Below are 55,674 nucleotides of genomic sequence, written 5' to 3'. Positions count from 1 at the left end.
GATCCGATACACAAGCGTGACCTCGTTTGTGATCTCCGGGATTTGCTGGTGACTGGCGATTTGACAGGAATACACAGAGAGCAACGGGTTTCCAGTGACAAAAGCATAAGCCGTTTTCTTGCCGCAGATGACAGCTATGAGTTGCGGAAGCCGACGAAGCAGAGAGAGTTTCTCGATGAGTTGAAACGCCATGCGGTGGCGCTCTCGTCACCCTTGCCGGATCATGATGAACTGGTGCGGGAGCGGAAAGGCATATTGGACGCGCTTGTGGTCCCGGATCGGTCCGCACGGCCATCCCGCGCGTTGATCGCGCGCATGGGGGAGGTGTTCACACAATCGGAGGTCTTTGCGCTGACAGTCGCGTCGGAGGCGCTGCCCGACAGTCTGGCCAATCTGGGGGACGGCGCGCGCATCCGCATATCAGACTATCTCACAGCCGAGGTGGCGGCGCGCAAGGTAGAGCAGCACAGAAAGGAACAAGCTATGAACCAGAGAAATCAGCCAGAGACGCGCAGCACGGAGAAAATCCGCGACGACGTGTTGAACGCATTGGAGATGAGTGCTGTCGACGAGGATACGGTCAAAGACATGTTGAAAACCTTTACGCGGGCCGAGATCCGGGCGCTGAACGATCCATCGCGCGCGCTACCAGAAACGCTTTCCGACCTGACGCAGGACGAGCGCCAGCACATAGCGGCCACTTTGGCGGCATGGCGTTCACAGACAAATCAGCAGGCGAATAAAGGGGGAGGCGGTCAGCGACCGGCCCCGTTTGTGCCGGACAAGGAATATGATGGACGTGCGCTGCAACTGGCCTGCGCGATCACCGAGCGGGTGGACGCCCATGATGATGTGCACAAGCGCGATCTTGTTCTGGACATTCGCGAGCTGTTGCGGACCGCAGATCAGATGGCGGATAAACTGCCACAGGACAAGGTGGCGGAGCGCGCGCGGGCTCTGATGACGGCCCGGGTGACGCTGGATGCCAAACTGGCGCTGGCGGCAAAGTTGGATGGGGAGAAGTTCAACCAGCCCCTGTTCCTGCGCAATATCGGGCCGCGCAATCCGGATCCCGGCTATCACCACCCATTGGGGCATGCGCCTGTTCCATTAATGGAAGAGTATGACCGTGATGCGCCAAAGTGGGTTGAACGCGCTCTGGATCATAACCCGCAGCCCACACAGGCCGAGATATCGGTGGCGCGGATTGCCAGCCTGCCAAACCTGCCGGATGGACAGGCCCGGCTGGTTGCGGTGTTGCAGGATGTGTTCAGGGACGGATCGATCAGGTCGGTGGACGTGTTGATGCAGGAGCGGGAGACGCTGCTTGCCGAGATCGCCAATACAAAATCGCGACCGGAACAATCTGAACCGGTTCTGTGGCGCATGTTCAGCACGTTTACGCATAAAGAGGTCCTGGCCCTGGCCCAACCAGGCAGAAAGCTTCCGCCCATGGCGCCGGCCCTGGATGAGGCGCGTCGGCATGAAATCGCGCAGGGGATCACCACGATCCTGAGCAAATCTCCAGGCGCGCACCAACTCTATGCCTGGGGTCCGGCTGCGAAGGTGCTGGAGTTCGGATTGCATCCCGAGCGTGCGGCGCGGGCGCGCTCAAGGGGGATGGGTATGAGCATGTGAGCGGGGGGCATGTCTGAATGCAACTGACGGAAGAACAACAGGCGATTGAGGCGCGGGCGCAGGCGCTGGCCGGGTCGGAGAGCCTGAAGGTCATCGCCTATGCCGGAACCGGCAAGACAACGACGCTGCGCAGGGTTGCTGAAAGCCGCGCAGGGCAGGGCGCCTACCTGGCGTTCAACCGCAGTATTGCCCGGGAGGCGACCGGCAAGTTGCACGACACCGGGGCGCGGGTCTCGACGATGCACGCCCTGGCCTTGCGCGCGGTTCGGGATCGCTATGGCCCCATCGCGCTCACGGCCACAAATGCGAACGCTCTACGTGACGCCGGTGTGCTGCAGGGGCCAGGCCGGAGCGGGCCACCATGGAAAGGGCTCTTTCGCTGGGGGGAATACCGCTTTGCGGCTGCAGCGGCGCGCACGGTATCAGCCTTTTGCGCCTCCGCTGATGCGCATCTGACGGAGCATCACGCCCGCAAAGCGCTGATCGATGTCCTGGGCGACCCGAAGGCAATGGGCCCCGGACCACGGCGTGAGCGGGCCGAAAGCGCTCTTGGGCGACTGAGCGGACCGCTGACGCAAACAGCGACGGCCTATTTCCGGCACGCGCTCAGGGCGGGCGCGTTTGGCCATGACATCTATCTCAAGCTTGCCGACCTGTCACCGCCGCTGCGTGCGGCCATGTTTGACGCAGAAGACTATATCCTGATCGATGAAGCGCAGGACCTGTCACCGGTGCAGCGCGCCATCGTGACGGCGGCCGGTTGTCCTGTTGTTGCGGTTGGTGATCCCTACCAGCAAATCTACAGTTGGCGCGGGGCAGAGAATGCCCTGGGCCATCTTCCGGGCGAGAGCCTTTATCTCACCGGGAGCTTTCGGTTTGGACCCGACATTGCCGCGCTGGCGGGCCGGGTTCTGCACTCGCGCCCCGATCAGGGGCCAATGCATCCGCTGCGGGGCCTTGGGTCAGGGGGGTATGAGGGATGGGCCGGGGCGCATCACGCCGTGCTGTGCCGTACGAATGCGGGGGTCATTGATGCGGCCGGGCATTATCTTCGGCGCGGTTTTGCGGTCTGGGTGGACAGGTTCGATAGCGTTGTTGCCGACATGCGGGCGGCGCTGGCTCTGCAGGCGGGGCGCCGGATGGAGGGCGTGTCGGGGTCCATGGCGTCGTTTTGGACCTGGTCCGAGTTTGTGATGGAAGCCCGGCATGGGACCGATGCGGTGGTCACGCGGCTCTGCGAGATGATACAGAAAGGCGAGGCGGAGGTTGTGTTCGAGATCGATGGGGCCCGTGTCCGGACGGCCGCAGAGGCGCAGGTGGTGATCTTGACCTGCCACCGGGCCAAGGGCATGGAATGGCCTGCGGTCCAGCTTTGGGATGATTTCGGGCGCATTGACAAGCTGAACAAACGCTACAACGGTGCCGCCCGAAAATCGCAGCGCGCCGCCGAACTGGTGCTTGAGGAATGGAACATTCTCTACGTGGCCGTCACCCGCGCGGTGAACCGGGTCGCGCTCCCGGAAGATATGGAACTGCCGGAGTGATCTGGTTCGTGAGCGCGACCCGCACCCGTTTTCCGGTTTTCCGGTTTTCCGCCGCGCGGGTGGGCGACAGGGCCGGATTACCGGCTTTTATGCGCGGCAAGCTGCATGGCAATATTGAGCGCTTTGGGATCTTCGGTCTCCTTCAGCTCGTCGATGATGAGCGGGCGCAACGCGTCGTTTTGCGCGCCGTGTCGGCGCAGGAGCACAAGGATGTCCTCATCCAAAATCCCGACCAGGGCCGCTATGACCTGGCTGCCGGGCGCCCTGTCGAGCTCTTGCAATAATCCCTGTTTGGCAAAGGCATGCCCCAGCAGACCCGCAGAAATCAGCGCCGCCCGGCGCACGGACGGGTAGGGGTCCGACAGGCCTTTTTCCAGCAGATATGCCGGGGGATTGGCTTTTTGAACCAGTGTGAACCCGCAGACCCGAACTTCGGGAAGCTTGTGATCGAGCCAGTGCTCCAGCTGTCTCAATGGCACTGCCAGCCCGGCCGCAACGGCGGCCTGCAACACGCTCGGCAGCACTGTGTCGGGATGGGTGGCGCGGACAATGCGGGTCAGCGCCTCCCGTGCCGTGGCGGTTTCGATCCGGGCCAATGTGTCCAGCGCGCCGCGTTGTTCCACCAGCACGCCCTTGTCACCATAGCCTCTGAACCTGTGCCAGAGCGCGTCCAGCGCAGCAACAGCTGCGTCGCCAAGATCGCGGTTCAGGACCTCGTCACACAGATCGCCCACATTCGAAAGGTTCGCTTTCGGGATCAATGCGAGCAGGTCCGGGTCGCTCACTGTCTGCAGATTGACATCAGGGGGGCGCCATGACGGTGCGCAGACCGCTGTCGGGGTGTCCCCAAACAGGTCCATTTGCCTGGGTTTAAGTCCGTGTTTCGGGTGGGCCTGTTTCGGGCCGGGTGTCTTCGCCATCACACATCACCCATGTCCGCAAGACCAACGCCCGCAAGACCAACGCCCGCAATGACATCCGGCGACCCATTCCGGTCTGCCTGCAACAGATATGTCGATCCGGCCCGCCTCAATCCTCAAGCCTCAATGCACGCGCGTTGGGGAGGGGTCCCGCCCCGTCCAGGGCTCCATATCTGCCTCGCTCACCGTCAGAGTGTCGCTCACCTCGGCGCGCAGCGCATCCAGTTTCCGGGCCTCGCCCGGTATGAGGGTGACATGGATGTCATCATAGGCCTCGGCGACCTGCCAGAGGCAACCGCCCAGCACCAACCCGTATCGCACACTCAGGGCGACGGCCTTGGCGAATTCTGCGCGCAGCTCGGGGGTATCAGGATCGCGTCCGCACAGGCACAGGGTCAGCCCAGACGGACGAAGCTCGTCCGGATCATCCATCATCTCGCCCGTCCTCTGCGCTGGTTCACATACTGTCTTTTGCCATGCTGGCGGGCCGCATTCAAATAATTCAACCCGCAGGGCACGATTGCGCGACCCCCTACCAGCCATTGGCGTCGATCCAGCGGGAGAGCAGGCTCCTGCTGCGATAGCATTCATCCGGAATGGTGCGTCCGCGTGCACAGGCGATGCGCTCTGCATATCCGACCTGCCGGGAACTGGGCGTGTCGGGCCTGCCTTGCGCTTCGGGCTGTTTCAACTTGCCCTCATTGGCCTCGATCCATTCAGACAGCGCCTTCCGGTCCTGCTGGATGGCCCAGGGCAGGAGGAGATGGGCTGCAGCGGCGATGCGCCTGGCATAGCGCAGCTGGCGGTCCGTGGGGGGCAGAAAGGGCGTGGCGGCGGGAGCTTCCGCCTCGCGTGTGTGTTGAGGGGTCATGGCAGTGATCCTCTTCTCTCATGGTCCATGGTCTTAGAATGGAGCATTTGCGAGTTTATATCAACATCTGGTATCATTATGGATCGGAAATACAACATGTCGATTACAGGGCGGTGTGTCCCGGTTGCGGGTTTCACTCTGGAATGGGGGCTCACTTTATGGAGGCGATCATGTCAAAAATGCGGAACTTCGGTCAGGATGGCGGTTCAGTGCGTCGGGTGTAACCCATCAAAGGTGCCGAACCCATCTTCGGAGTTTATAGCCTGTAGCGAAGTCGAATGAAGCGGCAGCGACATTTATTTCAGATGGGGTGTTGCGCGATGTGCTGCTGTAATTCCGCGCGGGCAATGTTGATGATCCTGCTGCCGCGTGGCGTTGGATTTTCGCGGGCCTTGATGCGTCGCAGGAAGCTTTCGGGCCGCAGGCGGATGGATTTTTCCAGTAGCGTTCTGTCCCCGGTCGCCCCCTCTTTCGAAACGATCATGAAGTTGATTGTCTCGCAGGGCGGGTCCGTGCCGGAAATCCTGTGGCGGTAGAGTGTAAACCGGATATCGATCCAGTGTCGGGGTCGGGCTTCCAATCGGCTGTAGCGCCCGATCCGCGCCGCCTCGACCTTGCGCAAAATCGCCTTTGCTGTGTCGGATTCAGTCCGGATTATCTGTCCGTGGAGTGGCCGGGTTCGGAGGGCGCCGAACAGCAGCCATGGCGCGTTGCCCGGGGTGATTGTGGGTCTGAGATAGAGCGGGGTGTCGAAGAATGTACGAAACAAGGCCCTGATCAGCGTCAGGCTCGGCGAGATCCCGGTAACTTCGGTCACTATGCCGATCAACAGGTCTTCGTTTTCCGTGACGATCTGGCGAACGCTTCTGCCGTTAGGTGTCATGACTGCGGTTTCACAGCCATTCACCAGACCGGAACGGGCAGCCCTTTTGAACCGGGAGCAGGCCAGAATCTTTTCAAGATCATGGGTGAAGCCCTGAACGGGCTCCAGTTTGTGCCGCCCATGCGGTTCGGTACTCAGGGTTTCGAAAGGGTTTATCAGGCCCAGGGCATTGTCGCATTCCGGGCACATCCCGTAATAAAAGGCCTTGCTGCCGTCGTCGTTCTGCTGAACCCAGGGAAATTTCAGGCCGGTCATGTTTTCGATCGCCTCATAACTCACCTTCACGGGCGGTTCGGGGCCGAAGGTCAGTTTCACGGTGAGACTCATAGCGTTCATCAGGGGAATCGCACTTAAGCTTTGACAGTTGAGTCGAATTGGATTCTTGAGGTTTCATCATGCGATGGAGTTTCGAGATGCCGACATTATCCAGCTATTTCAATGAAGAAGACGATCCACGTGGAGGTAACGCGCCGCGGCATAAGTTCTGTGACCTGATGACGATCAGCCTGTTGTGTGCGCTGTCTGGCGGGGAGACTGCGGTCGATATGGAGCATTTTGGGCAGATGAAGGAGGAATTCCTTCGTGAATTTCTCGATTTGCCCCACGGCATCCCCTGCCATGATGCCTACTCGCGGCTCTTTCGCTTGATGAAGCCAACCAGCCTACAGGCCTTTTTCGACAAGTTCAGAAGCGACTTTGCTGCGGCCCATGCCGAGCATCCAGCGATCGCCATAGACGGCAAGGAGATGCGGCGCAGCTTTGACAGAGCGGCCTCCCAATCGAACCTGAACGTCGTCACTGCCTTTGCTCATGGCGCACGTCTGAGCCTTGGAGTGACGCAAAGTGCCAAGGGCGGCGGCGAGATTCTGGCTCTGCGCGAGCTGATTGAGATGCTGGACATTCGTGGCATCACCATCACGGCCGATGCCTTGCACTGCCAGCGGGAAACCTGTGACCTGATCGTGCAGGAAGGCGGTGACTATTGCATGCAGCTCAAGGGCAATCAGGGCGACATGCAAGCCGACGTGCGGGCTTTCGTGGCTGACCAGAATATTGAATACATTGATGAATACATCTCTGTAGAGGGTGACCATGGCCGGGTTGAGGAGCGGTCATATCGCGTCTACGACGTGCCAAACTATCTCGTCGACACCCATCAATGGCCGCACCTTGGCGCATTCGTTCATGTCGTTTCCAGGCGCACAGCAGGCGACACGACCAAGCAGTCCGAGCGGGTGTACCTCCTGTCAAAATGCTTCACCGCTCAGGCAGCCGCCACGCTGATCCGTGGCCACTGGGAAATCGAGGTAGTGGGTCACTTTGAAATATACCCCCTCAAAGGTTTGATTTGCACGTCTCGCGCGTAGGCCCCATATTGATGGTATGACAGACAAGCCCAAAAGACCCAGAGACGCAAACCAGCTTGCTAAGTTCATTGTGGACGCGGCGACGGGTGATGAAATAGTGTACGATAAGGACACTTCCCGGCAACGCGAGGGCGGCAAAAAGGGTGGTCAGGCGCGCGCGGCTAAGTTATCGTCCGAAAAAAGGCTAGAAATAGCAAGGGCAGCAGCAAAGGCGCGATGGGGCAATGGCGACGACTCTTCCTCTTCTGGATAAGGTCATTTTTTCTACAGTTGAAGAAGCAGAAGAGCGTGTAGAGGCCGCGCTTGAATGCGATATCCTGTATTATTATGGGGAACTCAGGACAGGTGCTGTCCCTTACTTCCGGGATATTGTCGAAATACTGAGCGACCGGCAGGGGAAGCGAAACACTCTGGGACTGTGCTTGACGACGCCTGGTGGGCAAGCGGAAGCGGTTGAGAAGATGGTCGAAATCATCCGCCATCATTACGATTACTTCTACACCATTGTCCCGAGGGCCGCGATGTCCGCAGGCACTATTCTTTCGATGGCTGCCGACAAAATTTTTATGGATTACGCTTCATCCTTGGGGCCTATCGACCCTCAAGTGCCTGATCGCGAGGATAAGTTTCTTGTTCCGGCGCTTGGTTATCTCGATAAAGTCAACGAAATGTTAAAGAAGAGCGACGATGGTAGCATAACACCTGCGGAATTTCAGATGCTACAAAACCAAGATTTGGCAATGTTGGCGTTCTATGAACAATCAAAGAACCTGTCTGAGTCACTGCTTAAAAAGTGGTTGACTGACTACAAGTTCAAAGACTGGGACACACACCGAACCACGAACCCCGGAGACCCCGTGACATACGAAGAGAAGCAGGCACGGGCGGAAGAGATAGCTGCAAAGCTTTCGAACAATCAGCTTTGGCACTCTCATGGTCGGATGATTGGAATGCAGAAACTTAGGGATGAGTTAAGGCTTGAGATTGAAGACTACGGGTCTGTTGCTGAGCAGCGAGAGGCTATTCGCCGATATTGTGACACATTGACCGGATACCTTGAGCGCCAAGGCTCGCCGTTCTATATCTTCAATCGTCACGTTCAGTAGGAGAAGCGCATGTCTATAGCAGAGGATGTGGCAACCGCTCTCAGCCAAGAGGAGCGGAGCCGGGGGGATGATTTCGAAAAACAATTAGAGGCCTACGAGAAGTTTCGTAAGAGGATGGAAGATGCGGGTGTTGCTCCAAAGAAGCAGGATTTCAGCATTCCTCTTATAGAAAGAATTGGGACCTTTAGCTTTTCAAACTGACCAATAGTCAAGTATATTGGTCAGTTTGAAATTAGTTTGGGTTTATGAGAAAGCTCGACACGAAAACCCGCGCCCTGATCATCCGCCTTCTAGTTGAAGGCAACAGTATTCGCGCCACCTCGCGGATCGCAGACGTTTCCAAGAATACAGTCAACAAGCTTCTCAATGACGCTGGTGCAGCTTGCGCCAAATATCATGACGAACACGTGCGCAACGTCAAAGCCTCGGTAATCCAGTGCGATGAAATCTGGTCGTTCACGTATGCCAAGCAAAAGAACGTAGCGACTGCAAAAGCTGCCCCAGAACACGCTGGTGACACATGGACTTGGACCGCCATCGACAGCGATAGCAAGTTGATCGTGTCTTACATGGTTGGCGGGCGCGACAGCGAATACGCAATCGAGTTTATGGACGATCTTCGCGCCCGTTTGGCAAACCGGGTGCAACTCACTACAGACGGCCACAAGGCGTATTTGGAAGCCGTAGAGGGCGCGTTTGGCGGGGATGTAGACTATGCCCAGCTTATCAAAATGTATGGTGGTGAAACTGGCTCAAAAGGTCACGAGAAGAAATACAGCCCCGCAGAATGCACCGGGATCAAGAAACGCACCGTGGAAGGTCGCCCGGACAAAGCGCTTGTCAGCACCAGCCACGTTGAACGCCAGAATCTTACTATGCGGATGCACATGCGCCGCTTTACGCGCCTGACCAATGCGTTCAGCAAGAAGGTCGAGAACCACATGCACGCGGTAGCGCTGCACTTTATGTATTACAACTTCGTCAAGGTCCACCAGACGCTTAAAGTGACGCCCGCAATGGAAGCTGGTCTGACAGATCGTCTCTGGGATATCTCCGATCTGGTGGCTATCGTGGATGCCAACGAACCTGCCCCGAAAAAGCGCGGGCCTTACAAACCTCGCAAGAAAGCAATTTCAAAGTGACTCACTACCGAAATCGAGAACAGCTTGCATTGGTCACTGGATGTTGTGATGAACGACGATCATCACCGCGCGCGGAAAGACAACGCGCCCGCAAACTTCGCCGCGTTACGACGGATCGCATTGGGCATCATCAAGACAAATACCGCGAAAGGCTCAAACCGCGTGAAGTTCAAAAAGGCAGGCTGGAGTAACGACTTTCTGCGCACTCTAATCGCAGGTGTCAATCGGCATTGAATAATGACCCCCCATCGGCGTCCAAATTTGACCCCCCTTGGAGCTAAGAGGGGCGTTGAGGGGGTCGTGTTTAGGTTGATTCAGGAGGGGGTGGACAGCAGGTCAAACCGAAAAGAGAGCGTAGCTCGACTGAAGGTTTGACCTGCTGTCTGTTTTGAATTTATTCCCCGATTTCGAGGTTAGTCGCGGTGGTTAATTCGCCAGCTTTCGTTCCCGGTTTCGATGATATCGCAATGGTGTGTCAGTCGATCCAGGAGAGCAGTGGTCATTTTGGCATCTGTGAACACACTCGGCCATTCAGCAAATGCGAGGTTGGTTGTTAGCAGAATAGACGTTCGCTCGTACAGTTTGCTGATGAGATGGAAGAGTAATCGTCCACCAGACTCTGCGAACGGCAGATAACCGAGTTCGTCTATAATCACGAGGTCGACGCGGATCAGCTGCTCGCTGAGCCGCCCGGCGTTGCCTTCGCGATGTTCAGCCTCCAGCTTGTTCGCGAGATCCACAGCGCTGAAGAACCTGACCCGCCGGCGGTTATTGACCGCGTGGCCCCCGATCGCTGTTGCGAGATGCGTTTTGCCCGATCCGGTTCCACCGACCAGCACGCCATTCCTGGCCTGGTCCATAAAATCGCCGTCATGAAGATTGCGCACGACTTCCTCGTTGACGGGGCTGACCGTGAAGTCGAACTCAGGTAAGGACTTGCAGACCGGGAACTTTGCGGCACCCATCTGATACCGGATCGAGCGCGCAGTCTTTTCGGCCAGTTCGGCCGTGAGGAGTTCGGCCACGACCTGTTGGGGCCGCCAGTTGTTTTTGGCTGCGGCCTGCATCACTTCGTCAAAGCAGTTGACGATGCCTGGCAACTTCAGTTGACGGGCAAGTTCGAGAATTTCCTTACGCAGTTGCATGGGAGCCTCCAAGCCTGTCATAGCGAGCGCAATCCGCGATCGGTGCCATTTTCAGCTGCAGGTGGGCAGGCGGCTCAATCGCCTTTGGCGGCGGGGGATTGGTGCGCCGAGAGACAATGTTCAGGATCGCATCGGCCTTGCGCAGGCCAGATTTTAGAGCTTCTTCGCAGGCAGCCTCGACCACATCAATGTCGTGCTGGTAAGCAGCGAAAAGAATATCGGCAAGTTGCCGGTCTCCGTCGGATGTGCCCCGCAGATGGGTCCAGATCTGCGTCATTGCCGGTGGTAGGTCCCAGTCACGGAACGGTGCTCCATTGCGCAGAGCGCCAGGCTTGCGCTTGAGGACGGGCACATAGTGCCAAGGGTTGAAGATCGTTTTTCCTCGGCCGAAGCACCGTTCGTGCTCTCCGACAATCTCACCGTCTTGGCGCAGGACAATCCGCGTGGCGTAGACCTGCAACTGGACCTGACGTCCAACAGCTCTTGCCTCAACGCTGTATTTGTTTCTTTCGAAGTTGATCAGGCAGGTTCGGCTCACGGCGACCGTCTTTTCACGGAACCCGACGAAGGGCTTCTGCAGATGCGTCAGCAGCGGCTTTTCCTGCTGGAACTCCTCCCAGACCGTCACCTCCAGGTTTTCCGGATGCCGCAGTTCTTTTGCGCGTTTGATCGCGTCTTTTTGCAGCCGGGCATTCAATTCATCGAAGTCGGCCACCTCCAGACGCGGTGTAAAACTATAGGCGCGGCTCTCCTTGACCAGATTCTCAACCTGACCCTTCTCCCAACCGGCCGCGCGCGTACAGGCGATCGGGTTCACCAGATGATGAGAACACATCCGGGAGAATGCCTTGTTGAACTTTCTTTCCTTGCCCGACAGGATCGCATCGACGGCGGTCGTCATGTTATCGTAGATCCCGTTGATGCAGCCTCCACCAAAGAATTTGAAGGCCTCGTCGTGGGCATCAAAGACCATCTCCTGCGTCTCGCGCGGATAGGCAATGGAGAATGGCATGCGGCTATGGCAAAGTTTGAAATGGGCAACCTTCACGGTCGTGAGTGCATCGTCCATCAAAACCGTCTCCACACTCCAGTCGAACTGGTACGCCTCCCCAGGATCAAAGATCAGCGGGATGAACGCCTGCGCCTGTTGTCGGCCGTGCGCAATGCGCCAATTCTTTGTGTAGCGTCGAACACTGTCATACCCGCCGCCAAAACCATCATCGGAGAGTTCCTTCCAGATTTTGGTCATCCGCTTGCGGTGTTTCTTCGGAAGCGCCTCGTTCTCCTCAAGCGTTTCATCCAGACGCGCGCGCCAAGGCCCGAGCACCGGGTATGGCTGCGATTTGCGCTCATATTTGAACTCCGTCACTCCCGATCGGATTATCTTTCGAACCGTTGCACGGCTCAAATTGAGCGAACGGCAAATTTCCTTGATGCTCTTTTTTTCGATCAGGTGTAAGCGACGCACTTTTCTAATAGTTTCCACGCAAATCATCCCGCTTGCCTCTCCATCGACTGCTCAATGAAAAGGATGTCTACAACCATAGGGAGGGGTCAAATTTGGACGCCGATTTCCCCGCTTAGGGGGTCAAAATTGCACGCTTTTCTACAGCGAGGGCAAGGTGTTGTATCGCGGCCACCACGTTGCGTTCGGTGATCCGATGTTCGGAAACAGGTGTGCGCAGAATGGCAAAGGCCCGTGTGCCGCAGCAGGGACACCCGAGTGCGTTTTCATGAACAGCCAGTGTCACGAATTGCGCAGGATATTGGGCGGGGTCGGCCCGTTCCTGTTCCGGTGGCAATGCCAGGGCAACCGGGGCAGGTTGCTTCAGTATCGCTTCCGGTTCGAGGTCGTCGGGGATCAGGGTGCGCCAGGTGTCTGCAACCGGCGGCAGCAGGCCCTGGAACCCGCCGTTGTCGAGCAATGCAAGAAAGGCGGCGGCCATCTCATCCGCGCCTATCGTACAGCGCAGCCCGAACCTGTCCTCGAACGTCACCCGCGCCGAGCGATCGACGTATTCGAAGGGTGGAAAAGACGGCAGGATTTGTGGAAAGTACTCCTCTTCGAGCCATCGTTCGCAGTCGTCTAACGGGCGGTTCGGGTCCGTCTCGATCTCTTTGTCGTCCGTCATGTCATGTTTCCTGTGCTGTGAAATTGTGCACGAAGCCAGCGAGCGCCTTTGGCGGTGCGTTTTTCATGCGCCGGTGGGAATTCTGGCGCATTCAGCGCGGTTCAGGTTGCGGGCTGATCCGGTTCATCCCCGTCCAGCATCTCTTTGAGCAGTGTCCTGTGGCGTTCGGGATGGGCGCCCTGATCGAGAAAGCCGGCCAGTTCCTGCGCGATGAGCCGGGCGAGGTCGTCGCGCTCTGCGCGGCGATCCAGCACCCATGATCCCAGCAGGATGAGGCGATGGGCGCGCACCCGGTGTTCGGCGCGGGGGACGGATTGCGTGTCTTCTCCCTGGATGGTGCCTGTGTCATGCGCTTCGGGGTCGGCCAGAAACCCCTCGAGCAGATCGAGATTGCGCCGGGCGACGGTTTTTGTGGGATGGTCGCTCAGAAAGGCGCGGATATCCTCGACAATTGCCGCATGCAGGTCGGGCTTGTGGCGGCATTGGGCGACCAGAAAGCCACCCAGGATGGCCTTGCGCCGCCCGTCATCCTTGCGCTGGCGGGCGTTGAGGCGTGCCTTTTTGCTGTGCAATCCGGCCAGGGTGGAATGTTTCGGCTTCAGCGTGTCGATTGTGGCATTGAACATATCGGCCAGTTGTTTGTTGCTGAGACGGAAACGGAAATAGCCTGCCTTGTCGGCGGCGGTGATGAGCCTGAGTTCCTCGCGTTTGCGCACACGGGACAGTTCCGCGTCGAGATCGGCCTGCTTTTCCTCCGGGGTTTGCGTCCTGTACGTGCGTTTGGCTTTTGGCGTGTCGCTCATGGGGTGTCTTCCTTTCGATGGCGGGGGGTGCTGCGGCTTTGTTTGCGCTGGTCTGTCCGCTCCCGCGCCCTGCGGGTTTGCGGGGGGTCGGTGTCGATGAGAATGAGGGGGCGCCACCAGCCGCGGATCTGTTCGGGCGCGAGGGGGCCGAGGATGCGGCTGTCGAGCGCCCGGGCTGTGTCGCCTGCCACGGTGAGGCGTCCCCCTTCATGTCGGGCGGCAATACGTTTGAGAATGCGCGGGGCGTCGGGGCTGCCCGGCGCGCAAAGCGTTGCATGGCTCCGGACAGTGTGGTGACGGTGTCCGAGGCAGAAGGTGACGTAGGTGGCGCGGTCGGGGTCTGCGCGCAGATAGAGCCCGCGGGGCACGGAGGGGCTGGCATTGCCGATGACCCGGCCTGTGCGGTTCAGCGTCCCGAGCGCCAGCAGCAGACAGGTCACGATCCCGACACCGACCAGAACCCGAAAGGGCATCATGGCGGGCAGGGTCCTGGTCAGTCTGCCCGCACCCTGGCGGTATCTGGTCGCGTGATCCGTCACTGTTCAGCCGCCCCTCGCGGCTTGCCTGCGAGACTGCGCCGCAGGCTCTCGAGCCGCTGGGCCGGGGATCTGTCGGTGCGGGCCGCGCAGCGCCAGGCATGGGTTTCATAGCGGGTGGCGGGATGGGAGAGGCACCAGAGCAGGCGATCCCGCAGGCGTGCACCAACGGGCGCGTCGCCTGCGTCATCGGGGTGGGCCAGAAGCCGGTTTGTCCAGGGCGCGAGATTGAGCGGAACGGGGGGCATTGGCGCGGGGTCGGGATGATGGGGGCCGAACCAGAAGAGACGCCAGAGGTGCAGCGCGCGGGTCAGGGCGGCATGGACGCGGGGTCGTCTCTCCAGCCAGCGGCTCCGGCGACGCCTGAGCGGGTGCGGGTCGGTGGCAAAGAGCAACTGCTCCGGCGCGACCCCTGCGACACAGGCCCAGAAGGCGCGCGGGTCTGTGTCGGGGTCAGGGATCGTCATCGCGGCCCCGGCGGCGGGATGGAGAGCTTGCGGCGACGCAGCCTGCGGCGGGCCAGACGCAGATGAAAGCTTTTCGCCCTGCGCAGATGTTGGCGCTTGAGGGCTTTCCGCCTGCGCAAGGCCTGGAGATGGGTGCGGGTCATGCCGCCCCGCCGGGTTTGGATCTGTCTTCGGGGTGTTCATCTTTGCTGTCCTCTTCCTTGTCTGTCGGGCCTGTCGGGTCTGGCAGGTCGTGCGGTCCCGGTGGATGCGCCGCCTCAAGCGCGGCGAGAACCGCGCCCGCGCCCTGGGTTCTCATCGTGTCGTTGAGATCGCGCTTGCTGCCTTCGGGCTCCGGTGCGCGCGCGATGCGCAAGGCACAGCCGCGCTCCATGTGACGGGCCACGGCTTTGCGAAACGCCTGTCCGGCGGGGCTGCCCGGTGCGTCCTGATCGGGGGCAAGGATGATGTCGCGGTCTGTGGGCAGCGGTGCGGTCTTCCAGTTTGAAACGCCAAAGACGGCCCAGCTTTCCCGCCCCGTGAGATGCCGGAGTGTGAGGGCGGTTTCCGGTCCTTCCGCGACAAGCAGCGGGCCGGGCTTTGGGCGGGCGGAAGGTGCCGCGCCTTCTGCAGCCGGTCGGGCGGCGAAGCGGGCGGGGGCGCCCGCGACTGTCCCGAAACAGGGTTTGGCGGTCTTGAGTTTCACCTTGCGCCCCGTTCTGGTGAGCAGGATGCGTTGGCCGCCGGTACGGGTGCCTGTTTCATCCTGCGCCCAGATGACAAGGGACGGGCGGTCTGGCGCGTGCAGGCCTTTGAGCTGCGGCTCAGGCAAAACCGTATTCAGCGCTGGCAGGAAGGCCAGTCCAGTTTCCGGCCAGTGCAAAAGAGAGCGGCTGGTCAAATAGGTCTCGGCGGGTGTTCCGCTGACATCGGTTGCTTGTTCGGACAAGGCCGATACCAGCATGTCTCTTTCTTCTGCCCTGCGCTGTTCCTCTTCTTGTGCCTTACGCTCGCGTTCCTTTTTGCGGTCTTCGCGGGCTTTGCGTTTGGCCGGTGTGTCCTGCGATGGAGAAAAGCCGGCCAACTTGGCTGCTTCTTCGAGGACACGTGGAAAATTGTCTTTTGCCTTGGTGAGACCGCATTCCTCGATGGCAATGAGGTCGAAGATGTCGCCGCTTTGTTCGGTGCCGTGATCTTTCCAGCGTCCGCGTTTCTCACCGGACATGCGCATGGAGAAGGACGGGTTGTCCTTTGCGCGCCATTCCTGTGCTCTGCGTCGGACAGGCTCACCGCAGAAATTACGGAACAAATCTTCTATGTGTGGGTCGATAGCTTCACGAATGTCATCGGCGTTGAGGGCGGCTCTGCGTTTTGAGATCGGATCGGTCGTGCTCTTCGGTTTGCGTCGGTCGGAGCGCGCGGGTTTTGAGCGATCCGATTCAGATCTATTATCTTGCGCGTCGGGCGGGTCCTTATCCTCTTCGGCGCTCGATTCTGATTCTGGCTTCTCTTGTTCAGGGTGTGCGTCCGCGATGTCGGAGGTTGTTTCCGTGTCGTCGGCTTTCGCGTGGGTATCGACGCGGCCTTCCTCATCGCGCGCGTCTTCTACGGCATCATTTTCTGTCCCTTGCGCATCCTGCTTGCTGGCCGTCCCGGATGTGTCGTCGGCCTCGGGATCAGGCTGATCGGTGCCTGGGTTGTTGCCGTCGTCTTGTCTCTGCGGATCGCTTGATGCGGTCTCCGGCGGGGTGTCCGCTGGATGATCTTCCTGAGACGGAACAGGTCCTGCCGGTTCCGACTGCGTTGAGTCTTCGGATTGAACCGTTTCACCCTGATCGGCTTCGGTTGGTTGGTCTGGCTTGGTGTCGGGTGGCTTTTCTGCGTCCGCCGCTGCGCCGCTCGTCTTTTTCCTGGCGCGCCTCTTCTTTGCCGCTGGCGGATTGTCCGTCGCAGCATCGTTCTCTGCGTCTGGGCGTTCAGGACTTTCCTTTGCAGGTTCTGGGGCGCTGTTCTTCGCAGCCTTCCCGCCGGCTTTCTTCGTCTTTGGCTTGGCGCGCTTTTTGTCTTCGGTCTTCAGGACATCCACTGCGCCGTCGATTTCAGCGTTGCGCAGGTCTTCTCCCCGGTCGCGCTGCGTCTCATATCCCATTTTCTTCAGGAGCGTCCTTGCCAGAACATCTTCCGTACGGGGACGTTCTGCCAGAAGCGACAGAATGGTTTGCACAGCCTTGCGGTCTTGTGGGTTCAGCCCATCGACTTCCGGCTCAAGAGCCAATGCCCGGTACAAGCCGCTGGCCGGATTGTCATGATCCTCCGGGGGGGGTCCCAGCAGCGCGCCCGGCTGATCCTGAGCATCCGCCTGTTGCGTATCAGCCTTGGGGCCCTGATCCTGCGCATCAGTCGGCGGCTCACTGGTTTTTACGTCCTGGTCCGCAGCATCTACATCTGTATCACTGCCCTTGATCTTCTCGCGCTCTCGTATCTCAGCCCGTGCAGCATCAAGCCGCGCCTTGATCCTGGCCTGATACTTCAGCGCGGGGTTGGGTCGTTCTGTGTTGGCGCCCGCAGTCCCTTCTGTGGCAGCTTGACGAGCAGCCGGGGAGACAGGCGCATTGGAAAGATCGCTGTCGTCTGCTTTCGTTCCAGCATCACCCTGCGGCATGTGCTGTGCCGGATCGGACCCTCCTGCCTCTGCGGGGCGTATTTCCCCGGTCTCTGGATCGACGCTCTCCTGTGGTCTGCGATTCCGCCGCAGTCCGGGCTGTGGATCGGGCAGGGTGCGCTGCTTGCGCGCGCGCATCTCGTCCAGGAGGGCCTTGCGCCGCCTGGTGGCTGCGAGCTCCCCGGCCACCGCGTCGGGTGATCTGACGCGGTCATTCATCTCCTTGCGGGTGAAGTAGATCGCCTTGGTTGCGAGGATGGGCCGGGACTTGCGGGTGAACACGATCGAGCCATGGGCGGGCAATTGCCCGAGTGCGGCGGCGGACATCAGCGACACTTCGCGGATCTGTTCCTGCTCGCTCGTTGAGACGCTCCCGCCCATCGGGACCATGACCGGGTTGGAAGAGGAAGAGCCTTGCACATGGGTGCGCAGGGTGCGCCGTCCCAGCATGGTGACGATATCATTGGCGGTGCGGGAGGCGCCGACGGCGCTGATCACCCGCGCCTCGCAACTGTCCATCCAGGCCGCGGCCCCGGCCTCGGAGCCCCAGGCTTTGACCATCTGGCCGTAGCTCTGGTAGATGAGCATCAGGTGCAGCCCGATGGAGCGGCCCGCGTCACGAATGGTGTTGAGCGCGCTCATGCCGCCCAGCACCCGGGCCTCGTCGATCAACAGGAGCCGTCTGGCGCGGGGCCGGTCGGGCTGCTCGATCAGTTCGCTTGCCACATAGATGGCGCCGATCAGCAGGCGGGGAAAGGAGGAGAAATCCTCCGCCGCCTGTGCGGGGAAGTTGATGTAGAGATCGGTGTCGGGATCAAGGGCGGACAGGTGCGCGTCGGCGCTTGCGTCGGATTGGCTATAGGCGGCGATATCGGGAAAGCGGGTGAAGGCGAGCTTGTTGGAGATGCCCTTGACCACGCCGGGGAAGGTGCGCTCGTCGAGTGCTGCCAGGCCTTCCATCTCGTCCGCAATAAAGGGGAAGTTATGGCGTTTTGCAATCTCGCGGGCCTCGTTGATCACCGCCTCGCGCTCCCGGTTGATGAACTTCGAGATGTCCTGGGCGACGTTCCTGCTGCCCCGCGCGATAAAATGTCCCATGAGGGCGGCGAAGAGCGTGGTGGACATCTCGTGGAAATACTCGGAGATGTCGGAGGCGCGTTCGTTCAGCGGCATCAGGGTGCGGGCCATGGTGAGATAGACGGAAGGGGCCTGAGGTGCCAGCGGGGCGATCATGCGGAACGGGTCAAAACCGCACCCGGCATCGATCACACGAGGTTTGAAGCCCATCGCTTCGCGGGCGTGGCGTGTGCGTGCATAGAGGTCACCCTTTGGATCGATCACCACGATGGGTTTGTTGTAATGAAGGATATTGGGGATGACGATGCCGGCGGTCTTGTAGCCTGCGGAGGCGGCGAGCACGATCACGTGACCGTTGCCCTGTTCGGGGTTCATGGTGATGAGGCGGCCCTTGCCCTGTCTCTTCCATGTGCGGGGTTTGCCCGGCTCAAAACCGGGCGTGTCCTCCAGCGGGTCGGTATGTTCTCCCAGCACGATCCCGCCCTTATGTGTGAACCTGTCGCGGATATCGGCGGCGCTGGCCCATGTGGCCTGTGGCAGGCCTTCGGCCTTTCCGCCTCCGGCGGAGCCTGAGCCTTCGCCTGTGTCCCGGCCCATCTCGCGCAGCCATGCGGTGAAGCGCAACCAGGGGCGGGCGAGGACCATGAATGTGACCATCGCCATGGTGAGCATTCCACCGAGCCTTATGAAGTTGCCCAGAGTTGCCTGTTTCCGGAATATGTTGATCAGTATATCCCCGGCCCGGAGATGTTCGTGCCAATAGAGCGCCCATCCGGGATCATTCTGCCAGGGCCGCCCCCAGTAGATCAGCACGGGCGCAACCCAGAGCAGCCACCAGAAGGCCGAGCGGTATCCCGTCATCCATGCTGTGACATGACCGATCAGGGGCGGCAGGAGCAGAACCGTGATCACGGTGGCCTCGTACCAGTCTCCGGGCAATATTCCGCGTTTGTAGAGCCCCGCATTCTGTTGAAAGCCGATCCCGATGGCCAGAAGCACCAGCATGGGGATCACTACGGGCACGCGGGTTACGTTGCCGGCAAACACGGTCAGGCCACCTCGCAGCCAGCCGGGCACACGGTTCAGAACGGTTATGGTCCAGAGTGAAATCATCTGCATGGGGGCGGTCATCCTTTCCCGTTGCGGATCAGAAGGCTGCGCCCGGTTTCCGCGAAGTGGATGTGTCGGTTTGCGAGCGCGGTCATGGCGCGGGCGGATTTGCGGCGCAGGACGTGGACCGGGGGTGGTGCGAAGGCGGGCGTGACGCGCAGAGCGGGGAGCGGGCGGAAGGCCTGATCATTGGACAGGACGATGATCGGGGGCCGCGAGGCGGGGTCAGGTGGAAATTCTGGCGCGGTCTCCACCAGCAGGCCGATCCAGGCCCATGGCAGGAAGGCTTCGAGACAGATCAGCCAGTCTATGCCGGGGGCAGGTGGGGCGGATTGGGTTGGATCTCTCCCGGCCTGCATCATGCCCCATGTGCCGGTGAGGTGGGGAATGCCGAGACCGGCCCGGTGGATCACGAAGGCTGAGGGGTGCCGTCCGACGGTATTGCAGCTGTCGGGATCGAGCCGCCAGACAGCGCCGCGCGTGCTGGATCGGTACGGTTCCGAGACACCGATATAGGCTGTGATGCCGCGCGTTGTCGCAGCATGGCACCAGAAGGCCAGAGCCTCGGTGTCCTCTTGCGCAAAGACGTTCTCGCCCAGAATGAGTGTTGCGCCGTCCGGAAACTGGTCGCGCAGCGCAATCCAGCGCCCGCGTTCGGTGATGGCGGCAGGTTCGGGGATCTCGCGCCATTCTGAGCGTGGAGCGGGGTTTCCAGCATGGGACCGCTCCGCGAGATGCGTTTGGATCAGTTCATGACCAACAGCCCATGTGATCAGACAGAAGGCGACGGTCCCGAGCAGGAGCCGCCGCAAAGGGGGTGCGTGAATAGCCTCGATGAGGGCGAGCAGAAGCATCACGGTGAACGGACCTGCCAGGCCAAGCCCGGGCATAAGGGCGGCCAGAGGCAGGACGGGCGAGGCCGGGAAGACCGGGATGAGCGTGACCAGCAAAGTGGTGGGCAGAATGCCGATCCGCGCCGCCAGCAGCCCGAGAGCCAGAACAAGCCCGACGGCAAGCGGTACGATCAGGTCTGACCTGCCCGGCTCCACGCCATAAATCCCCCAGGCGCAGAGCATCACGGGCCAGATCATGAAACTGGTCATGGCGGTAAAGCGCACGGGTCCCGTGCCGGACCACAGACCGGCAAAGAGGGGCAGCAGGGCCAGTGCGAAGGGCACATCCGGCAGGAAAAAGGCGGCCGCCGTGAGGAAGGCTCCGAGGGGAAAGAGCATCCGCCGCAGGGCATGGGCGGACCCGGACAGTCTGCCGGTTGGACCGTTGCGGCTGAATTTGAGGGGTGGCTCAGTTCTGGGCATAGGGGTCCTGTTTCCATGACCGGACCGAGGGGGTGAGCGTGCCCGCGCGCCGGGCCTTGCGCAGGGCCGTGTTGATATCATCAATGTCCACCGTGACGGTATTGGCTCCGAAGGCCAGCGCTTGCGTGTTGAGGGACCGCCCGATGCGCGCCAAAGCCCGGTCCGGATCGATGGGCGGGCGCGGTCCCCGCTTCGGGATTGCGACAGATTTCCCGGCCAGCAGGGCCAATACTGTTTCCGGTGTTGTCAGGGCCTTGTTGCCTGCCACGCCATGATAGGCTGACCTGCCTGTCCCGGCACCGTGGGTCAGGGGCAGGGCGGCCCAGATGCCTGCGAGGCAGTTGCCATAGTGCGGATGGTTGTCGGGCGATCCTTCCTCACCACATTCGGCGATCAGCAGCCTGGCAAGACGGTCCTGCAGGGGCGCGTCGAACTTTGCGCTACGGGAAATCCCGTAGGTGGTCACGAGATGGGTCAGGGTCGGATAGATGATCTGGTAGCCCCCGGCCGCGGTGGAGACCGCTCCTGAACGTCGCAGGCGAACCTGCCAGTCCAGCACGTCGCCCACGGTCATGTGGGTCAGGGGCTGTGGCGGCGCGATGCGAATGCGGCGCTCGTACTCATTATAGCCGCGCGGCGCTTCCAGCGCCCGGATGAAAGTCAGAAGATCGGCGGTGGTGCGGGGGCCGGTGTCGGACGTGTCAGCCGCAGTGTCATCAGGTCCTGAGTTCGGAGGCTCCGGGGGTTCATAAGCTGCCGAGGGGGTGGTCGTGATGCGGGGGTCCGGTTCAGCCCGAACACCTGAACACAGGAGCAAACTCCAGAGACAGAAACCTGTGAGGACCTGGAGACCCGCATCGCGGAGGGGCATGGGGGTTTTCCAGAGCAGGGGCAACAGCAAAGTGCGGGGTAGATTATGAGGCCGTGTTCGAGGGGAATTGAGGTTCATTTTCTGACCACTCCTGCAACAGATTTTGGCAGCACCCAGATCAGCGCGCAGGCGACACATTCGAGAAGCAGGATGGAGAGCGCGGCGGCTGTAATGCTGCCCTCTGCGCGGATGGACCATGCGAGATTGGTTGTTGTGGAGAGGATCATCAGGACACAGAGCAGGGCCAGACCGGCACCGATGAGATGTCGGACATAGTTCACCGGGATGGTGCGGGTTTCCTTGAGCCCTCCAAAGCCCATGGCGAAGAGACCGGCGGCACCGGTGAGTGTGAGATTGAGGGTCCAGTAGAGGATGAGGGCGATCTGAATGGCCATGGTGATGGCGAGCAGCAGGGCGATGATCTGCAAAAGGATCTGGATGGGCCGGGGGTGGTTGAAGAGGCCTTCGAGCAGGCTGAAGGCCAGCGCCGTGCGCCCGGCGGTGAAACCGGCGATGGCAAAGTCGCCGCCTGAGCCGACCTCTCCGGCCAGGCGGCGGGCGGTGGCATCAGCCGCGCCGAGCAGCGCGTCCGGAATGAGCAGCACGGCCAGACAGAGGCAGATCGTGAGCAGGCGCATGGCCAGCCCACCCATCGATCCGGCCAGATCGCCGCTGAGTATCCAATGCCCCGCACGCAGGACAAAATCGATCAGGCACAGCCCCAGCAGCAGGTTGATGGCCAATCCGGCAACGCTTCGCATGACCTGGGTGGAGGCGCGGCCCAGATCGTCCAGAAAGCGGTCCCAGGCAAAGCCGAATTGCTGGCCGGCACGGATGACAGCGGCTGTGGCCTGCACATCCCCCATATCCGCTGTGCCCGCCAGAACCCCCATCCAGGTGTCCGCATCGATCAGGGCGTGATTGCCCGCGACACCGTGATAGACCGAGCGGCCCGCGCCTGCACCGCCAACCTGTGGCAAGGCCGCCCAGACGCCCGCGATGCGATTGGCGGTTGCGACAGATGTGTCGCCATCGCGGTAGCCGGTTTCGCGGAGAAGGTGTCGCCCGAGCCGGTCCTGCGTGGCAGTATCGAAGGTCTCGGACAGGGAGACCACACCCTGATCGACCAGCCGTTGCAAGGTGGGGCGAATGATCTGATAGCCCCCGGCCGCCGAGGAGACCGATCCCTGCCGGACCGTGCTGCGCTGCCAGGCCAGCACCTCTTCCACGCTCATGGTGGTGAGGACACGCGGGGGTCTGACCGTCACTCCGCTATAGACCGTGTCATAGCCACCCGGGGCTTCCAGCCTGCGCACCAGTTCGAGAACACGCTCCTCGGTCACCGCATGGCTGACAGTAAGCGTAACGAGGTGCTCACCCATTTTTTGCCTCGCGCGCTAGCCCCTGCGCTGTCAGATTTTCCTTATCGTAACAGGGATAAGGATTTTCTCCATGGAGTCGATGACGGAGTTCCTCCGCTCGTTGGGCGTTGAGTATCAAGTTGATGGCCGTCGCCGATGGTCGCATGATGCGAAGGCATACATTGTTGCCGAGACTTTGAAGCCGGGGGCGACGGTAAAAGCTGTGGCTGGTAAATTCGGGGTCAATGCGAACCGATTGTCGGAATGGCGTTGTCTGGCAAAAGATGGGAAACTGGTGCTTCCAGCTCCGGAGCCTGATGAACATGTTGAGTTTGCGCCCGTGGTTCTTTGTGACGGTGATGAGGCAAGTGTTCAGCCGCAGGTTCGCCCGCCATCGTCACCAGCGGAAAAGGTCGAGATCGTTTTCCGCGGGGTGTCGATCAATTTGGGCACCGATACATCGGCACAGCGAATTGCCGAGATTGCCCGAGCGGTTGGGGTTGTTGAATGATTTTCCCTGCACAGAAGTTGCGCATTCTGGTCAGCACACAGCCGGTGGATTTTCGCAAGGGTCATGATGGCTTATGTGCTCTGGTGCAGTCGGTTCTGCGGGAAGACCCGTTCAGCGGGACGGTGTTCGTATTTCGCGCGAAGCGAACGGATCGGCTGAAGCTGGTTTTTTGGGATGGGTCAGGTCTGGTTATGGCTTATAAGCGTCTGGAAGATACAGACTTCGTCTGGCCTGCTATTCGCGATGGGGTGATGACGCTGAACAGAGCACAGTTTGAGGCGCTTTTTTCTGGTCTGGACTGGCGGAAGGTCAAACCTGTCGAGACGCGGCGGCCAACTGCGGCAGAGTGAATCAGGCGGTTGATTGGGCAGGATTTAGAAGTTCGGGCTGTGTATGCTCGCAGGTATGACTGCCGACTCCAATGGTTTCAATCTTGATGCTCTGCCCGCCGAACATAAAGAGGCTGTTCAGGCCTTTGTCGAGGACAATGCACGTCGGGTTGCCGAGTTGGAGGAACTGACAACCAAGCAGAGCGCCTGCATATCAGATCAGGGGGCGCACATTGCAGATCAGGCCCAGCAAATATCGGATCAAGATCGGCAGATAACGGGTCAAGACCAACAGATTGCAGAGCAAAACGCTTTGATCCTTCGTTATGAAAGCCTGATTGCGGAATTGAAGCGGGCGCTTTACGGCAAGAAATCGGAAAAACTAACTCAGGACGAGCGTAATCTCGGGGCCGAAGATCTTGAAGTTGCGCTCAGCGAGGCGGAGGCCTCAAGCGAGGCAGCCACTCAATCCTGTGACAAAGAGAAAAAGGCAAAGCCCAGGAAAGCGCCTGAGCGCAATATCGGCAATCTGCCTGAAGATCTGCCGCGGATCGAACAGGTGATCGAACCTGACAGTGTTGAATGTCCGTGCGGATGCGGCGCGATGCATAAGATTGGTGAAGATCGCAGTGAACGGCTGGACATCGTGCCCGCGCAGTTGCGTGTGATCGTAACGGTCCGTCCGAAATATGCCTGCCGGTCATGTGCTGGAGGCGTGAAACAAGCACCGGGACCATCGTGGCTGATCGAGGGCGGACTTCCGACCGAAGCGGCCATCGCGCACGTGTTGGTCAGCAAGTATGCAGACCACCTTCCTCTGTACCGTCAATCGCAGATACTTGTGCGCTCTGGCATCGACATTCATCGCGCCACGCTCGCGGGCTGGGTCGGAAAGGCCGCGTTCCACCTCAAGCCGGTTGTTGAGCGGCTGGCGGAACACCTGAAGTCTTCGACCAAACTGTTCATGGATGAAACCACGGTCCCAGTCCTCGATCCGGGAGAGGGTAAAACGAAAACCGGTTATTTCTGGACGTTGGCACGTGACGACCGATCCTGGAGGGGCGATGCACCACCAGGGGTTGTTTATTTCTATGCACCCGGTCGGGCTGGCGAAAACGCAGAGAAGTTTCTCAAGGGGTTCAACGGTGTTCTGCAGTTGGATGGGTATCAGGGGTATAATCGGTTGATGCGGCCAACGCGGAAAGGGGGCTCTCCGATCCGAGCCGCCTATTGTTGGAGCCACGCTCGCCGCAAACTGAAGGAGGTCTTTGACCGCGACAAGTCCGGGATCGCAGCAGAGGGCTTGCGTCGGATTGCCGAATTTTACGCAATTGAAACTGAAATTCGGGGCCTTCCACCCGAACAGCGCCTGTCTGCGCGCCAGACACAAACCGCGCCCTTGGTTGCCGAGTTCGGCACCTGGCTTCAGGAGCAGCGCCTGCAGGTCTCTAAAAAATCCAGACTTGGTGAAAAGCTCAACTACATTCACAAACATTGGGACGGCTTGCAGGTCTTTCTCAGTGACGGCCGGGTTGAGATCGACTCCAACAACGTCGAAAATCTCCAAAGACCAATTGCCCTTGGGCGGAAAAACGCACTGTTTGCGGGTCATGATGAAGGCGGCGCCAGTTGGGGCCGTATCGCATCTCTGATACAGACCGCGAAGTTGAACGGCGTGGAACCCAATGCATATCTGACCTCAACGCTCCAAAAAATAGCAGCCGGTCACCCCCAAAGCCGTATCGACGAGCTCCTGCCATGGAACTTTCAAAAGTCAAGCTGAAATGCCATGTGTGTGCCTCGTTACGCTTACGCTGACATGGGGCAGGCCCATCAGAAGCATCAGGATCGCCAGCGCCTGAACCAACCGAGCCCATGGGGCAGATATTCGGGCGTGGTGCATCACCTCGCGCGCCCTCTCTGCGCAGGTAATGTCAGGTCTTCTTCGACAAGGACATTCATGATGGTCCCGGCGCGCACCCGGAAGCGGGGTCCATGATCGAGCAGGTCGCCGAGATACCGGTCTGCGACACGGGAGGTCGCATTGCCTGTGGCATTGGCAAGAAGGGACGCAAGGTCGTTTTCCTGTTCGGGCTCATCGCCTGTGATGATTTGCGTGGCATTGCCCGCGAGGTCGAAGAGCACAGCCGCTCCGAAGGCTGCAAGCAGGCCGGTGCTGCGGCGGCCCTTCACGCCTGCCGCGCCATCCTGTCCCAGCGTGGAGAAGTCGGACAAGGCGACCGGGGTGCCGTCCGGCATGCGCAGATCACTCCAGGCGACGAAGAGCCTTTTCTGCCCGCTGCGCACGGTCTCACGATAGGTGCCGATGAGCTGTGCGCCGCGTGGTATGAGAATATATGCGCCGGTGAGGCTGTCATAGACATCGCGGGATACCCGGGCGCGCACCAGCCCCGGCAGGTCGGAATCCAGCGCTGTTTCCAGCACGGTCGGGATCACGCTGCCGCGCGTCAGGATATGACCTTGTGTCGGGCTGGTGGATGGGCTGACGAGGGGGCCTGTCGGCGATCCGGCTGCAGCGGCTCTGCCATCAGAGACCGCGCTTTGAGGCGCCGGTTGGTTGCCGGCCACAGCGCTGTTTCCTGACTTCCGACATTTTTTCGTATAAGTCATTGATATTATTATGCCTTGGTTGCCAAAAGGCACTACACGGACTTTTTTCGCCAGCGATTGTTTCGGAGTGTTGAGGGAGCTCAGGCTTTGGTCTGGCCAGTTTTTCGGGTGCGCCCGGGGGGTATCTTGAAAGGGGCTTCGTTCCAGGTCAGGCCGACGCAGGTGAGGATGCGTCTGGCATCGACCGTGGCATGGCTTGGCATGCCGTAGCGGTCAGGGGTGCCTTTGTGGCGCAGGATCGAGAGCTGCAATGCGTTCAACTCGTTGCGGATACGAGCCGGGCTCATCGGGTGTCCGAGCAGGTCCAGATGCTTGCGCAGGTGCTGCAGGCAGCAGAAGGCCATGTAGCAGATGGCGATATGGGCCCGGACCCGACGCGGCGACCAGTGATAGATGGGCCGGATTTTCAGATCGTGCTTGTTGGTGCGGAAGCAGGCTTCGATCTCCCACAACTGGTGATAGCGGGCAATGACGTCCTGTGCCTCCAGTTCGTCCGCACCATGAACAACAATGGCATGCAGCCCGTCCCATTGTGCCGCTGCCTTGATCTTTGCATCATCCAGCGTGACGTCCCCGCTGTCGGGGAAGGCCAGGAAGCGGCCATATCCCCGGCTGCTGAAGCTGCCGGGTTTGCGAGAGCGCTTGAGCTTCTTGTGCAGCTTTTCGATTGCCTTGTCGCGCTTGTGGGCATCATTGCGTGCCCGGGTGGGTGACCAGGTCACAATGACCCGCGCTCCCTCCTGGTCGATCACCTTGTACCAGCCCTTCTCGGTTGCCTCTTCAGAACCGTGTCCAGCCCAAGGCTGGCGTCCCTCCGGGCTCAAAATGTTCGCCTTCACGGCGGCCGGGGCGGACTTCATGCGATAGCCGAGGATGTAGGGCAGACCCTTGTTCTGCAACATCTGCTGGTTGTCCTTGCTGAGCATGGCGGCATCGGCCACGAACGTGACCCTGGCCACGTCGAAGCGTCCCTCCAACGCCTTCAGCGCAGCTTCCAGCGTATGACCTTCCCAGGTGTTTCCCGGGAAGAGTTCATAGCCCACAGGCAGCCCATCGGAGGTGACGATCAGCGCCAGCATGACCTGAGCGCGGTGATGCTTGCCATCCTTGCTGAAGCCCTTGGCCAGAAGATGATCCTGCTCGACCCCGTCCGCATCCTCGGCCGGGTCCTCGCGCTCGGTGTCAAAGGCCAGGGTCGTGCAATCGTAGAACAGCACGGTCACTGGCCCGCCCAGCAACTTCTCTGCCGCCGCGTGAGAGGTTTTGCAAATCCCGTCTATCACCGGCGTATTGATGTAATCCATGCTCCGATAGACCACGTCCAGATTGAGCGTGATGCCTGCCTGGTTCTCCAACGCCTCCACGGTCGCGCGCTTGCTCTCGGGCTGTGCGATCCGCGCCATAACCAGCTCTTTCACAATGCGATTGGCACTTTTACGCGCCGCCCCCAGAAGGGCCCCCCAACCCAGTTGGTCATACATCGTCCCCATGACATCCCGCAGACCCAGAGAGACCCGCGCCTCCTCACGGCACTCGGCAAGATCAACGCCAAGCTTGTCCGGCCGCGGAGCGCGGCGCACCAGCGCCTGCAGATCGGCATATTCCGTGGGCGTGAACAGTTCCATTTGCGGCGAGCGATCAATGCGTAATTGCTCCATCAAGCGGCCCGCCAGACGCTTGATATCCTCAATCTCGCTGTCGTTATGGGCCACACCCACATGGCGCAGGATCTTCTGGCGTACCTTGGAGCCGGTGCGGACGGATTCAACGATCTGGATCCGTGTGCGGTTGAGCTTTGCGTCATGTTTGGTGCGGATGAACATGGGCGAAGAGGTTAGCCATCTGAAGGCCCATGTCAATACTTTTTATAATAATGGGGCACTACAACGCGCCTCTGAGCAACCACACCTGAAAACAAACCAAAAACCCAGTCAGATCAACAAAAAGGTCGGAAGTCAGGGTCAGGATATGACCTTGTGTCGGGCTGGTGGATGGGCTGACGAGGGGGCCTGTCGGCGATCCGGCTGCAGCGGCTCTGCCATCAGAGACCGCGCTTTGAGGCGCCGGTTGGTTGCCGGCCACAGCGCTGTTTGGTGGTTCCGCGTCCTGTCGGGATGCGATCTGCTCTGAGATTTCGGCCACGGAGGGGGTCAGGGGGCTCTCGAAAGCCAGACGGGCGCGCTCGTCCAGGCGTTTTTCTTCCGCCGCCCGGCGTTCGAGGATGGCCCGCAGCGCCTCAGTGGCAAGAGGGTCGGAGGCGGAGTTATCGGGTTGCGCAGTGCCGTCGGGTGGTGTTTCGACGCCAGGACCCGCGCTCTGGATCGATGGTCCGGTATTCTCAGTCTGAACCGGGCTGCTGCCCGGCGGCTCTCCGGACAGGTTGGCATCGGGAACGGCCTGCCGTGTGTTGAGACCGGGGAGGTATGCGGCGACCAAAACGCCCCCGAGCACGCCCGCGAGCAGTCCGGTGATCAGCATAATGAAGGCCGCGTTCGGCGCGCGCCCGGCTTTTGCCTCTGTGTTCATTCGATCCTCCTGACATCGAATGTCTCGATCACCATCCCCATGGGGTTGAAGAGCAGGATGCGTTCATCGCGGATGCGACGCTGGCCGGTGACGAATGTGCCTTGAAAGCGCCGGGTTTCCCGGAGCGCGCCGGTGGTGCGGTCGCGCAGGGTCTCGGTCCAGTCCACGATCCATGTGCGCCCGCCCACCAGCGCGACGGCGTCCACATCGATCTCGACGGTGATCCGCTCGGCCACCCGGAAGGGGTCCGTGCTGCGATCCCCGGCCCAGCGGGCGAGCGCCTGTTCTGCGGCTGAGTTGGCTTCCACGAAATACCGGATACGGTCCAGCCGCCCGCGCATCACAACCGTGTCGATGGAGACGGACCGCCAGTCGCGCACGAAGGCGGCCAGTTCATGGCGCACGGTATCATCGGGCCAGTCGGTGATGAGCTTCGGGGCCAGAACCGGCTGGACCTGTCCCAGATCATCGACGGCGACGATATAGGGGACATAGCGGGAGGTGACCGCCGCCCAGACCGCGAGCAGGAGCGCAAGACCCGCGAGCGCCAAAGCCGAGAAACACCCCCACCGCCATCGGTCCCGTTCGATGGCGAGACTGGCATGGCGGTCCTCCCAGAGCGCCCGCGCCCGGGCAAATGGATCGACAGGGCGCGTGAGGACCGGCGGATCTGGAGGGCTGTCGGGGCCGGGATCACCGTCTGCACTCATTGCGGCTTGTCTCCGTTGGCCTTGGCCAGCCGGTCTGCCACCTTGCGCCCGAGCGCCCCCATGACATCCTTGTTCCTGGCGGTTTCACCCCAATTGAACCCGGTCGTCGCGCCCCCTATGCTTGCCGCCTTGGCAACGTCTTTCACAGCGCCCCCGGCCTTGGCCGCCCCGACGGCCCCGGCCACACCCCCTGCGACGGCTCCGGCCGCAGCGCCACCGGCAACGGCGACGCCCGTTTTTGCCGCACCGCCTGCGGTCGCGCCGATCATCTCTGCCGCGCGGCTGGCGAGACCGCCGCCGACCAGCTTTTCCAGTGAGTCCGGCAGGGTCAGGATCAGGATGGCGCTGACGATCTGCAGCACAATCATGCCCATGGCCTTGCCAATCCCGTTTCCGGCCCCGTCTGCCAGGGCGGTTGTCATCTCGCCGCTGGCGGCGACGATGATCATGAGCCCCATCAGCTTGAAGGCCTTGCCCACCAGACCGGTGATATAGTTGAGCGCCTTGTCGCGGGTCTCGGTGAGACCGGCAAACATCAAGGTGATGATCCCGGCCAGCCCCCCAAGATAAAACTCGGCATAGATGGAGATCAGCATGGCAACCGCAATGGCGAGCGCGATCAGCGAGATCCCTGAAGCCAGAATATAGAACCATGTGCCGGGATCGCGTAACCGGATCGCGTCGATCCAGCTGATGGCCCGGATCAGGCCATCGGTCACCATGCCGCCGGCCGAGACGGACGGGGCCCCCGCCGCTTGCGCGACCTCGAAGGCGATCCGGGTGAGTTCGCTGAGGATCTCCGGGATCCAGAGAATAACCCCCCATGTGAAGGCGACAAAGCCCAACTGAAAGGCAAAGCCCTTCATCAGGTCCGGGATACTCTCCCCGCCGAAGATGGCGCGCCCACCCCGCAGCACGAAATCGACCACCAGCAATGTCAGCATGGCCTGCTGCGCGAGCGTGCCAATCGAGCCGCTGGCGCGCTCAAAACTGTCCCGCATGGTTGTGACCGCGCCGTTGAGCACGGACCCGGTCGATGCCGGGTTCCGGGCGGTTTGTGCCAGAAGCGCCTCCGGGATCAGAAGCAGCGCCAGGCAGACGAGGAGCAGCAGGTGAACAGCCCCGGCGCGGCCCGCTTTGGGTACGAAGATGCGTCCAGGTGTTTGTATTCTGCCGGGTGAGCAGGACGTGAGTAAAACATGCAGAACAAACGATACGGGGTTCATGGTTGGTCTCCGAGGGGTTCGATGCCGAAGATTTGGTTGAGGGTGCGCCCGGGCGGGACGTTTTCGAGGGCCTCAAGGCTTTCGTGGATCTCGCGCTCGCTGCGCCGCCGGAGCGCTTCTTCGCGGTCCTTGTCGGCCAGCACCCGGGACCAGGCAATGGAGGTCTGTTCGGCCTGTGTGGCGGTGATGGCGCGTAATCCGTTCATCTGGCGCGCCAGCGAGGCGGAGATCTGGTTGGCGCCCTGCAGCACCTGCATCTGTCCCGCTTCCGAGCCGAAGCGCGCGGTGACGAGATCGATCAGCTCCGCTTCGCTTTTGACATCCGCCAGCGTGGCCCCGGCGGTGCCGAGCCCGGTCGCAAGGCTCGATTGCCAGCGGGCCTGCCAGTCATCATAGCGGGCCGCGACATTGGCGCGCTCCAGACCGCTGCGGTCAAAAAGCGGATCGGTGATCATCTCCGAGCGCAGGAAGCTGTCGAGTTGCTGCCCGGCCTGTGCGATGGCCCCGGCTTCGGAGGCGATCTCGCGCAGGCGCAGCACCGGGGCCATGGCCGCGCGTCGATGCTGGACGGGCAGGCTTTTGATATTGCGGGCCATGATCTCATAGGCCCTGACCTGTGTGGCCAGCTGTTCGATCTCCGTCAGCAGCTGTTCGGTCTCTGTCGAGAGAATACGCGCTTCCAGCCCCGCGATGGCGCCCAGTTCCGCATTGTTGAGCCTTTGTGTCCATTCGGTGGCGCGGCCCAGCCCGCCGGGTCCCGCAGATGCGGGCGCAGGCAGAAGCGGGGCGCTGAGCAGAAGCAATCCCGCCAGAGCGAGGGTGCGCGGGGGTCTGAAGCGGGCCCGGTTTGACAGAACACGAGAGCCGGTAGGGCGTGTCGTGGCAGTGTTTGCGTGGCACACCGCGTCCTGCCGGGCCGCCAGAGCCAGACACGCCCTATTGATAAGCGCTTCGCACAATCGTTTCATCCGAGAGGTCCTCCATCCAGTAATCCGGGTTGCGTGCTGCGCAGGCCATGGCGCGGGCGCTGTCTGCCTTGCTGGTGCGCCCCAGCAGCGACAGGCCGATCGGTCCCAGCGGCAGGGCCAGCACCCGGGAGACCTGATCCTGCACCATCAGCATCTCGCGCTTGAGGCGCAGCCCGGCAACGGTAGAGATGCCGGTCCGGTCCAGCCCGATGCTGCGATACAGTTTGGCATTCTCTTCGGTGCTTGCGGTGGGGTTGGCGAGGTAGAGATGCGTGGGGCAGCTTTCCAGCAGTTCCGCGGTGAGATCGCTGCGCGCCGCGTCCGAGACCGATTGTGTGGCCATGACGAGGGCGAGGTTCATCTTGCGGCCTTCCTTGAGCCACGACCGGATGCGCTCCACAAAGCCCTCGTGGCGGAAAAAGCGCCAGGCCTCGTCGATGATCACCAGCGTGGGGCGGCCTTGAAGACGATGGTCGACTTCCCTGAAGATGTAATCGAGCGAGAGATACTCGATATCGTCATTGGCCTCAAAGAGCGTGCCGGTCTCAAAAACCGTGAGTGCCGCGCGGTCCAGACCTTCCGCGACATCAAGGCGCTGATGATCGAAGGTGCCCGCATGAGCCCCATCCAGCCAGATCCTCAGCACCCGGCGCAATTCCTTATTCTGGACCTGATCTGCCAGCGCGCGCAGGGTGAGCGTGTCGGTCGCCATGATCTGTTTCACGGCGGAGGAGAGGTCTGCATCCTGTTCTGTGTCGAGCGCTTTTTTGAGCCCGCGTTTGACAAGGGTGTTGAGCCAGTCCAGCGCCCAGCCCTCGCCCAGGTCCCTGGCCCGCGACAGGGGCGCAATCCCTGTGTCCCCTCCGGAGCCCGGTTCCAGAAAGGTCCCCCCGAGGGCGGCGCAGGCATGCCGGATCGACCGCCCTTTATCGAAGACGATCACCTGCGCCTCCGGGTATCGGAGCCAGGCCGCCGCGATCTGGCCCAGCAGAACGGATTTACCGGTTCCGGTGGGACCAAAAAGCAGGGTATGGCCGACATCGCCCACATGCAGGTTGAGATGGAACAATTCCCCCGACCGCATCAGGGCGGGGAGCAGGGGTGGGGTGCCTTCGGGCAGCAGCGGCGAGGGGCAGGTGGGAGACCCCGCCCAGAGCCCGCGCAGCGGGCTCAGATCGGCTGTGACCTGGCAGCGCACCATGGCATCCCGTGTCGTGGGCGTGGCATGACCGGGAAGCGCCGAGAGAAGGACCGGCACCGCGCCCGTGCGTTCCACGGTCAGGGTGAAGCCTGCCAACTGCACGGGTTCGCGGATCTTCTGCAGATCGCGGCGCAATGCGCCCTGATCGGTGCTATGCTCCCCATAGAGCAGCAGGGTTGACAGATAGTCGCCATAGCCTGCGGTGCCGCTTTCGATCCCGGCCTGCGTCTCTTCCACCCGCGCGGCCATGCGGTCGGCAAAGAGAGAGCGTTTGCCTGTGCCGCTGCCTTCGATATTGGACAGCATGTTGGCCCCGGACTGGCTCCAGGTCTTCTGCTTCCATGCGGTTTTGGTCAGCGCGGTCTGCCGCGATGTGGCCCGGTGGCGGGTGATCCAGATCAGCGGCAGATCGAGATTGAGGAGGTTGTCCAGCGGGGCGGGGTGATAGGCCTCGCGCTCTCCGGCGAGGCTCATCACCGCCAGCGGGCGATCCCCGATCTGAACGGGACCACCCGCCCGGTGCTGGATGAGATCAGGGGCCAGAAGCGCATCAAGCCCAACCGGCGGCCCTGCCATATCCAGCCGGGGCGCGGGACGGTCTTCGCCGAGCAGCGCCGCCAGATGTGCAACCAGATCGCAGTTCTGCACAGAACCGGTCCCCGCCGGATCGATCCGGGACAGGGACAGGATGGGGTCGAGCCAGGATTCGAGGCTGGCGCGTTCGTCATCGAACCCCTGAAGCTCTGCCGAGAGGGAGGCGCGCTCCCGGGGCTGCCATCCGAGATAGAGGCTCAGCCTGTCCTGCCAGACCAGACCGGGGGCCGAAAACAGCGCGTTGGTCTCGTCGGCCAGGATATCGAGCGCCATCCGGCCCGTCTCCATGACCAACTGTCCGGTGCGCCGGGGTCGGCGCTGCCAGATGATCCAGAGTGTGTGGGCATCGCCGAGATGGGTGAGGCAGGTGGCGATCTGGACCCGCAGCGCTTGCACGTCGCCGGGGGGAATGCTGTCGCTGTCTATCCCGCCCACGTCCCAGCCCGCGAGATATGAGCCATCCTTGTTGAGCAGGACCCCCGGGGCCACCATCGCGTCCCAGTTTACCACATCCATGAAGCGGCGCTGGCTCATGACGCCGCTCCCGGATTGCGGCGCAGGGTATAGGTGTCGGGGGCGAGATGCTGAACGCTGACGGGGCCAGCGGCGATGACGCCTGTGTGGACGGGTTGATAGGCGCGGGTGATCCTGAGATCGGCGCCAATCCGGGCGATGGCCAGCACCGTGTCCTCCCCGGCCCGGGTCAGCGTGATATCGAAAGATGCGCCACCTGTTTGCGTCTCATCGATCCGAAAGCCCGCCTGCCGCAGATAATTGAGCGCATGGGCTTCACAGGGGCTGACGCGTTTCGGGGCCAGCAGCACGGTCTGTCGGAGCGAGACATGGGTATGGATCTGGCGTGCCATATCATAGCCGATGGCGCAGGCTTGTGCTTGCCCGAGGCGCACGGGTCCCGTGGACGTGACGTTTGAGCCATTGAGGCTTGCGCAGCCTGTGAGCAGGGGCAGCAGGGTGAGCAAAACGAAGAGGGTTTGAACGCGGCAGATCATGGGCCGCTCTTTCGGATGCGGATGCGTTTTTTGCCTGATTGCAGCCAGATGTCGGATATCACCCGGTCGGCCACCAGTCGTGTGCCCTTCTGCGTCACGCGTGTGTTCAGCGCCGCGTTTTCCTCCCCCGGCCCGGCCACGATGGCGGGCAGGGCCCCGCGATACCCGGGATGCAGATCGATATAGGTGCGACGCCCATCCGCGAAGATGCGCACGGGTCGGAACGGGGCTTTGCCGTCCATCCGGAACCCGAAGTCCAGTTGCCCGGCAGGGACAGCGGTTCGGTCCGTCTCCACTCCGGAGCGGGCGAGTTCCGCCTTGCGGGCCGCAGCAGCCTGCGCCTTGCGCTGGTCCTCGGCTGCTTTTGCCGCCGCGACCGCAGCTTCCCGTGCCGCGATATCTTCGGCTATTTTGCGCGCGGCCGTGTCGGGATAGAGGAAGGACAGGATCGGCGTGTGCACCTGCGTGTCGTTGACGAGATTGATGGTGTAGAGCCGCCGATCGGTGGGAATGACGATATTGGTGTGTCTGGCATCATCGGCGGGCTTGATCTCGATGGAGACGGTTTTGGGATCAGCGCCTTGTGTTTTGACTTCCACCTGCCAGCGCACGGTATCGCCCCAGCTCGGGGTGTCGGTGAGAACCTCACCGGGTTCAAGCTCGATGTAACAGACCATCAGCGGGGCGCAGAAGGCGGTCGGGATCGCGGACCCGAATGTGGTCACCACACGCCCGGCTTCCCCAAGGGCCACAGGGCCGGCACGGGCAAGCCAGTCTTCCGAGACCGTCCGTGTCCGGCCCGCCTGATCTGTGGGCGGGTTCTGTAGTGGTTGGACTGAAGACCCGAGTGTCTCGGCCAGCCACGCCTCATATCCCAGTGTCGTCTCCCCTGCGACAACCGCCTCGCGCCAGAACGCGCTCAGAAGCGTGCGCGCGGCTTGAACCGTTGCAGACGGGGTGTCCTCCGGTGCAGGGTCGTCGGCATTCGTGGATTGTGCCTGGCCGGTTCTCTCCTGTGCGTCCTGCTCTAATGCACTGCCCGGGCTGGTGTCTTGCGGATCCTGTGATTGCCCAATCTCGTCCAGCACATCGTCCAGAGTGGTGGGGGTCGTTGAGCCAGCCTCACCCTCTGAGAGTGTGTCAGCCGGCGCAAAGGGCGCGGGCTGCGCTTGCGCCGGGTCCAGTACGGTTGCAGCAATGCCATCACCGGGGGATTGCGCCAGCGCGGGCAGGGGTGTCACCGCGAGGAGGATCAGCAGGCTGGAAACCGGCACACACAGGTGGGTGCGATATGTGAAGCCCCGCATCAATGGTCTGGCTCCTGATCATGTGGCCCCTCTACAGGGCGTTCCGGGACGGCAGGCGGCACGGGGGTCTGGTGGTGCGGGTCACTCTGGACCGGGGCAGGCAGTTCATATCCGCCCTGTGCGCCAAAGAGCGCGCCGACCATGATATCGGCCAGGATCAGCACCGCACCGGAGACCACCACAAGCGGCGCGCGCCGGGAAAACCCGCTCATGTCCGAGCCCAGGATCAACCCGCCCAGCGTCACGATCAGCCCGACAATGACCAGCATATAGGCAAAGATGCCGGTGATGAAGGTGATGAAGCGCGTCAGCGGTGAGCGGGTGCCGAAGATCGTATCGGCCGCATGGGCCATATCCGGCAGCACCAGGGCGAGCGCCAGCAGGGCCAGGCAGGGGACCAGCAGGGCCGGTCGGCGGATCGGGCGGCGCTGTCGGACGAGCCGGCGGAACAGCAGGCAAAAAACAAAGGCTGGCGGTTTGTGTCATATCTCATAAACGGTCTCCAGTCGGGTCTCGCGGCTGCGCCCGCTTGCGCTGTCGGGCCGGGCCAGGATGGTGGTAAGCTCCGGCGCGCCCGCGCCCCGGCGCAGAAAAACGATCATGTCGGTGGCCTGCATCAGCGCGGGCGTCGGATCGGAGGCCATCACCTCGGTGCCCAGCGTCCAGAGCCGGTCCATCACCTCATGGGCGGAATTGGCATGCAAGGTGACCAGCCCGCCGGGATGGCCGGTATGCCAGGCCTTGAGCAGGGTCATCAGCACATGACCCGCCCGCACCTCGCCCAGCACGATCCGGGTGGGCGCATGGCGCAGGGTCTCGCTCAGCAGCGCATCCATGCCGGTTGTGCCCGAGGCCTGCATCTGCACCCGGTTGATCAGCCGTGTCCTGATCTCGGGGGTGTCTTCTATGCTCACCAGCCGCGTCTCGGGGGCGATATCGGCAATCTCGTCGAGGCAGGCATTCAGAAGCGTGGTCTTGCCCGACCCGGTGGCCCCGGCAATCACGATGTTGCGGCGTGCGCGCAGGGCCTTGCCCAGGATGGCGCGCGGTTCGGGGTCGGGCAGAAACGCCCCCAGCGCAATCACCCGGTCGAGATGGCGGCGGATCGTGAAACTCGGGGCCGCCACCACCGGCGGGATCAGACCCGCGACCCGATGCGCGGTGCCCGGAAGACGCGCCTTGAGACAAGGGCTGTCTTCCGTGATCGAGGTGTGATTGCGGGTGGCGCACCAGCGCAGGAAGCCTTCGGCCTCCGCCGCGGCCAGATCGCCCCAGTTGGACCAGCCCGCCCCAAACCGCTCGACAAAGACAGCCCCGTCGGGATTGACGCAGATCTCGATCACATCCGCGTCATCCAGCAGCGCCGCAAACGGGCCGGGCAGGGGGATACGAGGGCGTGCGCTGTTCATGTCCGCCCCCCAGAGCCGGGGACCGGGTTCGCCGCCTCTGCGATACCGGATGTGTCCCGACACAGCCCGGGGGCTGTGATGGGGAGTGCGGCGGGGCGTGCGGCCGGACCAGGTGGCAGGGCACAGGCCTTGCGCCCGCGCCCTGCCGTCTCCCATAGTGGTTTTGCGAACAACACGGGAGATTCGGTGATGCCACGGAAAATCGGCATCGACAGTGATGGTGTCCGGTCTACCGCTCTGCGCGGGACGGATGCCCCTGACGACGCAACCCGGGCGGATTGCCCGCCAGAGGCGCAGGCCGGCGGGGACATACCGCCCCCCGATATGGAGATCAAGGCCATGGAGCGAGAGGTGTCGCTAACACGCGATATGTCCGGTGTATGTAACATGCGATCTGTCCGGTTCTATTCTGTCTCTGAGAGGAGGCGTTATGAACCGAGCAGAAGTGTTACAGGAAGTTCGACTGATGAAGTTTGAAGATGTGTATTCGCGGCGAAGCGCGAACAAGCTGACGCAAGAACAGGCGGCTGAGATACTGGGTGTATCCGTGCGCACCGTCAGGCGTTGGGAGGATCGATTTGAGGCGGATGGTGCAGAAGGTCTGTACGACCGTCGGCTTGGCAAACTGGCCAACAATCGTGTTGCCACGGATAAGGTCATGGAGATGCTTGAACTGTTTGATACCAAGTACTGGGATTACACGCCGAAGCATTTCCACGAGAAGCTGGTGGCCCACCATGGTTTCACACAGAGCTACAACTGGGTGCGGCTTACACTGCAGCGCCACGGCCGGGTTCAGGCAGCACCCCGACGAGGTGCCCATCGGCGCAAGCGGCCCCGCCGTCCGATGGTTGGCATGATGTTGCATCAGGACGGCTCCAGCCATGAATGGGTTCCGGGTCAGTGGTGGGATCTGATCGTCACCATGGACGATGCCACCAACCGGGTTTATTCGGCATTCTTTGTCGAGGAAGAAGGGACGATGAGCAGTTTTCAGGGGCTGACAGAGGTGATCGAGGCGCAAGGTCTGTTTTGCTCGCTCTATGCCGATCGGGGCTCTCATTACTGGCATACGCCCGAAGCGGGCGGCAAAGTGGACAAGGACAATCTGACCCAGGTCGGGCGCGCCTTGCAGCAACTCGGCATTGAGCTGATCCCGGCCTATTCACCGCAGGCCCGTGGACGGTCTGAACGCATGTTTGGCACGTTCCAGAACCGATTGCCGCAGGAACTGCGGTCCCATGGGATCACAACCATTGAAGAGGCCAATCAGTTCCTGAAAGAGGTCTATCTTCCCGAACACAATGCCCTGTTTGCAAAGGAGCCGGAGGATACGACCTCGGCCTTCGTGCCGTTTACAGGCAATGTGCGCGACACCCTGTGTGTGCAGGAAGACCGCGTCGTCGGCAACGACAATACGGTGCGCTACAAGGGCCTGGTCATGCAGATCGCGGCAGACAGGCACCGTCATCATTTCGTCAAGGCGAAGGTCAGGGTCCACGAATACCCCGATGGTCAACTGGTCATCTTCCACGGCCCGAGATGCATTGGCCGCTACCAGCCTGACGGATCACCCATCACACAGGAGGATAGCAAACACAAAGTCGCGTGACCCGCTTCGACGTGGCGCGAACGCGGTGGCCCAAATCTACGGTCGCCTACGGCTCCCTCCGAATTGGGCCACCGCGCAATCAACTGAAGCGGACAATTGGCATGTTACCTACACCGGACAATTCAGAATGTTCTCGACAGACATCATCCGCTGCCCGGACTGGCAGTCGCTGGTCAGACCGGTCGCGCTGCGCGCCAGCACCGAGCGGGTCGCGCCCGGCGCGTTTGAGGCAAAGCTCACGCGCCCGGGCCGGACTGCCGCCCCGTCGCCAGATCTCGCAGATCAGCGGGACGGGGCAGGCCGCAGGCGGGCGGTCCCATTACCGTCCGCCTGCACCCATACCATCCGCGCCGGCGACACGCTGGGCCGGATCGCGGCGCGCAGCCCGAGATCGCCCGCGCCAATCCCGGGCTCGATCCCAAGCGCCTGCACATCGGGGCCCCCATCCGATTGCCCTGTGGGGCAGGGGCCGGGCAGGGGGCATCAGTGGGACAGGAGAAGTCCAGCACAATACCCGCCAGCAAGCCCGGTGCGCCGCTCAGCGGCACCGGGTTCCTGGCCGCCCTTTTTGGCACCAAAGCGCCCGCGCGCTCTATAGCCCCGGCACAGACTGACCCGGAGACAGGAGCACAGACAGGCGCGGGCAAGGCAGGGCGTTCGGGTTCGGCAGCCACGGCTCCTCTGAGCGGCGCAAAGCCTGCAAAGACGACAGCAAAGACCGCCGGTGCGGGCAAAAGGAACGAGACTGCCAGAAAAGCGACAGGGAAAAAGACAGGGACAGAAACAGCAAAGACCCCCGCGCCCGCGCCGCTGCCGGTCTGGAGCGCGCGGGCTGGCGAGGATTTCGAGGCGGTGCTCAGGCGCTGGGGCAAGGCGGCGGGATACCGGGTGGTTGTCAGCACCAGTGATGCCTGGACGCTGGGCGTCGATATTTCCCTGCGCGGGCCGTTCCGTGCGGTGCTGGGCGAACTGGTCAAGGGTCTGGCCCATGACGGCACCGCACCCCCGGTGCGCCTGTTTCCCAACAAGGTCGTGAGGGTGGGGCTGTGAGCGGTCTCCGTCTTGCATATGCCCTGCCGGCGGCGCTGCTGGTGCTGAGCGCCTGTGACGGGCAGATCCGGAGCGAGGCCCGAGAGGGTCTTGCGGACGGCCAGCGCCTGACCGCCGCGCAGCGCAGCCGGCTCGAGGCAGCGCAGCGCGGCGAGGTGATCGTCGAGACCACGCCATGGTACGGCACAAAGGTTGCGGTCAAACGCGGTAGCCGGCAAGGCAGGCCCCTGCCCAAAGCGGCGGAAGGAGCCAAGGGCCTCACGCTCGCCATCGACGGGCAGGTCGGCATCCGCACCATTGCCGGGGCCATTGAGGCGGCCAGCGATATTCCCGTTTCCATCCGCACCCGCTACATCCTGGATGGCGGCGATGTGATCGAAGTGCCCATCGGCACGAGAATGCGCGCCGCCTATACCGGCCCGCTTTCGGGGTTTCTGGACCGGCTGTCGGCGCGCATGGATGTGGCCTGGTCCTATGACGGCAAGGGGATTGCCATCGACCGCATGATCACCCGCGACTGGCGCGTGCCGTTGCCGCGGGCCAGAACCACGTTCACCGATGAGCAGCGCGCGGGCGGGATCAGCCTCTCCACCGCGCAGGAAACGGACCCCTGGGCCGAGCTCGGGGCGCGGCTTGCACCGCTTGCGCCGGCCCCGGCCCGGGTGGGGCTGTTTCCGGATACCGGGCGCGTCAGCGTCTTCGGGCCCCCTTCGGTGCAGGCCCGTGTCGGCACGGTGATTGAAGATGTCATCGCCACCGCCGCGCAACGGATCGGGCTGGAAGTGGGGATCTATTTCGTGGACAGCGACAAGGCTGATGCATTTGGCATCGCGCTGGACAATCTCGGGGCCACGATCGGACGCGCGGCCGGGCAGGGCGTCAGTCTGACCGCCCGGGCGGCGGCGCAATTGTCGCAAGGCGGCGGCAGCCTGACGCTGCGCCGGGGAGAGCGCAGCCTCAGCTTCGAGGCGCTGGCGCGCTCCGCCGCCGTGGTGGATTACCGGCGCGGCTCGACCACCACCCAGTCCGGCGTGGTGGCTCCGATTTCGCTGACCCGTACCGAAAGCTACAACCGGCAGGCGCGCACCGTCACCGCCGAGAACGGCACCTCCACGGGCGGGCAGGAAACCGTCGAGTTCGAAACCGGCATTCTCATTGCCAGCCTGCCGCGCCTGATCGATCACGACCAGTTGCAGCTTGGCCTCAGCATCACCCAGCGCGATCTGGTGCGCCGCGACGGCAACGGGTTTCCGGTCATCGACGCCCGCGCCATCCGCACCGATACCGTGCTGGCACCGGGCGAGACACTGGTGGTCACCGGCTATGAACAGACCCGCGCAGGCCAGAGCGCAGAGGGCGTTGGGCTATTGCGGGCGATCGGGCTGGGCGGACGCAATCGGGCCGAGCGCCGCCGCGTGCGCATGTATGTGCTGATCCGGCCCACGGTTCTGCCCGGCCGCACAGGCGGGAGGTCGGGCTCATGAACAACCAGGGCCTTCATATCCTCGCCCCTCCCGGAACCGGGGCTCCGGACACGCACGTGCTGGCCGGGCTGGAATGGCGGGGTGATCATGAGGCGCCCGATAAAGCGGGCGCGCCGGTCAGCGCGCATCTGCGCTGGCGCGGTTGCCGCTGCGACCTGCGCCCTCGCGATATCACGGGGCTGGCGGGGCACGGGGCAGCGCTGGCCCAGTTCTGCCTCGGTCTGGAAGCGGCCGGGCAGACGACAGACGGGCTCTGGATCTTTGTCGCACAGGTTACCGCCCCCACACACAGCCCCCATAACGTAGAGGGCAATGCAGACATGCAGGCCCCCCTTTGGTGGCTGGGCGCGACAGACCATGGCGCCCCCTCGCCGATCTTTGCCGAAGAGATCCATGACACTGCGGCTGACCTGGTGGCCGCGCTGGCCGCCATTGCCGTGCTGACCGATCTCGGCGGGATTGCCATGCGCCCGGAGGCCCGCGCGATGCTGCAGGAGGCGTTGGACAGGCACGGCCCCGACCTGCCCGAACCGGTCACACTTGTGCCTGCACCGCTTGCGGAACGCGGCCCGCGCGTGGCGGTCCGCAAGGTCCCCCGCCTGTTGCCGCGCCTGCTGGCCACCGGGATGGTGCTGGGTCTTGCCGCCACGGTCTGGCTGGGCCTGGACCCCGGGCGCGTGACCCCGCCGGAGCCGCTGCGCGTCACATGGCAGGCCCCTCTGCCGGGAGCACTGGCGGCCTCCTGCGGAAAGGGGCTGCAGACGATCTGGCCGCGCAGGGCCGGCTGGCAGTTTGAGGCGATGGGCTGCGCCCGACCCGGCGCTCTGCCGGACGGGCTGGAGGCGGCAGAGACCGCGCCGCGTGATCTGGTGATCTGGCGCCGCTACAGCCGCGAGCGCGCAGCCAATGCCGTATTGGCCGGGGCTGCCGCAGAGGCGCTGCTGGCCGAATGGCAGGGCAAGGGGCTGCAGACGGACCAGGGAGATGTCCTGCTCTGGTACAGCACGGAACTGGCCACGGAAATCATCAACCCCGACGGGGCCGCGCCGCTGGATACCATGGCGCGCCTGCTCGCGGGGGCCTGGGCCAGCACCCCCGACGCGGTGACACGGGAGACGCGCGACAGGCTGCGCGTGGATGTCGGTGATCTGCCCGCTGAGGTCTTCACCCGCCTCGAGGCGCTCAGGGGCCGGATGGCACATGGCCCGGAAATCCTCTCACTCACATGGTCGCAGGGCCGCACTACGGTGCTGCTGCGCCCCAGAACCGGGGAGATTATCTGATGCGCGAACCCTCTTGCAGATTGGCGCATTTCCTGGCCCGCCTGCATCTGAGCGGATGCTCGGCGCTGGCACTGTGTCTGGCAACACCCGTGCAGGCAGGCCCGGCGGACTGGTGGGATATCTTTGGCGGCGCGCGCGCGGCGGAAACCGCACGCCTCGAACGCCAGTCCGACACGGTGATCGCATGGGCTCATGCCAATCGGCTCGGGGTGGTGCGCGACGGGCTGCAAGCGGCCTTCCGCACCCTGGGCCAGAAGGACGCAGAGGCTCTGCGGGCGCATCTCGACAGCCCCGGCAAAGCCGACTTGTGCGCGGTCTACAAAAAGATACGACCCGCGCCGCGGACGAGCTGTGCCGCAGACTGGGAGGCCGGGCTGCGCGTGGCCCGGTGCGGCAGGCAGATTCTGGTCTGGCTCGCAGACCTGCGTTTCGGGCCTAATGACGGGCGCGATGCCGAGGCCCTGCGGCAGGTGCTGCAGGGCGATATCACCCGCAACCCGAAACTTGCTCCCTACACGATATCAGTGCCCGATCAGATCCGGGACACAGTGCCGGCCCTGATCCGCAAGAGCGGCGCGCGGATCACCCGCACGCAATATCATGACGGCACCCGGGACCTGCCCGCCTGTTTTGCAGACAGGCTCGGTGCCTTGCCCGCAGGCGGGGTGATCGGGGTTTTGGGATGGGATGCCTCACGCACAGGGCCAAACAGTGCGGGGCCGGATGGTGAGGGGCCAGACATTAAGAGGCCGGATGGGGCAGATCCGGTCGGCGCGGTCCGGATCCGGGACAGCCGCAAACAGGAAAGCAGAACACTGTCCTGCGGGCGGGGATATCGCGGATCGGCCAAACAGACCCGCAACAAGGTGACCACAACGGTCACATTCCCCGACTGGATGGTGGATGCGGGCGACGACAATCCCATGGTGCTGGTCACATATGGCAATTGGAGCAAGCCCGATCGCAGCGCCTGCAAACGGCGCCGCCCGCGCTATACGGGCAGCAGGGGCGGCGGCAGCCGGGAGGGCGTGGGCTACCGATCCTATGATGTCGGGGATCGCAGTTTCGAACATCACTCGGACGCCCGGGCCTATGCCGACCGGAGCGGCGGACGCGTACGTGGCACCAGCAATACATGCCAGGGTTGCAACGGGGAGGTTGGCGGCCAGCGCGGAAAGCGGGGCGGGCGAAGCGGTGCCAATGGCGGGGGACGTAGAGGCGGGGGATGCGGCTTTATCTGCTTTGCGACCGGCACGCCCGTGGAGATGGCCGACGGCACAACGCGCCCCGTCGAGACCCTGCGCCCCGGCGATGCGCTGCGCACCGGTGGCCGGGTGTTGCTGATCCTGCGGAGCCGGAGCGCGCAGCTCTGCGAGCTCGGGGGCACCCATGTCACGCGCGGTCACTGGGTGCGTCACAAAGGGCGCTGGATCGCCGCGACAGATCATCCCGACGCCCGCCCGGTCAGGACAGGCCCGGTGCCGGTCTGGTCGCTTCTGAGCGAACACGGCGTGATCCGCAGCGGCGGGTATCTCTATGCCGATCTTCTGACCATGCGCGACGTGATCGGAGCCGACCTGCGGCAGGGCGCCCTGGATATGACACTTACCAGCCCCCATGCTCGCCTTGAACCGCACCCCATGACAGCAGCCAGAAAGGATGTGGAGATATGCTGACAGAAAGATGTACACACCCGGGACTGCACCGTTTGGGCATCAGCCTTGCTCTTCTTCTGGGCCTTGCCACAAGTGCGACGCCGGCCCTGGCCGATGCGCCTATCCCGACACATAGCTTCCCGATTTACGAGCCCCCCGGCAATGTGAAAGCGGTCGATTACATGCCGCTCTTTGGCGGGACGGTGCAGGTGTTTTATGCCGCCGGACAACGTGCTCCGGACGACCCCCTGTCAGATGATGCGATCGAAATTGCCTATCATGGCGCGGATGGGCGCTACGAGGTCTGTCTGGGGGCCACACCTGATCTGGGCGGGTATTTTTCCGACGTTGACTGGGAATGGAAGGTCCGGCGCTACCGGGTGAAGGATGTCATCATGCCCTTCCAAGCCGCCGGGGCGGACCTGACCCCGACCACGGGCTATATCAGCAGCCCTGTCTATGACGGCGGCACCGGCGCGATCAGCTGGTATTACGAATATAAAAAACGCTGGTGGGACGAGGGCCACGGCCATCTCCAGGAGCGGCTGCCGCGTGCGGTCTGGAGCGTATGTCCGGACTTTCCCTCGGCGCGGGAACTGGGGCTTGAGGTCAACGAGGCGCAGACCGCGGTGACCTATTTCGATCTGATCAGGCAGGATCCCGGTCGCCGCATCCTGCGCCCCGATCTGGTGACCCCTGATCCCAATGAATATTGCGTGAAGGGCACCGATCAATGCGGTGTGCGCATCGATCAGGGCGTGGCGCAGGGGGGTGGGCAGTGAGACGCCCCGGTGATCTCCCCCGTGATCCCTTCTGCGATCCCTCAGGTGACCCTCTTGCGGCGGCGCGGGGGCCGCACCCCTCAGCCTGCAGGCGGCATATAGCGCAGGGCTGCGAACAGCGCCCCGTTGAGAAGGGCAACCCCGCCCAGCAGGCGCCAGCTCAGGTCGAACCTGGCCCGCTCGATCTTGGCCTCAAGCCTCTGCTCCGCGGCTTCGATCTTCTGCTCCGTGGTTTCCATCTTCGCTTCCAGCGTTTGCCGGACCGCGTCGATCTTCCTGTCCACCTGCTGCAGACCGGCCTTGAGGTCCTTTTCAACGGCCGTCAAATCCGCCCGTGTCGCCACCCCGCCGGTCACGCCGGCATGAATGGAAAGCGTGATCGCCTCGGCCTGGGCCTGCTCAAAGCCCGCATCGCGCAGACGCTGCACCTCGGCGATTGTGTTGAATGCGGCATCCGCCATGGCTGGTCCCTTTGGTCTCTCGCCGCCAAAATAGGCCAGATCCAGACCATTTACCAGAGGCGGTTCTGCTCTGTTGCCGCACCCCTGACGCTCCTGGTCGCCGCCCTGTCGAGCCCGGCGCCGGCGCAGGACATCGCGGCGATGCCGACAGAAGGTCCCATCGCCCGGTTCGAGGCCTGTCCGATCGATCTTCTGAAGGCCAGCTATGCGGCGATGCTGGCCGAAACCGTTCAGGATGTCTTTGCGGTGGAAGCCGAAGTGCTGCGGCTCTGCCGGGAGCGGCAGGAGCTTATCAACGCCTATCTGCGCGCCGATCTCGAAGCCGCCGCCCTGCTCGCCCTGCCGGTTCCGGCCCCCGGGCCGGTCTCGGAATCGGTCCCGGAACAGGCCGGAGAACAGGACGGCGATCCGATCCCGCCCGCCGCGCAGCCCAGCCCCCGGAAGACGCTGCAAAACCCGGATCAGGCCCCGGATCAGGCCCTGTCGGCCACCACACACGAGACATCCGCACACGGGGCTTTCACGCCCCCGGAAGCCGCGCCCGCCGCCGGATCGGACCCCGGCGGGGCGCCTGTCATATCGCGCGAGGCCCCGCCGGGTGCGGCGCTGCCCGCGTCTTCACCTGACGGCAACTGGACCCATCTCGTGCGCTACCGGGTGCGCCATCGCCAGGGGCCGTGGCGTGCGGAGATCGCCTCGATCCATACGCCACCACCCCCGCCGCCTGTCGAAACCCTGATCGAGGGTGGCCGGACGGTCCTGACCACCCCACCCGCACCGCCCCCGGATCCTGCGCTTTACGGGCTGTTTGTCGCGGGCGATGCCCTGCCGGATGGGCAGATCATCACCGCCATTACCGAAGCGGGCGTGTTCATCCTGCCTCAAGGCGCGCAGGGCCGCCACGCCCGCAGGCTGCGCCCCGATCCCGGCGCTCAAGGGGAAGACGGACAGGACGGGTCTGCCGGCTCTGACTGCCCGATGCAGGGCTATACGGCGCGGGATTTCCGCTATTGCCGGGTGACGGGTCAGTGAGGACGGGTCTTTATTTCCATATCCGGGCGCTCCGCCTGCGCTGGCGCCCGGACAGGACCGACCCCGGGCCTGCGTCTTTCGCGCAGCTTGCGGACCATGCCGCCCGCCTCTGCGCCCGCCTGCGCCGCCGGGCCCATCCTGCGGTCAATGTCAACGGCATCCTGGAGATCGGCGGGGAGCGCTTTCGCCGCGCGGCGGCGCTGCAGGAGGACGGCACGCTGCACATGATCCGCGAGATGAGCGCATCGGTCTCGGGTGAGTTGCGCGCCCTGAACCGCCGCTGGCACCTGCCGCGCATCACCGACCGGGTGGCGGCCACCCCGGTCAGCCTTGAGCGGCTCTATGACCGGCGCGGCGTGTCTGCCCGCGCCGAGCCCCGGGACACGATGGAACCCGGCGCGCGCCGCCTTGTCGATGTGCTGGGCGAGGCGGCCGCACTCGGGGCCAGCGATCTCAAGCTGTTCGTGCGCCGAACCCATGCGGATTTGCGCCTCAAGCTCGGTGCCGAGGAAATCACCCATGGCGCGCCCTGGTCCGTGGGCGATGCCATGGAAGCGATCGGCTATCTCTACAACAATCGCGCGCGCGGCGACGGGGCGGCGGCACAGCTTGACGCAACCGCACAGGCCTTTGCCGTCACCGAAGACAGCCCCGTGCCGCTGCCTGCGGGCGTGGCGGCCCTGCGCGGCCAGAAAAACGCCCATGGCGAGGGCCGCGACTGCATCATCATGCGCCTGCTTTATACCCGCAGTGACCATGAGGCGGGAAAGCTGGAGGATCTGGGGCTCGACGCGGATGTACTGGAGGAACTGGCCCGGGAGCGGTGCTCCGACAGCGGGCTGGTCATCATCGGCGGCTCCACGGGGGATGGCAAATCCACCACGCTGGTGCGCCAGCTTGAACGGCTCTACCGCGAGCGCGACGGCAAGGTGTCGATCTACACGATCGAGGACCCGATCGAATATCCCATCCACGGGGCGGGCATCGCGCAGTTTTCCGTCAGCCCCGCAGCGGAAGGCGCGGACCGGGACGCGGCCTGGACCGCGGCGCTGCTGCCGTTTCTGCGCTCCAACCCCGATGTGGGCATGATCTCGGAAATCCGCTCGGTCAACGACGCCCGCGCCATCCTGCAATTCGTGATCTCGGGCCACAAGATCTTCACCACCATCCATTCCTCTTCCGCCTCTTCGGTCCTGTTCCGGCTGATCTCGCTCGGCGTCGATCCCAACGAACTGGCCGAGCCGGGCGTGGTCAGCCTGGTGATGCGCCAGACGCTGGTGCCGGTGCTCTGCCCGGATTGCGCCCGCCCCGCAAGCCCGCCCGAGAGCACCTATATTGCCGGCGCACTGGGACTGGAGGGCAAAGCCGCGCGCGCCTGCACTCCGATGATGCGCAACCGGCAGGGATGTGCAACCTGCCTGGCGGGCCGGCTTGAGGGAAGCGCGGACACGGTGGCCACGGCCCGCGATGCCCTGGGCGGGATCCGCCGCAAACGCGCGGTGGCCGAATATATCCAGGTTGATGACACCTATCGCAGATATGTGGCCGCCAATGACCGGATCGGGGCCATGAGCTACTGGCTCGCCCCCAAATCCGACGGCGGTCTGGGCGGACGCAGGGTCCAGGACCGGGTCGCGGATCTCGTGGCCGCAGGACAGGTCGATTATATGGATGCCACCAACGACAAGGGGGTTCTGGGCCGCGCCCCCCTGTTGCTGCCCGGGCAGGATGTGGCATGAGCGCGCCGCGCCCCTCCACGCCCCGCATTCGGCGGACCCCCATCACACGGGGTCTCATGCCGGGCCGGCGGGCCCCGACCCATCTGCGCCTCATGCGGCGGCTGGCCTTCACCAGATCCGTGCGCGCGGAAACCTGGCAATTGCTGGCGGATGTGCTGGCAGAGGGCGGCACCGATCTGGTGGAGGCACTGGAGGCGCTGGCGGGGGCCTACAGGGCCCGGGGCAGGCCCACCATTGCCGCCGTCCTTGAGGATCTGCGCGCCAGCATTGCCCGCAACCGGTTCGAGGAGCGGCTGGCCGATTATACCGGCGCAGACGAGCAGATCGTGTTCCAGGGCTACAGGCAGGTGGAGATCGCACGGGTCATGCGCGGGGCGGCCCGCATCCTGCAGATGCAGATCGCGATCCGAACCGCGATCGTGAATGCGGTTGCGCTGCCCATCCTGCTGCTGACCGGCCTCATCGGCCTCCTGTTTCTCTTCGGCCTGCAGCTTTATCCCGCGCTCACCGGGATTGTCGATCTCGACACGCTGCCGCGTTTTCATCAACATGTCATTGCCCTTGTCAGCGGCTTTACCGCCCGACCCTGGATCCCGGTCGTGGCCCTCGCGGCAATGGCAGGCGGTCTCGCCTGGGCCCTGCCCAACTGGGCCGGGCGCGGGCGGGTTCTGGCCGACCGGATGCCCCCCTTTGCCCTGGCGCGGCTGATGGCGGGCGCGGGGTTTCTGTTTGCCACTGTCGAGGCAGGTCGGGCGGGGCAGGGCATCACCACGCGGTTCTTTCGCGATATGGCGGCGCGCTCCCGGCCCTATGCGCGCTCCCGGATCGGACGCATTGCCGATATGTTTGAACGCGGCGGGCTCAACCTGGGAACCGCCTGCCGTCTCGCGGAACAGGGCTTTCCCGCCCCCGAGCTCGGACCCATCCTGGAAATGCTGTGGAACAGGCAGGGCGGCATCGAAAAGACCGCAGGCTTTCTCGACCGCTGGCTGGCCCGCATCGAAACCACCATCAAGGTGCGCATGGTGCTCCTCAACGCCGTGCTGCTCGCGTTCATTGCCACTGCCATGCTCGTGCTGATGAGCGTGGCCCTTCCCATCGTCGATCAGATCACAAGGACACTCTACATATGAGCACGACACCCCCGGTTTCTGCCCACCCCACATCCAGGCCAGACCCACGCGGACCCGCACCCCGAAGACCCTGGCCGCACCGCGCCCGGCGCGGGCTGATTGGCGTTCTGATGTCCTTTGTGGTGGTCGTGGTGATCATCATCGGCATTTTTGCGCTCTACGCCCAATTGCAAGGCACCTCCAACGCCACCCAGACGGCACTCTTTACGCGCCAGCTCGCCCCGCAGGCCGCGCAGTTCTACCGGGGTGATTATACCGGCTTTGATGCACAAAAAGCCATCAGCCTCGGCTTTGTCCCCACCAACTGGCAAAAGAGTAACGCCAAGATCGAAGACCCGTCCGGCAATACGGTGGAAATTGCCGGGACCGGGGACGCCTTCACAATCACCTTCAACGATGTCACCGATGACACCTGCCAGGCGGTTCTCAGCACCCTGCGCGGGGACCGGCTGTTTCGAACCGCCCGAAAGAACCGCACAGAAAGGCTCACTCTGGGCGGCAATAACCCCGGCAAGGCCTATAATGCGAATCCCGCAGAAATCGCCGAGGCCTGCGCCGAGGACCTCGACTCGCTTGTGCTGACCTTCGACGGCAGCTGATGCGGCAGGTCTGTCATATCCGGTGCGCGTGGCCTGGGCGTCGCACCACACGAGGGCGCACAAAGCACCGCGCCAGGCGCGGTGCGGCAGGGCTCGCGGCGGCGCTGGGGCTGTCGATGATCCTGGCCGCAGGCTTTGCCGCCTGGGCCGGGCTTGAGGCGCGGCGGGTGCGCGATGCGCAGGTGAGCGCGCTTGAGGGGCTGATCCGGGCCGAGGCGCAGGCGCTGCATTTCTGGCTGCATGCGGCGCAGAAGGCCCCCGGTTTCACCCGCCCCGACCCCGGAACCGCGCGCGCCCTGAGCCGCTCCGAAACCACCAAGCTCAAGCAAATCTGGCGCGCGCCCTAGTGGAGCCCGGACAACCTCGGCTGGCGCATCCGCCCTCTCGTGGCCACTCCGCGCGCGCAGAACACCCCGGAAGACCGCGCCCATGGCATCGTGGTGCTGGAGCCGGAGGGCTCTGCGGGACCCGTGCGCCACGCGCAGCTTGACGCGCTTTGTGTGGCGCTCTCGGGGGCCGCAAACGCGCAGGCGGAACGTCTGGCCGGGCGTGCGGACATAACGCTCGACTTTGGCGGCGAAGGCTGTGACAGGGCGGCACCCGGGGCGGCCCTGGCCCTGTTTGCAGCCCCGCTTGCGGGCGTGGATGACCGATTTGTGCTGCGCGAGATCCGCTCCGGGTTTGCAACACCTGCACTGGAAACGGATCTGGACATGGGTGGGGGCGCAATCACCTTTGCCGCCCCGGCGCAAGGACAGGCAGGCAGGCCGCCCCGCGGGCGGATCGACCTGCCTGCCCTGACCCTGACCGCAGGGCTCGATGTGAGCGGTCAGGTGAGCGTGCGCCGCGCAGAAATATCGGGGGGTTTCGTGGCGCATGGGCCAGCGAGGACAGGCGGCAACCTGGTGATTGACGGCCCTGCCACAGTGGGCGGCTGCCTGCGGATAGAAGGCCCTCTGCGCCTCGGCAGGCTGATTGCGACCAAAGGCGCGGGGTGCAGACCATGACAGGGCACAGCAGGACAGCGCGCAGGAGGACAGGGTGCAGGGCCGTGCGCGGGCTTGGCCTGCTCGACATCATGATGGCCGTCGCGCTGCTGGTGGTTCTGGGCACAAGTGCCGGCACTCTGGCCACAGCCCTGATCGACCGGCAGGTCAGCCAGGCCGAAGCGCGTGCGCTCAGCGCATGGGCCGATGCCGGGGCGGCAAAGCTGCTGGAAGAGCCGGGGCGGATCGAGAGGGCCCGCGCGAGCCTGCAGGGGTTGAGCGGGGTTCAGCCGCCCGTCATCGGTGCAAAGCTGCAAACACCCTATCGGGGGCGCACCATCACCATGGGCTACTACCGGCCACCCGGCAGTCCGGACAAAACGGTCGTGCTGATCGCGCGCGCCGCAGGCCCCGTGGGCCCGGTCCCGGCCCCCGGAGCCGGGGACGCAATTGCAGGCGTCGGGATCGTGCGCGCCACCGGGACAGGGCGCAAGGTGACCGGGCCCGGACTGGACTACACCCTGCCGCCCGGACTTTCGGCACGCCCGGGCGATTTTGTGGCGCTGCGGCAGGTCTCGCTTGCAACGGGGCGTGATCTTTATCTGCACCGCCGCCCGGCAGGCGAACTCAACCGGATGGAAACGGACCTGCATATGGGCGGGCATGACATCACGGGGGTTGCCCGTCTCAGAGCCCCGGATACGACGGGTGCGGGCGCGCGAGCGGTTTTGAATGTAGAGGGCCCCTTTGTGGTGGAGGGCAATCTGAAGGTGGATGGCGCGCTGAGGGCAGGCAGCGCCAAAATCGGCGGTGACCTTGTTTCAAAACGCGCAACGGTCCAGACCCTGATCGTCACGAAGGGATGTTCGGGATGTTGAGGGCAGAGCAAAAGGCGGTCCCCTCGCGGCCAGGGCGGCCAACGCGGCCCAAACGGGCGGGCACAGGCCGGTCTCCCTGCTTGCGCTGCTCGCCCGGCCTTCTTGCCGCCGTCCTGCTCATCGGCACGGCCCTCCAGGACGGGGCGTCCGCCTGTGCGCAAACCCCGACCTCGTCTCCGGCGGGCGTTTCCCCGCAGCAATCGGGCCGGGCTGCCGGGCAGTTTTCCGGCCCCTCACACCTCGATGACAAAGACGTAGCTGCGCTCCGTCAGGCGCTTGAACGGGCGCTCATCCGGCTGGAGGCCGACATCGCCGAATTGCGGCACCTGCGCGACTGGCAGCGCAGGTTGATTGACGCCGCGCGCAGCGACCCCGAAGGCGCCCGCAAACAACGCCGGGAGCACGCCAGTTGCGCAAACACGGCCCTCGCCCCCTATTGCGCACGGCTCACAGGAACCTACCGGCAGGAGGCAGAAAAATGAGCCGCGCGATCCTTCAGACCCGTATGCGCCAGATCCCGCATGGCCTGCGGGACGACCGCCTTCAGGGCACCCTTCACGACACGCGCACCTGCGCAGCCGAGATCGCGCACATCGCGCAGAGTTTCAAAAACAGGAGTGCCGCCGAAAACCCCCTTGATCCGTCAAGGCCAGCCGTCCCGGCAGTCATTCTCCGCCTGACCAGATATGCTGAAGATCGGCACAACCGGTTCCTCCTGTGTTGTTTTTGTCAACTTCAGTGTGGAGGACGGCCAGGCCACGACGGTGGTTTGGCCGCGCCACAATTCGATGCGGGAGGCAGCCATGCCTGAGCACGCGCCCCGCAAACACAGCCCCGGCCGCACACCCCTGCCAGACCGCCGCCCCGGCGAGACCCGCAAGCTGACATGGGCCGGCCAGAGCGTCTTTGTCACCATCGGTTATGGGGCCGATCACATGACGCCACTCGAGATCTTTTACGACAGTGGCTACCGCTCCGGCTCGGACATGGAGGCGCTGGTCTCGGATCTGTGTATCGCGCTTTCGGTCATGCTGCAGCATGAGGGCGTGACGGCTGCAAGCCTCGCCCGCTCGATGAGCCGCGCGTTCGATCTGCGCACCGGCGCAGAGAAACCGGCCTCCATCCTGGGCCTGCTGCTGGAAGAAATCGAACGGCCCCCGGCCTGGTCGGCGGACCTGGCCAACCGGATGCGGGAGGAAAAAGCGCAGGTTTCGGACCCCGATCCGGACCACCAGGACGGGGAGGCCCCTCGCGATGTTTGACAGCGTGTCACTGGCTGGCCCGATTGAACAGGTCGTTATACTGTCTCGTCCCTGCCCCGGCAGGTTCGCACGCATGTGTCCGGACGAAACATATCCCGCCCATCCTGACGGTACCCGCGAAGGGCGGCACGGGATGTACCCACGCAACCCGGAAAGGGGCCATACACCCGTCATTCCGGGACGCAGAATGCCAACGATCAATCCGTTGCACAGCTATGACGCGCAAGCGTGCCGGGCACTCTGGCAGGCGGTGCTGGTACGCATGCTTCGTGATCTTGCCTCCGACAGCTACAGCACAGCGCGGGAACGCGGGGAGGCGGAACGCTGGGTGGGCGACTACCCCTCACGAGCGTTTCGCGATACGTGCGAACTGGCCGGTTTTGATCCGGGCCATATCCACCGGAATCTGCGCCGGTGGCTTGACGACGGAACGATCACCACACTTGATCTGACGATCAAGGGGGCGGACACATGCCCGAAATAATCCCCCTCATCTCCCCCCGGCTGGCTCTTGGCACCTGCCTGACCCTCGCTCTGCTCGCCTCGGCACGGATTTTGCTTGTGGACGTGAGGCGCTTCGAGATCGATCTCGCGGCCAGCGCCATACTGGCGCTGGCGGGCCTGACAGCGGCGGGAGTGACCGCAGGTGTGGCGGGCGTCACTGACGGTCTGAATGTCGCGCTGAGCGTCGGGGGCGTGACGGCGGGGTTTGTGTGGCTGCGGCCGGGACGGATCGGCCAGGGCGATGTGGCACTGCTTGCGACCATGGGCGCAGTCGCCGGTTCCGGGCACATGGTGCTGATGATGGCCCTGTTTCTCGCCGGATGCGTGATCACGTCTGCCCTCTACAGCATCCGGCGCGGCAAACGGCTGTTCGGCTCGGCTTTTCCTGCCGCCCTTCCAGGCATGGTGGCCGGTACGGGAACGCTCATCTGGCGCTATGGCCCGGCATTCACTTCATCGCCCGACCCCCTGCCGGTTCCCGCCGGACAGGTGCTGGTGCTGTTCAGCCTGACACTTATGTTCGCCATTGCCGCCCTTCTTGCAAGGGGGTCTGCCGCATCATGAAGAAATCGCCTTGCAGCACTGCAGATATGGTCCTATCGCTTATCCTGTTCAATCTCGCTCTGGTGATCCCGATCAGCATCGTCGAGGCGGACCACAGGCGGCTTCAGACGGGCGGTGCGCCCGTCAGTGACGATGCCCTGCAAGGGGGTAAAACACCATGACCCTTGTACTGTTCTCTTCCATGCCACATTGGGGCCTCGTGTCAGCGCCGCACGCGCCCCGGCTCGGTCGCACCTGGCCTTTACCCGCCCATGATCCCGACGAACCAGCTGAAATTCTGGGCAAGCGTGATCATGCCGAGAAAAATTGCCATTATGACAGCAAGATATCCCGCGACCCTGTATTCAATACGCACGACATATGCTTCGTGTTTGGCAACTGCGGCTTTGACCTCCGCAAGCTCTGCCGCGCTGGCCGCGCCGCCCCCGATCCCCGCATCAATGAGCCGGACAAGTTCTTCGGCAACCCCGGGATCAAGCCCCGCCTCCTCAAGCGCACGGCATGCCTGAAGTGTGTCTATGGCGGGTGGCTGTCTCATGAATATGTCCCCGTCACTACAAGGCGTATGGCTGCGGCTTTATCACACGGCCGACCCGCCCGGCCATACAAAGCCCCCGAACCCCGACAGGAGGATAAATCTCATGGACCTTACGGACAAAACATTCTGGCAACGAAACAGGCGGCATTTCTGGACCACTTTTTTCATCACATTCATCGCATTCACCGTGATCTACAGCGCGGCGCGGTTTTATTACAATTACCGGGTTTGCGGATCGCATCTGGTCTTTCCCGACGACCCGGCCTGCGCCCGCAACCCGTCGGAGACGGACGCCGCGAACTGATCCGGCAGACAGCACCACAAGCCCAGGAGGGGACGCGTAATGGGGCAGATCAACCAGGCCATGGTCCAGCACCGATTGTTTCTCAAATGCGAGCGGGTTCCGGTGATCTGCCTCATCATGCTTTGCGCACTTGGCATCGTGGTGGATTTCGACCTTGGCGTCGAAGATGTGCTGGCCGCGGTCCTTGTTTTTGCCTGGGGCTACTGGGGGTTGCGGGTTTGCGCGCATTACGACCCGCGCCTGTTTCACAATCTTGCCCGCAAGCTGCCGGAAACGTTCCGCTTCTGGCTGGGTCACCCCGGCCAGAGCGCCGGGCTCTGGACCCGGCCGGCCACGCCCCGGCTGATGTGGCGCATTCCCGGAGAAGCCCGGGCGTCCAAATGGAAATTCTGGACCTGAACGGAGGCAGGGCGCAATGAGCATGCACACAGACACGGTTCTGGCCGATATGCTGCC

At 63.1% G+C, this 55,674-nt stretch carries 58 protein-coding genes (1 of these 58 only partly in view); 32 read left to right on the top strand and 26 right to left on the bottom strand.

The genetic code is table 11. The annotated features are described in order from the left end of the window. Positions 1-1,638 carry the 3' end of an AAA family ATPase gene (locus tag ACOERD_RS07885; RefSeq protein ID WP_419738644.1) on the top strand. Its footprint begins 11,580 nt before the window's first position, so the window shows 1,638 of its 13,218 coding nt (coding positions 11,581-13,218); its start codon lies beyond the left edge, outside the window; the stop codon is at positions 1,636-1,638. A 17-nt stretch (positions 1,639-1,655) separates the two neighbouring features. Further along, positions 1,656-3,182 (top strand): UvrD-helicase domain-containing protein, encoded by a 1,527-nt coding sequence (locus ACOERD_RS07880; protein WP_419738643.1) that lies wholly within the window; start codon positions 1,656-1,658, stop codon positions 3,180-3,182. Between the two features lie 77 nt (positions 3,183-3,259). Here the strand turns inward: ACOERD_RS07880 and ACOERD_RS07875 are convergent, their stop codons facing one another. The 4 genes from ACOERD_RS07875 to ACOERD_RS07860 form a co-directional block, all read right to left on the bottom strand. Continuing rightward, positions 3,260-4,102 (bottom strand): HEAT repeat domain-containing protein, encoded by an 843-nt coding sequence (locus ACOERD_RS07875; protein WP_419738642.1) that lies wholly within the window; start codon positions 4,100-4,102, stop codon positions 3,260-3,262. 123 nt (positions 4,103-4,225) lie between these two features. Further along, entirely contained in the window at positions 4,226-4,537 is a 312-nt protein-coding gene (locus ACOERD_RS07870; RefSeq protein WP_419738641.1) for a hypothetical protein, read from the bottom strand. 97 nt (positions 4,538-4,634) lie between these two features. Next, on the bottom strand, positions 4,635-4,973 hold the full coding sequence (locus tag ACOERD_RS07865) for a hypothetical protein (protein WP_419738640.1): 339 nt from the start codon (positions 4,971-4,973) through the stop codon (positions 4,635-4,637). A 301-nt stretch (positions 4,974-5,274) separates the two neighbouring features. Continuing rightward, entirely contained in the window at positions 5,275-6,171 is an 897-nt protein-coding gene (locus ACOERD_RS07860; protein ID WP_419738639.1) for a hypothetical protein, read from the bottom strand. A 98-nt stretch (positions 6,172-6,269) separates the two neighbouring features. Here ACOERD_RS07860 and ACOERD_RS07855 point away from each other — a divergent pair, with 98 nt between their 5' ends. From ACOERD_RS07855 to ACOERD_RS07835, 5 genes are all read left to right on the top strand, one after another. Further along, complete coding sequence (locus tag ACOERD_RS07855) at positions 6,270-7,223, top strand: ISAs1 family transposase (protein ID WP_419738638.1); 954 nt, start codon at positions 6,270-6,272, stop codon at positions 7,221-7,223. A gap of 224 nt (positions 7,224-7,447) precedes the next feature. Continuing rightward, complete coding sequence (locus ACOERD_RS07850; RefSeq protein WP_419738637.1) at positions 7,448-8,329, top strand: SDH family Clp fold serine proteinase; 882 nt, start codon at positions 7,448-7,450, stop codon at positions 8,327-8,329. A 9-nt stretch (positions 8,330-8,338) separates the two neighbouring features. Continuing rightward, positions 8,339-8,530, top strand: a complete 192-nt coding sequence (locus ACOERD_RS07845) for a hypothetical protein (RefSeq protein WP_419738636.1) — start codon at positions 8,339-8,341, stop codon at positions 8,528-8,530. A gap of 44 nt (positions 8,531-8,574) precedes the next feature. Continuing rightward, entirely contained in the window at positions 8,575-9,471 is an 897-nt protein-coding gene (locus ACOERD_RS07840) for an IS1 family transposase (protein WP_419738635.1), read from the top strand. Between the two features lie 48 nt (positions 9,472-9,519). Then, positions 9,520-9,705, top strand: coding sequence for a hypothetical protein (locus tag ACOERD_RS07835; RefSeq protein ID WP_419738634.1), 186 nt, complete (start codon positions 9,520-9,522; stop codon positions 9,703-9,705). Between the two features lie 179 nt (positions 9,706-9,884). Here ACOERD_RS07835 and istB read toward each other — a convergent pair whose 3' ends face one another. From istB to ACOERD_RS07785, 10 genes are all read right to left on the bottom strand, one after another. After that, complete coding sequence (gene istB, locus ACOERD_RS07830; RefSeq protein ID WP_419737606.1) at positions 9,885-10,616, bottom strand: IS21-like element helper ATPase IstB; 732 nt, start codon at positions 10,614-10,616, stop codon at positions 9,885-9,887. Further along, positions 10,603-12,111 (bottom strand): IS21 family transposase, encoded by a 1,509-nt coding sequence (istA, locus tag ACOERD_RS07825; RefSeq protein ID WP_419737976.1) that lies wholly within the window; start codon positions 12,109-12,111, stop codon positions 10,603-10,605. The genes istB and istA overlap by 14 nt, the downstream gene beginning before the upstream one ends. 85 nt (positions 12,112-12,196) lie before the next feature. Continuing rightward, positions 12,197-12,748 (bottom strand): hypothetical protein, encoded by a 552-nt coding sequence (locus tag ACOERD_RS07820; protein WP_419738633.1) that lies wholly within the window; start codon positions 12,746-12,748, stop codon positions 12,197-12,199. A 101-nt stretch (positions 12,749-12,849) separates the two neighbouring features. After that, positions 12,850-13,551 carry a hypothetical protein gene (locus tag ACOERD_RS07815; RefSeq protein ID WP_419738632.1) on the bottom strand — a complete coding sequence of 234 codons (702 nt, stop codon included), beginning with the start codon at positions 13,549-13,551 and terminating at the stop codon, positions 12,850-12,852. After that, positions 13,548-14,027, bottom strand: a complete 480-nt coding sequence (locus tag ACOERD_RS07810) for a hypothetical protein (protein WP_419738631.1) — start codon at positions 14,025-14,027, stop codon at positions 13,548-13,550. Before ACOERD_RS07810 ends, ACOERD_RS07815 begins: the two co-directional genes overlap by 4 nt. Before the next feature lie 59 nt (positions 14,028-14,086). Then, positions 14,087-14,737: a hypothetical protein gene (locus ACOERD_RS07805; RefSeq protein WP_419738630.1), complete on the bottom strand. Its 651-nt coding sequence runs from the start codon at positions 14,735-14,737 to the stop codon at positions 14,087-14,089. Further along, positions 14,694-19,391 (bottom strand): type IV secretory system conjugative DNA transfer family protein, encoded by a 4,698-nt coding sequence (locus ACOERD_RS07800; RefSeq protein WP_419738629.1) that lies wholly within the window; start codon positions 19,389-19,391, stop codon positions 14,694-14,696. The genes ACOERD_RS07805 and ACOERD_RS07800 overlap by 44 nt, the downstream gene beginning before the upstream one ends. A gap of 8 nt (positions 19,392-19,399) precedes the next feature. Beyond that, entirely contained in the window at positions 19,400-20,614 is a 1,215-nt protein-coding gene (locus tag ACOERD_RS07795; RefSeq protein WP_419738628.1) for a hypothetical protein, read from the bottom strand. 70 nt (positions 20,615-20,684) lie between these two features. Continuing rightward, positions 20,685-21,569, bottom strand: a complete 885-nt coding sequence (locus ACOERD_RS07790) for a hypothetical protein (protein ID WP_419738627.1) — start codon at positions 21,567-21,569, stop codon at positions 20,685-20,687. Positions 21,570-21,643: 74 nt separating this feature from the next. After that, on the bottom strand, positions 21,644-22,951 hold the full coding sequence (locus ACOERD_RS07785) for a hypothetical protein (RefSeq protein ID WP_419738626.1): 1,308 nt from the start codon (positions 22,949-22,951) through the stop codon (positions 21,644-21,646). 79 nt (positions 22,952-23,030) lie between these two features. Between ACOERD_RS07785 and tnpA the strand changes: the two genes are divergently transcribed. From tnpA to tnpC, 3 genes are read left to right on the top strand one after another with little or no spacing between them, the layout of a single operon-like run. Then, a complete protein-coding gene (gene tnpA, locus ACOERD_RS07780) occupies positions 23,031-23,441 on the top strand; it encodes an IS66-like element accessory protein TnpA (RefSeq protein WP_419737609.1) in 411 nt (136 codons plus the stop codon). After that, positions 23,438-23,791, top strand: a complete 354-nt coding sequence (tnpB, locus tag ACOERD_RS07775; protein WP_419737608.1) for an IS66 family insertion sequence element accessory protein TnpB — start codon at positions 23,438-23,440, stop codon at positions 23,789-23,791. The genes tnpA and tnpB overlap by 4 nt, the downstream gene beginning before the upstream one ends. 55 nt (positions 23,792-23,846) lie before the next feature. Continuing rightward, entirely contained in the window at positions 23,847-25,553 is a 1,707-nt protein-coding gene (gene tnpC / locus ACOERD_RS07770; protein ID WP_419737621.1) for an IS66 family transposase, read from the top strand. Between the two features lie 119 nt (positions 25,554-25,672). Here tnpC and ACOERD_RS07765 read toward each other — a convergent pair whose 3' ends face one another. Beyond that, the gene (locus tag ACOERD_RS07765; protein ID WP_419738625.1) at positions 25,673-26,401 is read right to left on the bottom strand and encodes a TrbI/VirB10 family protein; all 729 of its coding nucleotides are present in this window, start codon (positions 26,399-26,401) and stop codon (positions 25,673-25,675) included. Positions 26,402-26,481: 80 nt separating this feature from the next. After that, positions 26,482-28,224: an IS1634 family transposase gene (locus ACOERD_RS07760; RefSeq protein WP_419737624.1), complete on the bottom strand. Its 1,743-nt coding sequence runs from the start codon at positions 28,222-28,224 to the stop codon at positions 26,482-26,484. On the opposite strand from ACOERD_RS07760, the gene ACOERD_RS07755 reads away from it, so the two are divergent. After that, entirely contained in the window at positions 28,217-28,531 is a 315-nt protein-coding gene (locus ACOERD_RS07755) for a hypothetical protein (RefSeq protein WP_419738624.1), read from the top strand. The two genes, ACOERD_RS07760 and ACOERD_RS07755, sit on opposite strands and share 8 nt — an antisense overlap. A 392-nt stretch (positions 28,532-28,923) precedes the next feature. Here ACOERD_RS07755 and ACOERD_RS07750 read toward each other — a convergent pair whose 3' ends face one another. The 8 genes from ACOERD_RS07750 to ACOERD_RS07715 all read right to left on the bottom strand — a co-directional run bounded on the left by ACOERD_RS07750 (position 28,924) and on the right by ACOERD_RS07715 (position 37,352). Further along, complete coding sequence (locus ACOERD_RS07750) at positions 28,924-29,637, bottom strand: VirB8/TrbF family protein (protein WP_419738623.1); 714 nt, start codon at positions 29,635-29,637, stop codon at positions 28,924-28,926. Further along, positions 29,634-30,863 carry a type IV secretion system protein gene (locus ACOERD_RS07745; protein WP_419738622.1) on the bottom strand — a complete coding sequence of 410 codons (1,230 nt, stop codon included), beginning with the start codon at positions 30,861-30,863 and terminating at the stop codon, positions 29,634-29,636. The genes ACOERD_RS07750 and ACOERD_RS07745 overlap by 4 nt, the downstream gene beginning before the upstream one ends. After that, a complete protein-coding gene (locus tag ACOERD_RS07740) occupies positions 30,860-31,666 on the bottom strand; it encodes a hypothetical protein (protein ID WP_419738621.1) in 807 nt (268 codons plus the stop codon). Before ACOERD_RS07740 ends, ACOERD_RS07745 begins: the two co-directional genes overlap by 4 nt. 133 nt (positions 31,667-31,799) lie before the next feature. Further along, the gene (locus ACOERD_RS07735; protein WP_419738620.1) at positions 31,800-34,160 is read right to left on the bottom strand and encodes a hypothetical protein; all 2,361 of its coding nucleotides are present in this window, start codon (positions 34,158-34,160) and stop codon (positions 31,800-31,802) included. Next, complete coding sequence (locus ACOERD_RS07730; RefSeq protein WP_419738619.1) at positions 34,157-34,636, bottom strand: hypothetical protein; 480 nt, start codon at positions 34,634-34,636, stop codon at positions 34,157-34,159. The genes ACOERD_RS07735 and ACOERD_RS07730 overlap by 4 nt, the downstream gene beginning before the upstream one ends. Next, the gene (locus ACOERD_RS07725; RefSeq protein ID WP_419738618.1) at positions 34,633-35,943 is read right to left on the bottom strand and encodes a TrbG/VirB9 family P-type conjugative transfer protein; all 1,311 of its coding nucleotides are present in this window, start codon (positions 35,941-35,943) and stop codon (positions 34,633-34,635) included. Before ACOERD_RS07725 ends, ACOERD_RS07730 begins: the two co-directional genes overlap by 4 nt. Continuing rightward, the gene (locus tag ACOERD_RS07720; protein WP_419738617.1) at positions 35,943-36,296 is read right to left on the bottom strand and encodes a hypothetical protein; all 354 of its coding nucleotides are present in this window, start codon (positions 36,294-36,296) and stop codon (positions 35,943-35,945) included. Before ACOERD_RS07720 ends, ACOERD_RS07725 begins: the two co-directional genes overlap by 1 nt. 129 nt (positions 36,297-36,425) lie before the next feature. Beyond that, on the bottom strand, positions 36,426-37,352 hold the full coding sequence (locus ACOERD_RS07715; RefSeq protein WP_419738616.1) for an ATPase, T2SS/T4P/T4SS family: 927 nt from the start codon (positions 37,350-37,352) through the stop codon (positions 36,426-36,428). 189 nt (positions 37,353-37,541) lie between these two features. Between ACOERD_RS07715 and ACOERD_RS07710 the strand changes: the two genes are divergently transcribed. The 7 genes from ACOERD_RS07710 (at position 37,542) to ACOERD_RS07680 (ending at position 45,218) form a co-directional block, all read left to right on the top strand. Next, positions 37,542-37,829 (top strand): hypothetical protein, encoded by a 288-nt coding sequence (locus ACOERD_RS07710; protein ID WP_419738615.1) that lies wholly within the window; start codon positions 37,542-37,544, stop codon positions 37,827-37,829. After that, positions 37,783-38,964 (top strand): ISNCY family transposase, encoded by a 1,182-nt coding sequence (locus tag ACOERD_RS07705; RefSeq protein WP_419737631.1) that lies wholly within the window; start codon positions 37,783-37,785, stop codon positions 38,962-38,964. Before ACOERD_RS07710 ends, ACOERD_RS07705 begins: the two co-directional genes overlap by 47 nt. A 486-nt stretch (positions 38,965-39,450) precedes the next feature. Next, positions 39,451-40,014 carry a TcpQ domain-containing protein gene (locus ACOERD_RS07700; RefSeq protein WP_419738614.1) on the top strand — a complete coding sequence of 188 codons (564 nt, stop codon included), beginning with the start codon at positions 39,451-39,453 and terminating at the stop codon, positions 40,012-40,014. Continuing rightward, positions 40,011-41,498 (top strand): secretion protein, encoded by a 1,488-nt coding sequence (locus tag ACOERD_RS07695; protein ID WP_419738613.1) that lies wholly within the window; start codon positions 40,011-40,013, stop codon positions 41,496-41,498. Before ACOERD_RS07700 ends, ACOERD_RS07695 begins: the two co-directional genes overlap by 4 nt. A 320-nt stretch (positions 41,499-41,818) precedes the next feature. Continuing rightward, positions 41,819-42,781: a hypothetical protein gene (locus tag ACOERD_RS07690; RefSeq protein ID WP_419738612.1), complete on the top strand. Its 963-nt coding sequence runs from the start codon at positions 41,819-41,821 to the stop codon at positions 42,779-42,781. Then, entirely contained in the window at positions 42,781-44,457 is a 1,677-nt protein-coding gene (locus ACOERD_RS07685) for a hypothetical protein (protein WP_419738611.1), read from the top strand. The genes ACOERD_RS07690 and ACOERD_RS07685 overlap by 1 nt, the downstream gene beginning before the upstream one ends. Next, positions 44,451-45,218, top strand: coding sequence for a hypothetical protein (locus ACOERD_RS07680; RefSeq protein ID WP_419738610.1), 768 nt, complete (start codon positions 44,451-44,453; stop codon positions 45,216-45,218). The genes ACOERD_RS07685 and ACOERD_RS07680 overlap by 7 nt, the downstream gene beginning before the upstream one ends. 80 nt (positions 45,219-45,298) lie before the next feature. On the opposite strand, the gene ACOERD_RS07675 is transcribed toward ACOERD_RS07680, so the two are convergent. After that, positions 45,299-45,679, bottom strand: coding sequence for a hypothetical protein (locus ACOERD_RS07675; protein WP_419738609.1), 381 nt, complete (start codon positions 45,677-45,679; stop codon positions 45,299-45,301). A gap of 141 nt (positions 45,680-45,820) precedes the next feature. Between ACOERD_RS07675 and ACOERD_RS07670 the strand changes: the two genes are divergently transcribed. The 12 genes from ACOERD_RS07670 (at position 45,821) to ACOERD_RS07615 (ending at position 54,376) form a co-directional block, all read left to right on the top strand. Continuing rightward, positions 45,821-46,711 carry a hypothetical protein gene (locus ACOERD_RS07670; RefSeq protein ID WP_419738608.1) on the top strand — a complete coding sequence of 297 codons (891 nt, stop codon included), beginning with the start codon at positions 45,821-45,823 and terminating at the stop codon, positions 46,709-46,711. Then, the gene (locus ACOERD_RS07665; RefSeq protein ID WP_419738607.1) at positions 46,708-48,450 is read left to right on the top strand and encodes an ATPase, T2SS/T4P/T4SS family; all 1,743 of its coding nucleotides are present in this window, start codon (positions 46,708-46,710) and stop codon (positions 48,448-48,450) included. Before ACOERD_RS07670 ends, ACOERD_RS07665 begins: the two co-directional genes overlap by 4 nt. Then, positions 48,447-49,583 carry a hypothetical protein gene (locus ACOERD_RS07660; RefSeq protein ID WP_419738606.1) on the top strand — a complete coding sequence of 379 codons (1,137 nt, stop codon included), beginning with the start codon at positions 48,447-48,449 and terminating at the stop codon, positions 49,581-49,583. The genes ACOERD_RS07665 and ACOERD_RS07660 overlap by 4 nt, the downstream gene beginning before the upstream one ends. 110 nt (positions 49,584-49,693) lie before the next feature. Further along, positions 49,694-50,182 carry a type 4 pilus major pilin gene (locus tag ACOERD_RS07655; RefSeq protein WP_419738605.1) on the top strand — a complete coding sequence of 163 codons (489 nt, stop codon included), beginning with the start codon at positions 49,694-49,696 and terminating at the stop codon, positions 50,180-50,182. 116 nt (positions 50,183-50,298) lie between these two features. Beyond that, complete coding sequence (locus tag ACOERD_RS07650) at positions 50,299-50,529, top strand: hypothetical protein (protein ID WP_419738604.1); 231 nt, start codon at positions 50,299-50,301, stop codon at positions 50,527-50,529. Between the two features lie 39 nt (positions 50,530-50,568). Continuing rightward, a complete protein-coding gene (locus ACOERD_RS07645; RefSeq protein ID WP_419738603.1) occupies positions 50,569-51,189 on the top strand; it encodes a hypothetical protein in 621 nt (206 codons plus the stop codon). 44 nt (positions 51,190-51,233) lie between these two features. Further along, positions 51,234-52,046, top strand: coding sequence for a hypothetical protein (locus ACOERD_RS07640; RefSeq protein WP_419738602.1), 813 nt, complete (start codon positions 51,234-51,236; stop codon positions 52,044-52,046). A gap of 80 nt (positions 52,047-52,126) precedes the next feature. Then, positions 52,127-52,528 carry a hypothetical protein gene (locus tag ACOERD_RS07635; RefSeq protein ID WP_419738601.1) on the top strand — a complete coding sequence of 134 codons (402 nt, stop codon included), beginning with the start codon at positions 52,127-52,129 and terminating at the stop codon, positions 52,526-52,528. Further along, the gene (locus ACOERD_RS07630; RefSeq protein WP_419738600.1) at positions 52,525-52,857 is read left to right on the top strand and encodes a hypothetical protein; all 333 of its coding nucleotides are present in this window, start codon (positions 52,525-52,527) and stop codon (positions 52,855-52,857) included. Before ACOERD_RS07635 ends, ACOERD_RS07630 begins: the two co-directional genes overlap by 4 nt. After that, a complete protein-coding gene (locus tag ACOERD_RS07625; RefSeq protein WP_419738599.1) occupies positions 52,850-53,308 on the top strand; it encodes a hypothetical protein in 459 nt (152 codons plus the stop codon). The genes ACOERD_RS07630 and ACOERD_RS07625 overlap by 8 nt, the downstream gene beginning before the upstream one ends. A 187-nt stretch (positions 53,309-53,495) precedes the next feature. Further along, on the top strand, positions 53,496-53,792 hold the full coding sequence (locus ACOERD_RS07620) for a hypothetical protein (protein ID WP_419738598.1): 297 nt from the start codon (positions 53,496-53,498) through the stop codon (positions 53,790-53,792). Next, on the top strand, positions 53,780-54,376 hold the full coding sequence (locus ACOERD_RS07615) for a hypothetical protein (protein WP_419738597.1): 597 nt from the start codon (positions 53,780-53,782) through the stop codon (positions 54,374-54,376). The genes ACOERD_RS07620 and ACOERD_RS07615 overlap by 13 nt, the downstream gene beginning before the upstream one ends. Positions 54,377-54,617: 241 nt before the next feature. Here ACOERD_RS07615 and ACOERD_RS07610 read toward each other — a convergent pair whose 3' ends face one another. Then, positions 54,618-54,914: a hypothetical protein gene (locus tag ACOERD_RS07610; protein WP_419738596.1), complete on the bottom strand. Its 297-nt coding sequence runs from the start codon at positions 54,912-54,914 to the stop codon at positions 54,618-54,620. A 103-nt stretch (positions 54,915-55,017) separates the two neighbouring features. Here ACOERD_RS07610 and ACOERD_RS07605 point away from each other — a divergent pair, with 103 nt between their 5' ends. Continuing rightward, the gene (locus ACOERD_RS07605; protein ID WP_419738595.1) at positions 55,018-55,218 is read left to right on the top strand and encodes a hypothetical protein; all 201 of its coding nucleotides are present in this window, start codon (positions 55,018-55,020) and stop codon (positions 55,216-55,218) included. Positions 55,219-55,257: 39 nt separating this feature from the next. After that, entirely contained in the window at positions 55,258-55,617 is a 360-nt protein-coding gene (locus tag ACOERD_RS07600) for a hypothetical protein (protein WP_419738594.1), read from the top strand. The last annotated feature ends 57 nt before the right edge of the window (positions 55,618-55,674 follow it).

Origin of the sequence: Ruegeria sp. (assembly GCF_965199275.1) — a bacterium.
GTDB lineage: Bacteria > Pseudomonadota > Alphaproteobacteria > Rhodobacterales > Rhodobacteraceae > Ruegeria.
The sequence above is the reverse complement of the archived record's forward strand: the minus strand, read 5'-3'. Positions and strand labels throughout refer to the sequence as shown.

Bases quoted from the DNA above. Each gene is read 5' to 3' on its own strand.
- ACOERD_RS07880 (WP_419738643.1), top strand. From the start codon at position 1,656: ATGCAACTGACGGAAGAACAACAGGCGATTGAGGCGCGGGCGCAGGCG.
- ACOERD_RS07875 (WP_419738642.1), bottom strand. From the start codon at position 4,102: ATGGCGAAGACACCCGGCCCGAAACAGGCCCACCCGAAACACGGACTT.
- ACOERD_RS07870 (WP_419738641.1), bottom strand. From the start codon at position 4,537: ATGATGGATGATCCGGACGAGCTTCGTCCGTCTGGGCTGACCCTGTGC.
- ACOERD_RS07865 (WP_419738640.1), bottom strand. From the start codon at position 4,973: ATGACCCCTCAACACACACGCGAGGCGGAAGCTCCCGCCGCCACGCCC.
- ACOERD_RS07855 (WP_419738638.1), top strand. From the start codon at position 6,270: ATGCCGACATTATCCAGCTATTTCAATGAAGAAGACGATCCACGTGGA.
- ACOERD_RS07850 (WP_419738637.1), top strand. From the start codon at position 7,448: ATGGCGACGACTCTTCCTCTTCTGGATAAGGTCATTTTTTCTACAGTT.
- ACOERD_RS07845 (WP_419738636.1), top strand. From the start codon at position 8,339: ATGTCTATAGCAGAGGATGTGGCAACCGCTCTCAGCCAAGAGGAGCGG.
- ACOERD_RS07840 (WP_419738635.1), top strand. From the start codon at position 8,575: ATGAGAAAGCTCGACACGAAAACCCGCGCCCTGATCATCCGCCTTCTA.
- ACOERD_RS07835 (WP_419738634.1), top strand. From the start codon at position 9,520: ATGAACGACGATCATCACCGCGCGCGGAAAGACAACGCGCCCGCAAAC.
- istB (WP_419737606.1), bottom strand. From the start codon at position 10,616: ATGCAACTGCGTAAGGAAATTCTCGAACTTGCCCGTCAACTGAAGTTG.
- istA (WP_419737976.1), bottom strand. From the start codon at position 12,111: ATGATTTGCGTGGAAACTATTAGAAAAGTGCGTCGCTTACACCTGATC.
- ACOERD_RS07820 (WP_419738633.1), bottom strand. From the start codon at position 12,748: ATGACGGACGACAAAGAGATCGAGACGGACCCGAACCGCCCGTTAGAC.
- ACOERD_RS07815 (WP_419738632.1), bottom strand. From the start codon at position 13,551: ATGAGCGACACGCCAAAAGCCAAACGCACGTACAGGACGCAAACCCCG.
- ACOERD_RS07810 (WP_419738631.1), bottom strand. From the start codon at position 14,027: ATGATGCCCTTTCGGGTTCTGGTCGGTGTCGGGATCGTGACCTGTCTG.
- ACOERD_RS07805 (WP_419738630.1), bottom strand. From the start codon at position 14,737: ATGAACACCCCGAAGACAGATCCAAACCCGGCGGGGCGGCATGACCCG.
- ACOERD_RS07800 (WP_419738629.1), bottom strand. From the start codon at position 19,391: ATGCAGATGATTTCACTCTGGACCATAACCGTTCTGAACCGTGTGCCC.
- ACOERD_RS07795 (WP_419738628.1), bottom strand. From the start codon at position 20,614: ATGCTCTTTCCCCTCGGAGCCTTCCTCACGGCGGCCGCCTTTTTCCTG.
- ACOERD_RS07790 (WP_419738627.1), bottom strand. From the start codon at position 21,569: ATGCCCCTCCGCGATGCGGGTCTCCAGGTCCTCACAGGTTTCTGTCTC.
- ACOERD_RS07785 (WP_419738626.1), bottom strand. From the start codon at position 22,951: ATGGGTGAGCACCTCGTTACGCTTACTGTCAGCCATGCGGTGACCGAG.
- tnpA (WP_419737609.1), top strand. From the start codon at position 23,031: ATGACGGAGTTCCTCCGCTCGTTGGGCGTTGAGTATCAAGTTGATGGC.
- tnpB (WP_419737608.1), top strand. From the start codon at position 23,438: ATGATTTTCCCTGCACAGAAGTTGCGCATTCTGGTCAGCACACAGCCG.
- tnpC (WP_419737621.1), top strand. From the start codon at position 23,847: ATGACTGCCGACTCCAATGGTTTCAATCTTGATGCTCTGCCCGCCGAA.
- ACOERD_RS07765 (WP_419738625.1), bottom strand. From the start codon at position 26,401: ATGACTTATACGAAAAAATGTCGGAAGTCAGGAAACAGCGCTGTGGCC.
- ACOERD_RS07755 (WP_419738624.1), top strand. From the start codon at position 28,217: ATGAACATGGGCGAAGAGGTTAGCCATCTGAAGGCCCATGTCAATACT.
- ACOERD_RS07760 (WP_419737624.1), bottom strand. From the start codon at position 28,224: ATGTTCATCCGCACCAAACATGACGCAAAGCTCAACCGCACACGGATC.
- ACOERD_RS07750 (WP_419738623.1), bottom strand. From the start codon at position 29,637: ATGAGTGCAGACGGTGATCCCGGCCCCGACAGCCCTCCAGATCCGCCG.
- ACOERD_RS07745 (WP_419738622.1), bottom strand. From the start codon at position 30,863: ATGAACCCCGTATCGTTTGTTCTGCATGTTTTACTCACGTCCTGCTCA.
- ACOERD_RS07735 (WP_419738620.1), bottom strand. From the start codon at position 34,160: ATGAGCCAGCGCCGCTTCATGGATGTGGTAAACTGGGACGCGATGGTG.
- ACOERD_RS07730 (WP_419738619.1), bottom strand. From the start codon at position 34,636: ATGATCTGCCGCGTTCAAACCCTCTTCGTTTTGCTCACCCTGCTGCCC.
- ACOERD_RS07725 (WP_419738618.1), bottom strand. From the start codon at position 35,943: ATGCGGGGCTTCACATATCGCACCCACCTGTGTGTGCCGGTTTCCAGC.
- ACOERD_RS07720 (WP_419738617.1), bottom strand. From the start codon at position 36,296: ATGGCCCATGCGGCCGATACGATCTTCGGCACCCGCTCACCGCTGACG.
- ACOERD_RS07715 (WP_419738616.1), bottom strand. From the start codon at position 37,352: ATGAACAGCGCACGCCCTCGTATCCCCCTGCCCGGCCCGTTTGCGGCG.
- ACOERD_RS07710 (WP_419738615.1), top strand. From the start codon at position 37,542: ATGCCACGGAAAATCGGCATCGACAGTGATGGTGTCCGGTCTACCGCT.
- ACOERD_RS07705 (WP_419737631.1), top strand. From the start codon at position 37,783: ATGAACCGAGCAGAAGTGTTACAGGAAGTTCGACTGATGAAGTTTGAA.
- ACOERD_RS07690 (WP_419738612.1), top strand. From the start codon at position 41,819: ATGCAGGCCCCCCTTTGGTGGCTGGGCGCGACAGACCATGGCGCCCCC.
- ACOERD_RS07685 (WP_419738611.1), top strand. From the start codon at position 42,781: ATGCGCGAACCCTCTTGCAGATTGGCGCATTTCCTGGCCCGCCTGCAT.
- ACOERD_RS07680 (WP_419738610.1), top strand. From the start codon at position 44,451: ATGCTGACAGAAAGATGTACACACCCGGGACTGCACCGTTTGGGCATC.
- ACOERD_RS07675 (WP_419738609.1), bottom strand. From the start codon at position 45,679: ATGGCGGATGCCGCATTCAACACAATCGCCGAGGTGCAGCGTCTGCGC.
- ACOERD_RS07670 (WP_419738608.1), top strand. From the start codon at position 45,821: ATGCCGACAGAAGGTCCCATCGCCCGGTTCGAGGCCTGTCCGATCGAT.
- ACOERD_RS07660 (WP_419738606.1), top strand. From the start codon at position 48,447: ATGAGCGCGCCGCGCCCCTCCACGCCCCGCATTCGGCGGACCCCCATC.
- ACOERD_RS07655 (WP_419738605.1), top strand. From the start codon at position 49,694: ATGTCCTTTGTGGTGGTCGTGGTGATCATCATCGGCATTTTTGCGCTC.
- ACOERD_RS07650 (WP_419738604.1), top strand. From the start codon at position 50,299: ATGATCCTGGCCGCAGGCTTTGCCGCCTGGGCCGGGCTTGAGGCGCGG.
- ACOERD_RS07630 (WP_419738600.1), top strand. From the start codon at position 52,525: ATGAGCCGCGCGATCCTTCAGACCCGTATGCGCCAGATCCCGCATGGC.
- ACOERD_RS07625 (WP_419738599.1), top strand. From the start codon at position 52,850: ATGCCTGAGCACGCGCCCCGCAAACACAGCCCCGGCCGCACACCCCTG.
- ACOERD_RS07620 (WP_419738598.1), top strand. From the start codon at position 53,496: ATGCCAACGATCAATCCGTTGCACAGCTATGACGCGCAAGCGTGCCGG.
- ACOERD_RS07615 (WP_419738597.1), top strand. From the start codon at position 53,780: ATGCCCGAAATAATCCCCCTCATCTCCCCCCGGCTGGCTCTTGGCACC.
- ACOERD_RS07610 (WP_419738596.1), bottom strand. From the start codon at position 54,914: ATGAGACAGCCACCCGCCATAGACACACTTCAGGCATGCCGTGCGCTT.
- ACOERD_RS07605 (WP_419738595.1), top strand. From the start codon at position 55,018: ATGGACCTTACGGACAAAACATTCTGGCAACGAAACAGGCGGCATTTC.
- ACOERD_RS07600 (WP_419738594.1), top strand. From the start codon at position 55,258: ATGGGGCAGATCAACCAGGCCATGGTCCAGCACCGATTGTTTCTCAAA.